The sequence below is a fragment of the Paenibacillus sp. Negev47 genome (assembly GCF_058313655.1).
On record NZ_CM177754.1, the window covers coordinates 4,900,854 to 4,958,524 of the forward strand.

The 57,671-nt window shown below is 45.8% G+C and carries 65 protein-coding genes (1 of these 65 only partly in view); 6 read left to right on the forward strand and 59 right to left on the reverse strand.

Translation table 11 applies throughout. From position 1 onward, the window contains the following. Positions 1-190: 190 nt before the first annotated feature. Positions 191-727 (reverse strand): hypothetical protein, encoded by a 537-nt coding sequence (locus tag AC4G47_RS21970; RefSeq protein WP_491102648.1) that lies wholly within the window; start codon positions 725-727, stop codon positions 191-193. Positions 728-956: 229 nt separating this feature from the next. On the opposite strand from AC4G47_RS21970, the gene AC4G47_RS21975 reads away from it, so the two are divergent. Then, positions 957-1,223 (forward strand): SunI/YnzG family protein, encoded by a 267-nt coding sequence (locus AC4G47_RS21975; protein WP_491102649.1) that lies wholly within the window; start codon positions 957-959, stop codon positions 1,221-1,223. Between the two features lie 150 nt (positions 1,224-1,373). Here the strand turns inward: AC4G47_RS21975 and AC4G47_RS21980 are convergent, their stop codons facing one another. The 10 genes from AC4G47_RS21980 to AC4G47_RS22025 form a co-directional block, all read right to left on the reverse strand. Beyond that, positions 1,374-2,336: a glycosyl hydrolase gene (locus AC4G47_RS21980; protein ID WP_491102650.1), complete on the reverse strand. Its 963-nt coding sequence runs from the start codon at positions 2,334-2,336 to the stop codon at positions 1,374-1,376. Positions 2,337-2,364: 28 nt separating this feature from the next. After that, positions 2,365-3,375, reverse strand: a complete 1,011-nt coding sequence (locus AC4G47_RS21985; protein ID WP_491102652.1) for a carbohydrate ABC transporter permease — start codon at positions 3,373-3,375, stop codon at positions 2,365-2,367. 28 nt (positions 3,376-3,403) lie between these two features. Beyond that, complete coding sequence (locus AC4G47_RS21990) at positions 3,404-4,303, reverse strand: carbohydrate ABC transporter permease (protein WP_491102654.1); 900 nt, start codon at positions 4,301-4,303, stop codon at positions 3,404-3,406. Further along, a complete protein-coding gene (locus AC4G47_RS21995; RefSeq protein ID WP_491102655.1) occupies positions 4,300-6,885 on the reverse strand; it encodes a DUF5696 domain-containing protein in 2,586 nt (861 codons plus the stop codon). The genes AC4G47_RS21990 and AC4G47_RS21995 overlap by 4 nt, the downstream gene beginning before the upstream one ends. Before the next feature lie 14 nt (positions 6,886-6,899). Then, positions 6,900-7,520, reverse strand: coding sequence for a YIP1 family protein (locus AC4G47_RS22000; protein ID WP_491102657.1), 621 nt, complete (start codon positions 7,518-7,520; stop codon positions 6,900-6,902). Then, on the reverse strand, positions 7,501-8,967 hold the full coding sequence (locus AC4G47_RS22005) for an NHL repeat-containing protein (protein WP_491102659.1): 1,467 nt from the start codon (positions 8,965-8,967) through the stop codon (positions 7,501-7,503). Before AC4G47_RS22005 ends, AC4G47_RS22000 begins: the two co-directional genes overlap by 20 nt. A gap of 11 nt (positions 8,968-8,978) precedes the next feature. Then, entirely contained in the window at positions 8,979-9,842 is an 864-nt protein-coding gene (locus AC4G47_RS22010; protein WP_491102661.1) for a carbohydrate ABC transporter permease, read from the reverse strand. Positions 9,843-9,844: 2 nt separating this feature from the next. Further along, entirely contained in the window at positions 9,845-10,756 is a 912-nt protein-coding gene (locus AC4G47_RS22015) for a carbohydrate ABC transporter permease (protein WP_062833376.1), read from the reverse strand. A gap of 75 nt (positions 10,757-10,831) precedes the next feature. Next, positions 10,832-13,759, reverse strand: a complete 2,928-nt coding sequence (locus tag AC4G47_RS22020) for an extracellular solute-binding protein (RefSeq protein ID WP_491102663.1) — start codon at positions 13,757-13,759, stop codon at positions 10,832-10,834. Positions 13,760-13,884: 125 nt separating this feature from the next. Further along, on the reverse strand, positions 13,885-15,267 hold the full coding sequence (locus AC4G47_RS22025) for an ABC transporter substrate-binding protein (RefSeq protein WP_491102664.1): 1,383 nt from the start codon (positions 15,265-15,267) through the stop codon (positions 13,885-13,887). 526 nt (positions 15,268-15,793) lie between these two features. On the opposite strand from AC4G47_RS22025, the gene AC4G47_RS22030 reads away from it, so the two are divergent. Beyond that, the gene (locus AC4G47_RS22030; protein WP_458127198.1) at positions 15,794-16,831 is read left to right on the forward strand and encodes a LacI family DNA-binding transcriptional regulator; all 1,038 of its coding nucleotides are present in this window, start codon (positions 15,794-15,796) and stop codon (positions 16,829-16,831) included. 159 nt (positions 16,832-16,990) lie between these two features. Here AC4G47_RS22030 and AC4G47_RS22035 read toward each other — a convergent pair whose 3' ends face one another. The 7 genes from AC4G47_RS22035 to AC4G47_RS22065 form a co-directional block, all read right to left on the reverse strand. Further along, the gene (locus AC4G47_RS22035) at positions 16,991-18,169 is read right to left on the reverse strand and encodes a DUF4272 domain-containing protein (protein WP_491102666.1); all 1,179 of its coding nucleotides are present in this window, start codon (positions 18,167-18,169) and stop codon (positions 16,991-16,993) included. Positions 18,170-18,190: 21 nt separating this feature from the next. Continuing rightward, a complete protein-coding gene (locus tag AC4G47_RS22040; RefSeq protein WP_491102668.1) occupies positions 18,191-19,414 on the reverse strand; it encodes an RtcB family protein in 1,224 nt (407 codons plus the stop codon). Between the two features lie 316 nt (positions 19,415-19,730). Then, positions 19,731-21,263 (reverse strand): glycine betaine uptake BCCT transporter, encoded by a 1,533-nt coding sequence (locus AC4G47_RS22045; RefSeq protein ID WP_458125975.1) that lies wholly within the window; start codon positions 21,261-21,263, stop codon positions 19,731-19,733. 490 nt (positions 21,264-21,753) lie between these two features. After that, on the reverse strand, positions 21,754-22,191 hold the full coding sequence (locus tag AC4G47_RS22050) for a GNAT family N-acetyltransferase (protein ID WP_491102670.1): 438 nt from the start codon (positions 22,189-22,191) through the stop codon (positions 21,754-21,756). Positions 22,192-22,239: 48 nt separating this feature from the next. After that, positions 22,240-22,665, reverse strand: a complete 426-nt coding sequence (locus AC4G47_RS22055; RefSeq protein WP_491102671.1) for a GNAT family N-acetyltransferase — start codon at positions 22,663-22,665, stop codon at positions 22,240-22,242. 14 nt (positions 22,666-22,679) lie between these two features. Further along, positions 22,680-23,210: a CDP-diacylglycerol--glycerol-3-phosphate 3-phosphatidyltransferase gene (pgsA, locus tag AC4G47_RS22060; RefSeq protein WP_491102672.1), complete on the reverse strand. Its 531-nt coding sequence runs from the start codon at positions 23,208-23,210 to the stop codon at positions 22,680-22,682. After that, positions 23,210-23,755 (reverse strand): ClbS/DfsB family four-helix bundle protein, encoded by a 546-nt coding sequence (locus AC4G47_RS22065; protein ID WP_491102674.1) that lies wholly within the window; start codon positions 23,753-23,755, stop codon positions 23,210-23,212. Before AC4G47_RS22065 ends, pgsA begins: the two co-directional genes overlap by 1 nt. Before the next feature lie 214 nt (positions 23,756-23,969). Between AC4G47_RS22065 and AC4G47_RS22070 the strand changes: the two genes are divergently transcribed. Next, entirely contained in the window at positions 23,970-24,470 is a 501-nt protein-coding gene (locus AC4G47_RS22070; protein ID WP_491102675.1) for an SRPBCC family protein, read from the forward strand. An 86-nt stretch (positions 24,471-24,556) separates the two neighbouring features. Here AC4G47_RS22070 and AC4G47_RS22075 read toward each other — a convergent pair whose 3' ends face one another. The 11 genes from AC4G47_RS22075 to AC4G47_RS22125 form a co-directional block, all read right to left on the reverse strand. Continuing rightward, entirely contained in the window at positions 24,557-26,482 is a 1,926-nt protein-coding gene (locus AC4G47_RS22075; RefSeq protein ID WP_491102677.1) for an FtsX-like permease family protein, read from the reverse strand. Further along, the gene (locus AC4G47_RS22080) at positions 26,479-27,234 is read right to left on the reverse strand and encodes an ABC transporter ATP-binding protein (RefSeq protein WP_458125966.1); all 756 of its coding nucleotides are present in this window, start codon (positions 27,232-27,234) and stop codon (positions 26,479-26,481) included. Before AC4G47_RS22080 ends, AC4G47_RS22075 begins: the two co-directional genes overlap by 4 nt. A 116-nt stretch (positions 27,235-27,350) precedes the next feature. After that, the gene (locus AC4G47_RS22085; RefSeq protein ID WP_491102678.1) at positions 27,351-28,355 is read right to left on the reverse strand and encodes a sensor histidine kinase; all 1,005 of its coding nucleotides are present in this window, start codon (positions 28,353-28,355) and stop codon (positions 27,351-27,353) included. After that, positions 28,352-29,041: a response regulator transcription factor gene (locus tag AC4G47_RS22090; protein ID WP_491102679.1), complete on the reverse strand. Its 690-nt coding sequence runs from the start codon at positions 29,039-29,041 to the stop codon at positions 28,352-28,354. The genes AC4G47_RS22085 and AC4G47_RS22090 overlap by 4 nt, the downstream gene beginning before the upstream one ends. 158 nt (positions 29,042-29,199) lie before the next feature. Further along, complete coding sequence (locus tag AC4G47_RS22095; RefSeq protein ID WP_491102680.1) at positions 29,200-29,964, reverse strand: SDR family NAD(P)-dependent oxidoreductase; 765 nt, start codon at positions 29,962-29,964, stop codon at positions 29,200-29,202. Between the two features lie 50 nt (positions 29,965-30,014). After that, positions 30,015-30,734: a class I SAM-dependent methyltransferase gene (locus AC4G47_RS22100; protein WP_458125962.1), complete on the reverse strand. Its 720-nt coding sequence runs from the start codon at positions 30,732-30,734 to the stop codon at positions 30,015-30,017. A 218-nt stretch (positions 30,735-30,952) separates the two neighbouring features. Further along, positions 30,953-31,336 carry a VOC family protein gene (locus AC4G47_RS22105; protein WP_491102682.1) on the reverse strand — a complete coding sequence of 128 codons (384 nt, stop codon included), beginning with the start codon at positions 31,334-31,336 and terminating at the stop codon, positions 30,953-30,955. A 135-nt stretch (positions 31,337-31,471) separates the two neighbouring features. Further along, positions 31,472-31,975 (reverse strand): GNAT family N-acetyltransferase, encoded by a 504-nt coding sequence (locus tag AC4G47_RS22110; RefSeq protein WP_491102683.1) that lies wholly within the window; start codon positions 31,973-31,975, stop codon positions 31,472-31,474. Positions 31,976-32,012: 37 nt separating this feature from the next. Continuing rightward, positions 32,013-32,537 (reverse strand): YfiT family bacillithiol transferase, encoded by a 525-nt coding sequence (locus AC4G47_RS22115; protein WP_491102684.1) that lies wholly within the window; start codon positions 32,535-32,537, stop codon positions 32,013-32,015. Between the two features lie 29 nt (positions 32,538-32,566). Further along, the gene (locus tag AC4G47_RS22120; protein ID WP_458127197.1) at positions 32,567-33,124 is read right to left on the reverse strand and encodes a GNAT family N-acetyltransferase; all 558 of its coding nucleotides are present in this window, start codon (positions 33,122-33,124) and stop codon (positions 32,567-32,569) included. 15 nt (positions 33,125-33,139) lie between these two features. Next, complete coding sequence (locus AC4G47_RS22125) at positions 33,140-33,580, reverse strand: cupin domain-containing protein (RefSeq protein ID WP_458125958.1); 441 nt, start codon at positions 33,578-33,580, stop codon at positions 33,140-33,142. Positions 33,581-33,805: 225 nt separating this feature from the next. On the opposite strand from AC4G47_RS22125, the gene AC4G47_RS22130 reads away from it, so the two are divergent. Continuing rightward, on the forward strand, positions 33,806-34,579 hold the full coding sequence (locus AC4G47_RS22130) for a sporulation protein (protein ID WP_491102685.1): 774 nt from the start codon (positions 33,806-33,808) through the stop codon (positions 34,577-34,579). 139 nt (positions 34,580-34,718) lie between these two features. Continuing rightward, positions 34,719-36,083 carry a hydroxysqualene dehydroxylase gene (locus AC4G47_RS22135; protein ID WP_491102686.1) on the forward strand — a complete coding sequence of 455 codons (1,365 nt, stop codon included), beginning with the start codon at positions 34,719-34,721 and terminating at the stop codon, positions 36,081-36,083. A gap of 91 nt (positions 36,084-36,174) precedes the next feature. Here AC4G47_RS22135 and AC4G47_RS22140 read toward each other — a convergent pair whose 3' ends face one another. Continuing rightward, entirely contained in the window at positions 36,175-36,459 is a 285-nt protein-coding gene (locus AC4G47_RS22140) for a hypothetical protein (protein ID WP_458125955.1), read from the reverse strand. Between the two features lie 64 nt (positions 36,460-36,523). Beyond that, entirely contained in the window at positions 36,524-37,093 is a 570-nt protein-coding gene (locus AC4G47_RS22145; RefSeq protein ID WP_458125954.1) for a DMP19 family protein, read from the reverse strand. Positions 37,094-37,523: 430 nt separating this feature from the next. On the opposite strand from AC4G47_RS22145, the gene AC4G47_RS22150 reads away from it, so the two are divergent. Then, positions 37,524-38,684 carry a glycosyltransferase family 4 protein gene (locus tag AC4G47_RS22150; protein WP_491102687.1) on the forward strand — a complete coding sequence of 387 codons (1,161 nt, stop codon included), beginning with the start codon at positions 37,524-37,526 and terminating at the stop codon, positions 38,682-38,684. 137 nt (positions 38,685-38,821) lie between these two features. Here AC4G47_RS22150 and AC4G47_RS22155 read toward each other — a convergent pair whose 3' ends face one another. The 28 genes from AC4G47_RS22155 to AC4G47_RS22290 form a co-directional block, all read right to left on the reverse strand. Continuing rightward, positions 38,822-40,609, reverse strand: coding sequence for a cellulose binding domain-containing protein (locus AC4G47_RS22155; RefSeq protein WP_491102688.1), 1,788 nt, complete (start codon positions 40,607-40,609; stop codon positions 38,822-38,824). 211 nt (positions 40,610-40,820) lie between these two features. Further along, positions 40,821-41,345, reverse strand: coding sequence for an NUDIX domain-containing protein (locus tag AC4G47_RS22160; protein WP_491102689.1), 525 nt, complete (start codon positions 41,343-41,345; stop codon positions 40,821-40,823). A gap of 260 nt (positions 41,346-41,605) precedes the next feature. Next, positions 41,606-42,268, reverse strand: coding sequence for an HAD family hydrolase (locus AC4G47_RS22165; RefSeq protein WP_491102690.1), 663 nt, complete (start codon positions 42,266-42,268; stop codon positions 41,606-41,608). 37 nt (positions 42,269-42,305) lie between these two features. Then, a complete protein-coding gene (locus tag AC4G47_RS22170) occupies positions 42,306-42,476 on the reverse strand; it encodes a YHYH domain-containing protein (RefSeq protein ID WP_491102691.1) in 171 nt (56 codons plus the stop codon). A gap of 108 nt (positions 42,477-42,584) precedes the next feature. Continuing rightward, positions 42,585-43,361, reverse strand: a complete 777-nt coding sequence (locus tag AC4G47_RS22175; protein ID WP_491102693.1) for a Cof-type HAD-IIB family hydrolase — start codon at positions 43,359-43,361, stop codon at positions 42,585-42,587. A gap of 145 nt (positions 43,362-43,506) precedes the next feature. Then, complete coding sequence (locus AC4G47_RS22180) at positions 43,507-45,060, reverse strand: PH domain-containing protein (RefSeq protein ID WP_491102694.1); 1,554 nt, start codon at positions 45,058-45,060, stop codon at positions 43,507-43,509. After that, entirely contained in the window at positions 45,057-45,554 is a 498-nt protein-coding gene (locus tag AC4G47_RS22185) for a PH domain-containing protein (RefSeq protein ID WP_491102695.1), read from the reverse strand. The genes AC4G47_RS22180 and AC4G47_RS22185 overlap by 4 nt, the downstream gene beginning before the upstream one ends. Before the next feature lie 369 nt (positions 45,555-45,923). Continuing rightward, a complete protein-coding gene (locus AC4G47_RS22190) occupies positions 45,924-46,481 on the reverse strand; it encodes a GNAT family N-acetyltransferase (protein WP_491102696.1) in 558 nt (185 codons plus the stop codon). A 27-nt stretch (positions 46,482-46,508) separates the two neighbouring features. After that, positions 46,509-46,931 (reverse strand): YhfM domain-containing protein, encoded by a 423-nt coding sequence (locus tag AC4G47_RS22195; protein ID WP_491102697.1) that lies wholly within the window; start codon positions 46,929-46,931, stop codon positions 46,509-46,511. Next, complete coding sequence (locus AC4G47_RS22200) at positions 46,925-47,593, reverse strand: zinc dependent phospholipase C family protein (RefSeq protein ID WP_491102699.1); 669 nt, start codon at positions 47,591-47,593, stop codon at positions 46,925-46,927. Before AC4G47_RS22200 ends, AC4G47_RS22195 begins: the two co-directional genes overlap by 7 nt. 53 nt (positions 47,594-47,646) lie before the next feature. After that, the gene (locus tag AC4G47_RS22205) at positions 47,647-48,426 is read right to left on the reverse strand and encodes a hypothetical protein (RefSeq protein ID WP_491102700.1); all 780 of its coding nucleotides are present in this window, start codon (positions 48,424-48,426) and stop codon (positions 47,647-47,649) included. 108 nt (positions 48,427-48,534) lie between these two features. Next, positions 48,535-48,696 carry a hypothetical protein gene (locus AC4G47_RS22210; protein ID WP_491102701.1) on the reverse strand — a complete coding sequence of 54 codons (162 nt, stop codon included), beginning with the start codon at positions 48,694-48,696 and terminating at the stop codon, positions 48,535-48,537. Between the two features lie 155 nt (positions 48,697-48,851). Then, positions 48,852-49,304, reverse strand: a complete 453-nt coding sequence (locus tag AC4G47_RS22215) for a GNAT family N-acetyltransferase (protein WP_491102702.1) — start codon at positions 49,302-49,304, stop codon at positions 48,852-48,854. A 4-nt stretch (positions 49,305-49,308) separates the two neighbouring features. Continuing rightward, a complete protein-coding gene (locus AC4G47_RS22220; protein ID WP_491102703.1) occupies positions 49,309-50,070 on the reverse strand; it encodes an aminoglycoside adenylyltransferase domain-containing protein in 762 nt (253 codons plus the stop codon). A 27-nt stretch (positions 50,071-50,097) separates the two neighbouring features. Then, positions 50,098-50,991: a PhzF family phenazine biosynthesis protein gene (locus tag AC4G47_RS22225; RefSeq protein ID WP_491102704.1), complete on the reverse strand. Its 894-nt coding sequence runs from the start codon at positions 50,989-50,991 to the stop codon at positions 50,098-50,100. Beyond that, positions 50,984-51,358, reverse strand: a complete 375-nt coding sequence (locus AC4G47_RS22230) for a Type 1 glutamine amidotransferase-like domain-containing protein (protein WP_491102705.1) — start codon at positions 51,356-51,358, stop codon at positions 50,984-50,986. The genes AC4G47_RS22225 and AC4G47_RS22230 overlap by 8 nt, the downstream gene beginning before the upstream one ends. Next, positions 51,276-51,650: a hypothetical protein gene (locus AC4G47_RS22235; RefSeq protein ID WP_491106835.1), complete on the reverse strand. Its 375-nt coding sequence runs from the start codon at positions 51,648-51,650 to the stop codon at positions 51,276-51,278. Before AC4G47_RS22235 ends, AC4G47_RS22230 begins: the two co-directional genes overlap by 83 nt. After that, complete coding sequence (locus AC4G47_RS22240) at positions 51,647-52,162, reverse strand: nucleoside deaminase (RefSeq protein WP_491102706.1); 516 nt, start codon at positions 52,160-52,162, stop codon at positions 51,647-51,649. The genes AC4G47_RS22235 and AC4G47_RS22240 overlap by 4 nt, the downstream gene beginning before the upstream one ends. A gap of 210 nt (positions 52,163-52,372) precedes the next feature. Then, a complete protein-coding gene (locus AC4G47_RS22245) occupies positions 52,373-52,942 on the reverse strand; it encodes a phosphoglycerate mutase family protein (protein WP_491102708.1) in 570 nt (189 codons plus the stop codon). 7 nt (positions 52,943-52,949) lie between these two features. Further along, the gene (locus AC4G47_RS22250) at positions 52,950-53,441 is read right to left on the reverse strand and encodes an NUDIX hydrolase (protein WP_491102710.1); all 492 of its coding nucleotides are present in this window, start codon (positions 53,439-53,441) and stop codon (positions 52,950-52,952) included. Beyond that, the gene (locus tag AC4G47_RS22255) at positions 53,438-53,623 is read right to left on the reverse strand and encodes a hypothetical protein (protein ID WP_491102712.1); all 186 of its coding nucleotides are present in this window, start codon (positions 53,621-53,623) and stop codon (positions 53,438-53,440) included. The genes AC4G47_RS22250 and AC4G47_RS22255 overlap by 4 nt, the downstream gene beginning before the upstream one ends. A gap of 41 nt (positions 53,624-53,664) precedes the next feature. Continuing rightward, positions 53,665-54,501: an adenylyl-sulfate kinase gene (locus AC4G47_RS22260; protein WP_491102714.1), complete on the reverse strand. Its 837-nt coding sequence runs from the start codon at positions 54,499-54,501 to the stop codon at positions 53,665-53,667. Between the two features lie 68 nt (positions 54,502-54,569). Beyond that, the gene (locus tag AC4G47_RS22265) at positions 54,570-55,019 is read right to left on the reverse strand and encodes a hypothetical protein (protein ID WP_491102716.1); all 450 of its coding nucleotides are present in this window, start codon (positions 55,017-55,019) and stop codon (positions 54,570-54,572) included. A 399-nt stretch (positions 55,020-55,418) separates the two neighbouring features. Further along, entirely contained in the window at positions 55,419-55,685 is a 267-nt protein-coding gene (locus tag AC4G47_RS22270; RefSeq protein WP_491102718.1) for a hypothetical protein, read from the reverse strand. A gap of 50 nt (positions 55,686-55,735) precedes the next feature. Then, complete coding sequence (locus AC4G47_RS22275; RefSeq protein WP_145320067.1) at positions 55,736-56,146, reverse strand: hypothetical protein; 411 nt, start codon at positions 56,144-56,146, stop codon at positions 55,736-55,738. Further along, positions 56,143-56,589 carry a LytTR family DNA-binding domain-containing protein gene (locus AC4G47_RS22280; protein WP_491102720.1) on the reverse strand — a complete coding sequence of 149 codons (447 nt, stop codon included), beginning with the start codon at positions 56,587-56,589 and terminating at the stop codon, positions 56,143-56,145. Before AC4G47_RS22280 ends, AC4G47_RS22275 begins: the two co-directional genes overlap by 4 nt. Before the next feature lie 206 nt (positions 56,590-56,795). Continuing rightward, a complete protein-coding gene (locus tag AC4G47_RS22285) occupies positions 56,796-57,296 on the reverse strand; it encodes a hypothetical protein (RefSeq protein WP_491102722.1) in 501 nt (166 codons plus the stop codon). Positions 57,297-57,320: 24 nt separating this feature from the next. Beyond that, positions 57,321-57,671, reverse strand: the 3' portion of a protein-coding gene (locus tag AC4G47_RS22290) for a DUF4188 domain-containing protein (RefSeq protein ID WP_491102724.1). The gene runs 153 nt beyond the window's last position; the window shows 351 of its 504 coding nt (coding positions 154-504); its start codon lies off the right edge, out of view; it ends in the stop codon at positions 57,321-57,323.

Consider the following 57,671-nt stretch of genomic DNA (forward strand, 5'->3'; position numbering starts at 1 on the left):
CCTTAGTCTCTTAAACCTATAGTCTTAATCGGATTAACGATTAAAAAAGGGGCTTTGACAGGCCTTTGAAGAAGATTCTTCCTGACCGGTCAAAGCTTTCACTCACTATAACGAACACCCGTATTTCCTGCAATTGCACTTTTTTGCACCTGTTAGAAACGTTAGAAAGCGCGCCATGAACCCTTTCGCTTCAACGATAGGGTCTGATGATGCGCTCGTCCCATACTTGTACTTCAATATATCGTTCCGGGCCTTGATCGCCTAGACGGTTCCATTCTTGAGGCCAACCATAGGCCTGAATAATTTCCAGGATTTCATCCTTGGTGTAGATCTGCTTACGGTAAGGTTTATCATCGGAATAACGCATGGTTGGAAAGAGGTCTCCATACGTGAAACTCACAACTTCGGCAGACAGATCTTCCCACGGAATGATCAATTGATCCGGTTCGGTATACCAGGATGACAACCATTCACATGCACCGAGGGTCATATAGTGGGGATATGGATTGGTCGGGGTTCCGCCTTTGCCCTTAAACTGCTCGTACGCTTTATGTTCAAGTGCTCTTCGGATGGTCATATAATCCGCTGATCGCTGACTGGCAAAATTCCGGCCTTGATCACGGATTTGTTGAGTAACTGTTTCGGCTTCTTCATTAGACAGGCTTGAGAGATTTCGGAAAGGACCAAGACTTTTTTCAAAATAATGATACGCGTTCAAATCCGCCATACGAATCTCACCTCCAACAAATCGCTCCGTATCCATATTCGTTAGTCATAGTGTACATCATGCCAACATTTATGGAAATATCTGTGGCAAAATATTACCATTGGATAAAGTTACACTTGGGTACTTAATTGCACGGGGGAAATTCACTATTATCAAGGAAATATTAACCAATAAGTGGTAGACTAATAAAAAGTATTTATCTTCAGCAAGCTTAAAGGGAGGTCTTATTATGTTTGGTGTTAACGTCAAAAAAATAAAAGATCAACTGGTCATCCGGTGGCAGTTTTCCAAAATTGAAATTCCCATCCCACATATTACATCGGTCACCATGGATGATACATATGGTGGTAGCGAACCATCCGCCATTCGGATCGGTCCAGTCAATGGAACAAGCGAGAGGATTCTGATTCGCACGGTTAATCAATCGTACATTTTATTCACTTCCAGCGTAAATTTATATACCAATATCCAAGCTATGCTTCACCCGTCAAACTAGATTCTTGTTCGAACCGGATTCCCATGTTTCTCGGAAGAGGGGTTCCACTTACATATGTACGCCACCAAAAAAAGCATTAGTATTCGCATTATTTCTTACAGCGAATACTAATGCTTCTCTGATTCCAATACATGCTTGGCAGTGGAGTTCTTATAACCAACTCCACTTCGGTAACTGATCCAGCGTAATGACCTCTTCGCTGTGATACACTTTCTTCAAAAACGCCACATCATTATGCGTTCCGTCTCTCAGGAATCCACCTGTCCAGGTACAGAACCAACTCCAGTGGACATCCTGTTCCTTCATCTTCTTGGGGTCCGGAATAGAGCCGTTCTCGGCGAGTGCAATGATTTTGCTATCCTTCACAAGCTCACGCAGGTTGGCGTAACGTGCAGCCAACGGGCTGTGGTCTCCTGCTTCCGGGTATACATCCACACTGACAATATCCACGACATCATCACCCGGATACCATTCCGGTTTTTCCGAGTTCCAGACCCAGATGAGATTGTTCAGCTGATGTTCTTGAACCAATCGATCATACAACAAACAATATAGCTGTTTGGCAGGTTCGGGGCCTTTCGCTCCCCACCAGAACCACCCACCTTCTGCTTCATGAAGTGGTCGGAATAATACAGGTACACCAGCATCCTTCAACTCTTGCAAGTGAACTGCAATCGCATCGACATCCCGGATCAATAACTGATATGCTTCCGATTCAGTATCAGCCAGCGCGAAGGCAAGATCATAGGTAGTGGCATCCGTATAGAACCCCCTCCACCACTCTTTGCCAGGTTCATCTAGCAGATCCGTTGGTGCGTTCCAGTGCCAGCATAGTGTCACGATCCCGCCTTGCTTGTGCCAGTCTATCGCATCCCGAATCTCCTGAGAGACCGCACCGCGATCTGTTCTTGAAGGGGAATATTCCATGAGATCAAAGCCAATCACAGCTGGCTTCCGGCCTGTATTTTCATTAATCCAGTTAAGATTGCTGTAATCCTGCTGGCCTGACAACATCCCTTTTCGATAACGCTCGACCAGGAACGCCATCAACTCTTTTGCTTCGGATGTCGCTGCTTTATTCACCGGAACTCTGCTGATCTCACGCACTGTCATCTCTACACCTCCAATTGGGTTTACCATGTTAACCCACTACACCAGAACGTTCAATACTCTCCACGAAATAACGTTGCACGAATAGGTACAAAATAATCAGCGGTGCAATCGCCAGCAAAATGCCTGTATCCACGATCATGGCCACATAGTTTGGATCAGCCTTGATACCCGAGTTCGAACCAAAGCCCATCAGTTGCGGAATCAATTGGTTCGCCTGAGCCGGCAAAGAAGCCACTTTCAGTGAAATCAGCGGACTTTCGCTCATGAACAGTGCCGAATAAAACGTATCATTGTACTGCCAGACAAACGAGAACAGAATGACCGTAATCAGCGGCGAGATTGCATTAGGCAACATGATACGGGCAAATGTCTTGAATCCACCTGCGCCGTCAATCAGTGCGGCCTCCTCGATTTCCTTCGGCATCCCCTTGAAAAACTGCCGGAAGATATAGATGAATAGCCCCGCCTTCAGCCCTCCTGCCGTAGCAGCCGTAATCATCGAAGGCCAGTACGTATTGAGCAGGTTAATCCCGTTTTTCCCCGTGAACAATTGAATGATGCCCATAAAGTCGAAGCTGCGGAAATGCAGATACATCGGTACCATGAGCGTACTTGTCGGCACCAGAATAGTCAGAATCACCAGGATAAAGAGCACATGGCTACCCGGAAACGAGAACCGGGCGAAGCCGTATCCGGCAAGTGCACAGGATATCGCTGTCAGAAGCGTTGTGATGGTAACAAAGAGTAAGGTGTTCGCCAGCAAGGGAAGAAAATCCATCACTTGGGCTGCAAGCCGGATGTTATCCAGTGTAAAATGCTGGGGAATCATATAGATCGTCGGATTGTAAATATCCTGCTTATCCTTGAACGCGACTGAAACTTTGAGAAATAACGGATATAAAATAATAAATGAAATTCCGATGACCAGTGCATATCTGAATATGGAATAGAGAAGGTCCGATGTCTTGTTTCGTACCCGCTGCATGTGGTAATTCTGTTTTGGAACCACTACCATGCGATCTGTTCCTGACGCAGCCATAATCTGAAGCCTCCCTCAACGTTAACCGTCAGTTGTAATGAACCCGCCGTGACAACACCCAACCCACTACGATCAGTACAAGGCCAATCACCATGGTATATAACCAGGACATCGCCGAGCTTAAGCCAAAGTTCTGGGTTTTGAATGCGGTCTGATAGATAGCTTGTGTGACCGGACTTCCGGCAAATGAATCAATAATGGTATAGATGACATTCGTCAGAATCAACGGACTGACCATGGGAAATGTAATTTTCCAGAATGATTCATAGGCTGTTGCTCCTTCAATCTTGGCAACCTCGTACATCGATCCCGGCACCGATTGCAGCGCGGCGAGGAAGATCAGAATCTGGACACCTGAACTGCTAATAATCTCATAGATCCGCATGATGGCTTCTACAATATAATCCACATAGGCCATCGGCAATCCCACATCCGCCAGCATCCGCACAATGGATACCACGTTGAACGAAGCCCCGCCATCCGCAGATGCATCGACCGCACTCGCATCCCCCATCAGATTGATTAATCCCGCAGACTCAGCTGCTGCAACTGCACTGGAAGCCAGAATAACCGGCAAGAAGAAGATTGCACGCGCCATCGTTCTGCCTCTGAACTTCTGGTTAAGCAGTGTCGCCGTGAACAGACTGAAAAACAGTATCATCGGCACATTCAGCAGCATCGCTCCAACCGAGTCGACCAGAATCCGGTTGAACGTCGCGTCAACCAGAAGCGCATCCTTGAAGTTTTTAAATCCAACGTATTCCAGGACGTATCCGCCCGGAGCAACAGACAGATTACTCAGACTGAACCGGATGGATTGCAGGAGTGGCGTGGCAAAGAGGAAGATGAAGCCGACCAGCCACGGCGATATAAATGCAAGTCCAAGCAGCGCTCTCCGTGACTTCAGCGATAATCGAATGGTTCTCATCGGTTCACTCCTTCCACCACATAATCCGTCCCGCCAACTGTTGTTCCATCAACAGTAACTGAATCCACATTGTAATTCACAAGGATGGATGTACCGCCCGTATAAGTGATCCGGACCACGCCATCCTGGATGCGTTCATGCTTCAGGATCTGCTCATTCTCCAGTTCTCCCAGCACTTCATTCGCCTGCTTATACAAGGCAACAGCGTCATCCACCCAATAGCCATACTCAGTCGCGTAGGCCGAATCATAATTCGTAAGTTTCAGCCGGGAAGATGGTTCATATGTCCATTGAAAATACGGAGCTGCCCCAAGCTCCAGGCTGCGCAGCAATTGTTTGCGGAGATCCTGATCCCCCGACGTGTTCATCGGAGAGGCAGCATAGTTCATATATCCATGAATAACCATCGCATAAAAAGGAACTTCTTCATCGGTAATATTGAACCGACTCGACCCTGCGGGTACATTCACAACATGTTGTGCACTTCCCCAAGCGTAGCTATTTGCTGCTGATATCATCAGGTTTGGATAGGATTGTTCCAGCTGTCCCAGCTGTTCCTTCACAATGTTCTTCGCCGTCTCCCGATGAATCACCCGACTATCCCGATAATCGGAAGTCAGGACTTGCCCAAGATCACGGAGGGATAATCCGCCGAGGTCCAGTTTATTGAATTTATCGGCAAACTCAGTCACCACATAAGGGAGCTTGGCCGCTGAGAGCAGAAAATAGCTGTCCTTGCTCTGATCCATGCGATTAAGGGCAGGACTGTATGGATACAGTTCTGCTGTCTCTTTCGTGACAAAGCGTGCCGCATCCGAAGAGGGAGCAAAGCGCATATCATCGTGATAAATGTGCTGGAAAGCCACATCCGGGAACAAGGCTCCGCCAGACTGCCCAAGCTTAGCGGACAACGCCTGAAGTTCGGAACGACTGCCTACTTCACTGTCCAACTTCACCTGGGTTGGCATATGATGACTGATCCCACCGCCGAACCATCCCTGATACCGCATTTGCACGCGGTTTACACCTTCCTGCTGCAACTTCGCCGCCATTTCAGTAGCCTGTTCGTACGTGGTCATAGCTAGAGTGGAACGATAGGGCACGCCCAGGAACGAAGCCTCTTTGTCCACCGCACCAAGTACATCTACATAGAACGGCAACTCCGTCTGTTCTGCGCGTGGCTTCAATACATCCTGCTCTATCAATTGCTGCTGATACAGACGGGCCATGCCCGAGTAACTGGCATCTTCTCCATGAAGGAAATGATAACGCACCTGGATATCTCCACGGAAAGGCTCTTCGCTAAGCAGCTGAATCTCCTGCATTTTCTGCGAGGTATACATCTCCAGCTCATCCTCACCCCGCAGGGAGAAGGTCGCATGCACATGGTTGTAACTGTTCTGCCTGCCTCCAATATCTGCAGAGATACTGGCAATGCCATCCCCTTTTTCAATCACCGCAAACCAGGCATTCTCCCCGTTCTTCAGACCAAACACAGGCATATACGCTGATTCACTAACCTGAGGACGACTGAGCGAATTATCATTTGGGTCTGCGCCATAGACGCGCTGTACATACTGTTCTTCTTGGGTTTTCCCGTTGTTCAGGTGGATCAGGCTGCCTGAACCGTCAGGCACGAACATGTAGCCCTCACCTTTCGTATCCGCAGCACCAAAGTAAGCGAGCAAATCAATATTCCGAATGCGATATTGCCCACTTTCCTGAACTTGACTCAAAGGGACGGTTACGACAAGTGCGCCCTGATCCAGCCGGTATTCCACAGGAATCACGAAGCTGGGCTTATCCGATACGCCTCCGCCTTCGACCCCATTCTCCTGATTGTCAAAGGCCAGATCGTCCGCCGTGTAACCCGCCGTCTCAAAGGCTCCCAACATCTTGTTCAGCACAAGCTGTTTCGAAATCTGTCCATCCAGCCGCTCCAGAATATCCGGATTGTTCTTGGTTGGATAATAACGGGCAGATGTGTATCTTGCGACAGTAGCATCCAGTTTGGAAAGAATCTTCTCCTCCAGGCGCTGCTTGCTGATCAACTTCGGCAGTGCGTCAATGCCAAGCGACGTATCACCAAGCGTATAGTTCACCCGAATCCCCTGATCGATCTGCCCCACAGTGAATTGCTTGTTGCTGATGCTGGAACTGAAATTCGGAAAGTTCTCCAGTGTACCCATCGCATCCCGGAAAGACACGTTCAGTTGGGAGGACAGCACTTCTTTTTCATATGCGGAAGCGAGACTGTCCCCATCCCGTTCTTTCGGGTTACTATACCAGATCTCTCCACTTTTCCCGTCACGTACTGCAATTTCTGTTGTCTCCTCGTTATAGTACAAGGCCAACCCCTGATCTTCGGCGACCAGTTGCATACCAGGCACCCCCTGCGAAGAGTCGCCAAGGAACTGCAACGGTTCCTCCGTGACGGGCATGGCTTGGGTTGTTGTATCCAGATAAGCCGCGGCTTCTACGGCAGGAACCCCCCTGTTGTTTATATACAGCAGCCCGGCTGCAATCATGATTACAGCTGCACCACCAGCCAGCACCGTATATAGTCGTTGCCTTTTGTTCACGGATGCCGCCTCCTTTAGGTCCGAAAAATCAACTCACGGTAAATGTTATAACCGAATTCGTACAACTGTTGCAGCATGCTGAAGACGAGGGCACCAAGGAATACGATAATGCCCATCACAATGAGCGTTAGCACCATGGTAATGATTGTTTTAATCACGGTGTACTGGTGAACCGTCATCATGCCAATGAACAGAAGCAACACAAACCAGAAGAACGCGATGCTATTAAAAAGATAATAAAAAGCAGTCTCCTCCTGCACCATGAAGCGGCTGATCACGATCATCGGGGCATAGATCAGAATAACCGGAAGAAGAGAGTATCCTGTCGCAAGAACGATTTCTCTGAATTTCCCTTCCCCTTCCATCAAGGTCGTTACCGCCCAATTGGCTGTGCACCATAGAAAGAACGGGATTGCAACTGTGGCGATCTCGATGATGCTGTTAATCGTACGAGGATCGATGTAATTGACGAGAAATCCTGCGTACTGCTTTTGCAAAATCATCATGATGATGGTAAGCACGAGCGCTGCAAAAGCAACGAGCAGCCGTCCCCGGTTATCCGACTTGAGGTCCCAGAATGCATCAATGGGGTGAAAAATGAGATGCAGCGGAAACTTAATGAAATCCTGCTTCACGATCAATCTGCCTCCTCCGTCTCCATTTAACCGCCACTCGGGTCAGGATCAGAATGATAATCAGCGCGATCGCAGCGGTCAGGAATGTGCCGAAGTGTTCCTTCATCATCTCCCGCCGATGCCTCTTGAACGCGACAGAATAACTCTTGCGGTCCATCCCAAGTTCGAAGTAACCCAGCGCTTCCTCGTTTTTCTTCTCCATTAATAAGGACTTGCCGATACCAATATAGGCGATGTCATAGTTGGCATTTAGCTTCAGCACTTCTCTCCAAATATTCACGGCCTCCGTGTCCTCTCCACGATAGTGGAGTGCCACCGCTTCGTTCACACGGGAACCAAAACGGGTTGGCTCATAGACGACAAGATTGTTCTTGCCCCGATCCAGAACCAAGTGGTGCTCACCGGATTGTTCAATCGCGACAGGCGTTTTGAGGGTACCCACCTGATTTCCTTTGCCACCGTATATGTAGAGCAGATGACCTTCATCGTCATACGTGAACACCCGGTTTTGTGTCGCATCCAATACACTGTACATGCCGTTACCCAGCACTTTCACATCGATCAGTTTGGATGGACCGGGATTGTTGCGAAACCGGATATCGCCTTTGACGTCAACATAACCAAACCGCTTCAGTACATCTTCGCCAGACGGGTTGAGGCGTTTGATCGGTTCATTCGAGCCGGGATCAATATTCGTCGCATACACGAATCCTTTGTGGTCAATGTCCGCATTGGAGAACTCCGTTGGGACAAACAGGACCATCTGTGCGCGCTGGGCTTTGGTTGATAACATGCGCCAGATATATTCGCCGTAGTCCCGCTCCACTTTGTTGGTACCGACGTATCCGATAAATTTCCCACTCTCGTCAAACTGCATAATGCCCTCGTAGACCCCCTGTGCCACAACGTACACCCGGCCCACATGGTCAACCGTCAGCTTCAAGGGTTGGAACTGGAATTGGGTCGAAAGGATATCCGACTCGGGCTTCGTGATCGTATGAATCAGCGCTCCTTCTCCATCCAGAATGACCACACGACTGTTGCCCGTATCGGCAATATAGATGTGTTCTTCTTCATCCACAAACAATCCGCCCGGAAGGTTGAACGTCTCCTTGCTGCCATCCATCATGAATCCATCAATGACGCGCAGCAGCTTAAAACTGGTGTCCAATACGATAATTCTGCTGTTGCCGCTATCCAAAATATAGATCAACCCGGAAGGAGAAACGTTCACATCACCGGGGTCTTTGAACTCACTAATGCCGAGGTCACGACCTGATAGGGTACGCTCGGGCAGATAGGCATCCGGTGAGGGAACAGCCTCTTTCCAATAGTTATAGTTGTAACTCTCATACGGCGCCGGGGAGGCCGCCGCAGGCACGGCATTCACCAGCAGCAGAGATACTGCCGCCAGGAGAACAAGCCATCTTTTCACTGTGCGTGCCATATCGTTCCCCCTTAATCCTTCATGCCCGAGCTCGCCATCGTCTCAATGATTCTGCTCTGAGAGAAAATAAATAGCGTGATCGGCACACTCATCAAAATCAGTGCTACCGCAGCACCCGCTCCTGCCCGGGATATGCCGCCCTGAATAATCTGACCCGCTGCATAGTGCAGGGTCTTGAGCTGCTCGCTGTAGATGTATCCATTCCCATCACTGCCCCATAACATCTGGAACAGCAGAATGATCAATGTAAGCCAGGCTGGCTTCACATTGGGCATGACGATGGACCAGAAGATCCGGTATTCGCTGGCACCGTCAATCTTGGCTGCTTCTAGCAGCGCATCCGGGATCTGCTCCATGAACTGCTTCATCAGGTACAACCCGAGTGAATAGGCAAATGCCGGAATGATAACAGCCCAGTACGAGTCAATCCATCCGAGCCATGACATGATCATATAGTTCGGAATCGCCGTCACCGCAGGTGTGAACATCAGTGACAGTACGACCACTTGGAACATGAATACTTTGCCTGGAAACTTGTGCTTGGCAAGCGGGTAGGCCGCTGCGGAAGCTAGCAGCACATGGCCTACAATTCCGATACCTGTAATAAATACCGTGTTGAATATATAACGTGAGAACGGCACCCACGAGTCACTCAGCAGATTCAGCAGATCCGTAAAGTTGCTGAACGTGGGATTTTTGACAAACAACGTTGGTGGAAAGGTGAAGATTTCATCCAATGGTTTGAATGCATTGTTGATCGCATAGATCAACGGCAGCACCATGAAAGCACCGAATACGAGCAGAAGGGCAAACAGGGAGAGGCTTCCCGATAGCGAGCGATTCACCCGCTTTTTGCCTGTCGCAATTGCAGCCATAGCTATTCTCCCACCCTTCGAAGCAGTTTCTGTACCAGCAAGTTGGTGCCCACCATAATCATGAATAGCACGGTGGCAATTGCTGATGCATATCCCATCTCAAACCGCGTTGTACCAAAGTCGATCAAATGGGTCACCACCGTCTCTGCTGCATAGTTCACGCTCGGGAACCCGGCCAGCGCGATCGACACATCGGCCACGGCAAACGAGGTTGTGAGCTGAATGACTGCGCCAAACATCAACTGTGGACGCATCGAAGGCAGGGTAATGTACCATAGTTCCTGCCAGCGATTTTTGATCCCATCTACCGCTCCTGCTTCATATAACGTCCGGTCTACGGTCTGCAAACCGGCGATAAACGCCAGAAATCCGGTTCCGAGACTCAGCCACAGCTGCACGAGAATGAGGATGGGCATAATGTAAGCTTCTGTCTTCAGCCACTGGATCGGCTCCAGCAGAAAACCCCATTTGATCAAGAGCCCATTTGCAATACCATAACGATCTCCCGAGAAGATCATCAGCCAGATAAAATACACATTGCCCGAGATGGAGGGCGCGTAGAAGATCAGCGTCATGAACGCTCTCCATTTCGGTGTTAACTCATTAATGATCCACGCGAAGACGAAACAGGCAATATAACTGATCGGCCCGGTAATAATGGCGAACAACAACGTATTCTTGATCGCAATCAGGAATACATCATCCTCCAGAAACAGGCGGGTGTAGTTCTGCCAGCCAATAAACCGCGGGAATTCCAGCATGTTAAAGTAGGTGAAGCTGAGTATGATCGAGATGACAACCGGAATCACGGTAAACATGATGAACAGGAGCATATAAGGTGCAAGCAGAACATAGGAATGTTTGCTGGCCTTCATTTCCTGGAGCTTCCAGCTCCACCACGATTTCATGCCCATCCTTGACGCTTTCTCAGGAGGACTGTTTTGTCCGTCTCGGAGTGATATTTGTGGCACGATTAACCCTCCCTCTGCTTACGGAAGACCAAATTCATTACGCTTGACGCGAATCTCGTCCTGAATATATTGGGTATAATCCATGATGGATTCCCTGGCTTCCACTTGGCCAACAACGGTTTTGTAAAATGCATTGAACAGATGGCGGCCTGTAAAATAACCACCAGGTACTTCGGGAATACCCTTCACGGTTTCGAATTGGGCTTTGAGATTCGCATAATCCTCCGCAGGCCAAGGCAGGGAATCCAGCGCCTTGATGTTGGCCGTTGGATAACGGGCAGCCGCACCCATCAGTCCTTCCATCTCCCGTCCGAATTCAGCCTGAATCGGCGTACTGGTCCACCACTTCATGAACTCCCACGCCGCGTCCTGATCCTTGGCACTCTCCAGCATCATGACCGCGCTGCCTCCACCCGGGACGTCACGATTTAAGGTACCATCTGCCTGAACGGTTCCTGGGACAGGAACGAATCCCCACAGTCCCCGAATCTCCGGTGCAAATACAGACAGCTGGTTGTACATGGTGTAATCCGTTAGTCCAATAGGCATCTGTCCTGTACGGAAACGGTTGGCAAAATCATATTCCCGCTCCAGCTTGTAATCGGTATAGAATTCGGTCCACTGCTTAAAGGTCTCGATTCCGATCCGGGAATCCAGATCCGATTCCTTGTCATCGTTACGATAAAAGGCGCCGCCGTTCTGTAGCAGCATCGTTGCATACTGCGAGTTCGGCGGAATATTGACACCCTGCATATTCGCCTGGGTCACAACCGGCATGCCAAATTCCATGTGATTTTTGCTCAGAATCGCGAGTAGAGCCTCGACATCTTCCCAGTTCTGAGGCACTTCAAGTCCGAGTTCTTCGAGCACATCTTTACGATAAAACAGCATGTTAAAGGTTTGCGTTTCCGGGAGGGCATATACGCCCGAATCATAGGCATACGGTACAATTGCACTTTCCCTGAACTCCTGTTCTACGGTGCTGTAGTCGCTGAATTGCGTCAGATCTACAGCCGAGTTCCGCATCGCAAAGTTCACGGGCAGGTCATTACCGATCTGCATGGCAACATCGGGTCCCTCACCGGACAAAGTCGCTGGCAGCAAGGTTCCCATATTGACCAGCTTCAGATTCACGTTAATGCCACTGTCTGGTGTGAAGGTCTTGTCAATCATCGCCTTCATCGTATTCGCCTGGTCTCGTCCGCTACCAATCCAGACCGTTACCGTGCGTTGATCTTCTGAAGTGGCTACATTGCCGATCTGGTTATAATCAATGAAGAACGAATGATAGAATATCTTTGCTTCATGACCGAGCTTCGCGAGTGGTCCCATGCCTGCTCCGGGAATATCACGGTCGATCGAAGTGACGTACAGTGCATCGATTTCAAGGGGTTGCTCTCGTGCCTGCTGCACCCAAGTTCCGAGACCGCCCGTGTTGGTTTTGTATGCCGCAAGCCGTCTCGGAATGGTATCCGGCTTGTCGATCATCTCATCTAGTTGCAGCGCCATTGTCTTGATCAGCGCTTCCTGATCACTAGACTGGCCTGATAGAAGACGAAGCTGTGCGGCTACGTCTTTGAGTCGTTTACTTTCCCCGCTGAACACTTCCAGCAGGTTCGGAATCTGTTTCTCCACCCGGTAATCCCGGAATTCATCAGGCTTCGTGCCTGTAATCATCAAAATTCGTCGGTACATGGAGTTCAAGTTGTACAGACTGTCTTCCACATTGCGGATAAGGGGTGCAAAATCACCGAGGCTGTTCTCCAGCCGTAGCACATGCTTTCCTTTTTCCAAGTGAAACTTGTATGCTTCCTTGCCGCCCATGACGTCAATGCGATAGTCACTCTGATAACGGAAAGGGGCTTTGGCCATCTCTGCAAACGGAACTTCACCATCAATGGTGAGCTTGCGTGTGGAATAGATGCCTTTGACAAAATTCTGCTGTCCGGTAAAACCGATATGATACAGCCCGCTCTCCGGCACATCCACTTCCCATTCAATCCATTGTCCTGGCAGACGCCAGTTAAAGCCGCCAATCGTATTAATGCGTACCTGGGAAGCGCTGTAAGGAGATACAGCAGAACTTGACCTTTCGCTGGTCGGGTATAACGTAGGTGAAGATTTGGCAATCGCGGCTTCTCCTTCAATGCGAATAAGTACATCCTTCGGCTGCCCGGAGGAATCCGACTGTTGTGCACCTGCAGTTTCCGCGTAAGGAACAGCTGTCTTCTTATTGAAAAGACGAATGGACCGAATCACCATGGGTTCACGCGATGATTTCAGCGTTAGCGTGTGCTCTCCTTTTTCCAGGTAAAACTTGAATGGAGCCTGTTCATACCCGTCGGAGTCCTGGAACGTTTCTTCCATCCAGCGAGGTTGCTCCACTTGTCTCGGACGAAGATCATTGCCTTGATTATCCTGCTCAACGACATCTTTCTCATTGGCCCACACCCGGTCAAACTGCAAATAGGCGGCTTCCGCAAAAGGAAGTTCACCATCAATGTACAATGCACGCTCAATGGCCGAGCTCTTGCCTTCAACGGGATAATAGATGGCGGACAGGTTATACAGCCCCGTCTCCGGCACGTGAATGGTCCAATCGACTTGTCCGGTCTCTCCGGTATGGAGAGATACACCATCCATTCCCTCATAATTAGTCAGTTTGCGGACGTCTTCACCTTCGGCTTTTATGTAATCTCCTGCTTCAATGGTGATGTCCACATTCGGCTGTGTAGCCTGATCCGTTCCGGATCGATACTGTTCGTATCCCTTTTTCTGCCGGGTCTGCTGCAAGACTGCATCCACTTCAATGGCAGGCAGACTGCCAGGTGGAATGTTTGCACTCTTCACATCAGCGCCGGAAGTTACATATAGAATGATGCAGGCTGCCGCCACGATGATTACTGTGGACAATATCCATTTCTTACGTTGTAGAATTCCAGCCATCCTACGAGTCCTCCTCATCAAGGCTGATGCCAGCAATGCCGATTTGGTGGTTCAGGAAAAAGGAGCTACGTGCAACATTGCCGACACGAGCCCCTGCCTGAATCGTTTGCTGGTGATAAGTGTTGTTATTGCTTGCCGAGTTTATCAATTGCAGCTTGTGCCTGTGCTTTGTATTTCTCGGCTGTTGCTGTCACGGAAGCGTTGTTTTTGATGATATCGTTCACGTAATCTCCAAATGGGTAACCCGTGTAAGCATCATCCAGTAAAATGCGGCCCGTTCCAGCGATGTGTTCGCGAATGATCGCAATATCCTTCTCATCGGTATAACGACTCTCCAGATAATCTTGACCTGGATACTCTTCAATCTGCGGAATGTCGAAGGTCTCTTCATAGATTTGGTAGACGATCTTCGGATCCTCCACACCTTTCGGAATGAACTTCGCTGATGCCGCGTTGTTTGCATACGTTACCTCTTCGCTACCCTGTGGCCCGTTCGGAATCGGTACAACACCGACAGCAAAGGTGAGGTCGCCCAACTGCCATTCAGCAGCGGTGAACAGAGCTACGTCTCCATCCTTGAACGTATTGCTTTCCTCCCAGTTGGTTTTGTCGCCGGTTTTGACCTTCACGACATTCTCCACGTTATACAGGCGTTTGACGAATTCGGCAGCTTCAATCGTTTTCGGATCGGATAATCCTTCTTTGCTATTTGCATCATCCACGATGGTTCCACCGTTGGCTGCAGTAAAATGACGAACGACATCAAGGGCCCAGCCAGAAAATCCGTATACATCTGTTTTGCCGTCATTATCCGTATCTTTGGTTGCCTGTTTGGCGAGTTCCAAGAATTTATCCCAATTCCATTCACCTTGGTTATACAGTTCCTGCGGATCAGCTAATGACAGTTTTTTGAACAAGTCACGATTATAGTGAAGTCCCAGACCGATGCTGGTTGGAGATTCGAAGGCGTATTCGTTACCTGCAATGGCAGGGAATTTAGCAATCAGGTTTGCCTCTTGGTTGATGTTGTTCTCAGGTGTAGTGAATTCGGAGATGGGCAACAATTGCCCTTTGAGGATGGCAGGTAGTGCGGATTTATACTCCATCTGAACGATGTCGGCAAATGGTTCGCCAGCGAGCGCAGACGTTGTGAATTTGTTCATGTACTCTTCGAAGGGCACGTTTACGAACTCCAGTTTTACGTTGTATTTCTTCTCTACCTCTGCAATTTTATCGAGTCTGGCCTTATCCGAGGCCGTCTCTCCCGCCGGTTTCAGATCCCACCAGGCCGCAACCTTGATGACACGTCCACCCAGATCAGGCACATTCGCCACAGCTTCTTCCGCTACGTCCTTTTTCTCTGTTTCAGCGACTTCGGTGCTGTTGCCTGAGTTCGTTGTTCCCTCTGCATCGGTCCCCGTCTGCGTTGCCCCCCCACCACTGCAAGCGGATACAAAAAGAATCACAGCCAATAACATCAGAGGTAGAACATTCCATCTTCTAATCATGATTTTAACAACCTCCCCGAATGTGTATACCAATCATGGTCCACCCTAAATCATTAACCCCGCTCATCAACCAATCGAAAATAAACGACCACCACCATTTGTTATTTTCTTGTTTGTTTTTGACAAACAAAATTTAACACAGCAAAATGTAAGCGTCAACATTTTTGTTGTTAACATTTTCTATTTGTTCTGATAAAATACTCACAAAGCTATATTTTAGCTGTATTATAGCTTATTCATCAGTTCAGTTCCTAAGTACACACTTGTTATAACCAGCACTAAACTCCACTTGTTTGTTATTTTATTTAAATAACAAAATAATAATTTTAAGACAACATTCGTCATACTATCTGAAAATGTGCTTATCTTCACGTTGGATGACTATCGTAAAGCGCTGTGAATCACCAACATTTTGAATTCTCTGTCCGTTATTAGATTAAGAGAAATACATCATGCTATACTAGAATCAGTTGGATATCGCTCCAAATAAGGAATACGGCAGAACTACGAGTGTAAGGATGGTATGATGAAAACGAAGGTAACAATTCAGGAAATTGCACATTTTACGGGTTTGTCGAAATTCGCGGTGTCACGAGCTTTGTCAGGAAAATCGGGAGTTAGTGATCAGACGAGGGATGTCATTCTCAAGGCCGCCGGCAAACTTGGATATTTCAAAGACAACAGCATGTTGTCTGGTGAACTGTCTCACAGCAGTGAATCACATGACCCGAAGAACACACGTTCAAGTGGTACCATCTTGATTTTGTTTCCCAATGTTCGTTATCAAAATCAAGAATCCGTATACTGGGGACCTGTCTTTAACGGAATCTCTTCCAAGCTGAACCAGAAAGGTATAAATATCCTGACCTTGACGGAACCTTCAGCAGATCAATTGTTCACACTATTGAATCCGGATGCTATTCGGGGAATCATTACCGTTGGCTCCATCTCGACGCCGATTTTGCTTGAAATCAAACGTCTGGGTATTCCGGTTGTGATGGTGGATCATCTGGACCCTGTTTTCCACAGTGACAGTATTTTCACAGATAACTTTGCATCCATGCGCGAGATCATGCTCTATTTGCTCCGCAAGGGCTTCAAAACCTTCCAGTTCGTCGGCAATATCAGTGATGCCCATAGCTTCTATGAACGCTGGATTGCTTATACTTCTGTGCTCATGGGCCACGGAATGGAAATACATCAGATTCCTGAGCTAAGTAATCAGGCATTGGATGAGTTCCGCCAGACGTTCACTTCGGTGATCCATGAGGATAACCTGCCTGAAGTGTTTGTATGTGCGAATGATTTCTATGGGCTATACACCATAGAAGCGCTTGAGAGTATGGGCATTCGTGTACCCGATCAGTGTGTTGTCACCGGATTTGATAATCTATACGACAATATTCCCTTACTGGCCACAGTCAATGTGAACAAGGAATTGCTGGGCTCACGTGCAGTGGATCAGATGTTATGGCGCATTGCGAACCCGGAGAGCAGCGTAGAGAAAAAGCTGATTCTTGCTGACGTTATTATTCGTGAACAGTTCAGCAGGCATAGCGGCTAATAAGGTAGCATACATGGTGGTATATATGTGAGTATACATAGTGAATTATATACGGAATAACACTTATGACCACACAGAACAGCAAGCATAATACCCCTTTAACCGTAATTGTGCGGCTTTGAGGGGTATTTGGCTTGCATTATTTTATGTTGGGCCGTTCTACGTATCCGTGCGCACATCATCCCAGTCCTGATCCAGGTAACAGATCAGCCAGTTCAATGCACGGTGACGTTCATAAGCCACTCCGCCATTCAGTCCAACGGGAGGTGTTCTGTCATTCACTCGACTATCCACACACACCCAGTTATAACGATAGATCAGATCTGCTTCATCCAGAATCTCACTCTTGCTACGCAGGGATGCATCCGCGAGAAAGTCCATAAAGCTGTCCTTCTGCTGCAAATAACCGACATCCTTCCCTACGTTACACAACTCCGTTGGTGCGCCCAGTTCCTTCACATAACCAAGCGCCCATAACATCACGTGGTACGCCTCATATCCCCAGGAGAAGGCAATGATCTCCTGCTGCTCTGCTCCGTGCTGGTCGATAAACCTCTTCTCTACGGGTGAGAAAAAGGATTCAGCCTCATACTTGTCAATCACTTCCTGAACCAGCGCTGCGGTATCTTCCGCACTTTCGCCAGCACCCAGACACTCTCCTTTAAGCGCAGCAAGACACAACGAAACCGCCCGGCGCGCGACTTCCGCTTCACTTCGAATCGTCGTGTGCTCGTCCCCGGATCTTGCCGGCAAGTTCGCATTAAATGGAACCCCCTGTTCGGTTAAGCGTTGTTCTGATCGCGTTTTACGTTGAATTGCAGACTCCGATTGGGATCTGGAGTCGTCAAGAAAACTGGTGTGCGCTGTCACCGTGTAATCCTCCACCTCAGATTCTCCATTCACATCCAGCAATAGCTGACCTTGTGCATTGAGCAGAGCCCCACCTCCCCAGAAGATGACGGCATCCAGCGCATCAGCCAAACGCAATAACTCGCCAAAGAATTCTTCTGAGATATCCTCTTCCGTCTCAATACCAATCACCATGTTCAGTGTGGAACACTTGATCAGTACCTTTTCCTGGAGCGCAGCATTGCGCCCTTCTATCTGACTCAAAAAACCAAGCATCCCCTGAATCATTGTCGTAAATTCCTCAGGATGTGTCTGACTGGTCATGATATTGAAGCCCTTTGATTTCTTACTAAACCATTTCTTCTGAGTCACTTGAATATGAGTCTTGTCTTCCTTACGCTCAATGGTATCCTCTGGATAAATGGATTGAACCACTTCAAACAATTGATCCAGGTCAAACTGAGAGCTATATATCGCACAATTTCTCATGAAGTTCACCTTCTTTTCTGACTAATCCTTATACGGATCGAATTCATTGCCTCCGGCCATGGCAACACCTACCGGGCGCAGCACATGGTTGATTTTCAGCGTATTCGCATGCGCGTTCAGTACGTCTTGCAGTTTCTTGTACACAAACGGACTTTCGTCCGTGCCCGCTCCCCGGAGCTCAACGCCATAGGCACGAATTGCTTCATGCATCTGTGCTTCGCTAATCTCACCGCCCATGCGTGTACGAAGTTTGTAGTTCATTTTACCAGCCGCCTGGGTTCTGCTCATCGTACGCCCTGCTCCGTGCACAGTGCTGCGGAATGATTCGGTATTCTCTTCGCTGTGGATCCCCTCCACAATTACCGAAATATCTCCCATGCTTCCTCCGACAAAACCAAGCTGCCCGGGCGCCAACGGCGTTGCGCCTTTGCGAACCACGACTACCTCTTCACCCATGTGCTGTTCTTTCCAGGCAAAGTTGTGATGATTATGAACGGCATATTCAGCACTTGCCCCGAGAATTCCAAGCACCTGTTCAATGACATAGTCACGCCCTGCATAGGCATACCGGCCCGCCAAAGTCATTGCGTCCCAATACATATCACCCATTTCGCTATTTAGGTCAAACAGCGTAGGCGGCTGATCCATCGATTCGCCGGGAGCTTTACCACTGAACTCACGCCCTGCAGCGAGGTTAAGGAATCCACTCGCCACTTTGTGACCGAACCCGCGACTGCCAAAATGATTCGCGATCCATACCTTTCCCGTTGCCTCTTCTACAAAAATATCCACAAAATGATTGCCACTGCCTACAGTTCCAAGCTGATTGCGTGCGAGTGTCTTCAGCTTATGCTGTAATCCCGGTTCAATGGTATCCAACAGCTTCCAGCTCGCATCATCAAACAATTCATGATCCACCGGTGTTGGATTATTGCGGCCTACGCCGAAAGAAATGGTCGAATTGATGTCATCCATGATCGTTGCAATCTGATCCCGAATATCGGCCCACATCAGATTCGTGCGCACAGCCTTGTTGCCACAGGCAATATCGTATCCGACACCTGACGGACTGATCATATTCCGGTAAGCGACAACACCACCGATGGGCTGTGAGTAGCCTTTGTGATGGTCGGCCATCAGAGCCACACCCAGTACATCTCCATATTGCGAGCAAGTCACCGCCTGACTTACGGCGTTCTCCAGCGGCTCCCCCCAGACTTTAATGTTATCTACGATCTGCATCATTGAGTTAACCTCCTATGTACTCTTTTCAACTAGTATAATTTAATCCATTCTATCAAAACGATGACTCTGAAACACGAAATCCTTATATGGAGAGCATAAGCCAGCTACAGAGGGCTAATCCCATAAATATTTGGCCAAGATTTGTTCCCGCCTGAACGAAACCGCAAGAACCAATTCTATTTTCAGCCCTATCAGAAATAAAAAAAGATCGCATTTGAATTCCTAGGGTTGGCCCCCATATTCAAAGTAGCGATCTTTTTTCTAAACGCGATATTCAGTTTAAACAAGATGCCTATCAGCATTCATGGCAATAAGTTCAGAAATCTTCCGCCTCAATAAGCTGTTTGAGTTTCTGACGTTGACGCTTCTCCTTTTTCCGACGTTCCTTATCTTCCCACTGCAAGGCTTTGAGTAGCGAGAAGCACATCCCCATTAGGACAACTGCGAATGGCAAGGCCGCCACAATCGAGGCTGTCTGAAGCCCGTCTAATCCACCGCTAAGCAGCAATACGACCGCAATGGTTGACTGCATGATTCCCCAAGTAATTTTCACTTTGGTGCTTGGATTCATTGCACCGTCTGAAGTTAGCATGCCAAGTACGAATGTCGCAGAGTCCGCCGATGTAATGAAGAACGTCATAATCAACATCGTGGCGATAAACGCAATTAACGCTCCCAGTGGGAGGCTCTCCAACATGATGAACAAGGCACTCGTTGTATCTTCCTTAACGGATTCAGCCAAATTGGTCGTTCCGAACAGTTCCATATGAAGTCCCGTTCCACCGAAGACAGAGAACCAGAGGAACCCGAAAGCGGTCGGAATGAGCAACACATAAATAATAAACTCTTTAATTGTCCGACCTTTGGATACCCGAGCGATAAACGTACCTACGAATGGCGCCCACGCAATCCACCATGCCCAGTAGAAAAGCGTCCATATGCCTGTCCAGGTTCCTTGTGAGAAAGGAGTCAGATGTAAACTCATGTTAATAACATTTTGCATGTAGTTCCCCAAGCTTGTCGTAAAGATCTCAAAAATAAAGGGAGTCGGCCCCATAACTAAAACAAACAAGAGGAGCAAGACAGCAATAACCAAGTTGGTGTTACTTAGAATTTGGATTCCTTTATTTAAGCCTGTGCTCGCAGAGATCAAGAACAAAACGGTCGCAATTCCGATGATAATAACCTGCGCCACCGCGTTGTTCGGTACTCCGAACAGGTGACTCAATCCGCCATTAATTTGAAGCGCACCGAGACCAAGCGAAGTCGCAACACCAAAGACCGTGGCAATGACGGTCAGAATGTCGATCGTTTTGCCAATCCATCCATTTACTACGCGCTCCCCCAGAAGCGGGATAAACGTCGAGCTGATCAAACCTTTGTATCCTTTGCGGAACTGAAAGTAAGCAAGCACAAGCGCGACTACTGCATAAATCGCCCATGGATGCAGTCCCCAGTGAAAAAAGGAATACTGCATAGCCAGTCTCGCTGATTGCGTCGTTCCTCCTATAGCATTCTCAGGTGGTGTTAGATAGTGAGAAAGCGGCTCCGCTACTCCCCAGAATACAAGTCCAATCCCCATCCCTGCGCTGAACAGCATGGATAACCAGGAAAGAGTGGAATATTCCGGCTCGTCGTCATCGTCACCCAACCGGATGCTTCCGAAACGGCTGAACGCCAGATAGAAAGCAAACACCAATAGAAACAACGTAACCAATAAATAGAACCAACCAAAATTTCGAATTGAAAAGTCATAGGCCAGGTTGGCAATATTAGCTAGCTGATCAGGAGCAACAGCTCCCCATAAAGCAAATAATGCAACAATAATAATTGAAATTATAAATACCATAGATGCCCCTCCATTTTTCCACGCTATCGTTCTCTCAGTATGTACATAAGCCGGACACACTTATTCAATTTCCATAGGGAAATTTGGAGAAATCTCATGTTGTCAATGTCTTTCCATAAACCTTCCACTAAACAGCCAACTTCATTTTGTTTTCAGCTATATTTTTAGCTTATTATTTTTTTCTAGCGTGACAACCCTAACCTTCCATCTCCTTTCAACAATAAATTCACTATATTATATATACCATTCTTAGGCACAAAAAAACGAAGCTTTGAAGATCTTCCAAAGCTACCCTCTTACATCATCAACATATTTCCCAGATTTGAAACGGTTTTTCAGCGCATTGTACATGAGGAAGATGATATTTAAAGACCTTAACTTTTTCCATACGAATACCGTAATTTCATATAGCATATATGTATAACCATTGCTCCAGAATAAGTAAGACTACAAAGCGAGAGCGCCACTGTCTCTCTCTTTTATCCGTCTTTTAGTTAAAGTGTTTTCGGTAACCCTGAACCTTCTCATCCTTGAAACCCAGCTTCTCATAGAAAATATGCGCTTCCTTACGCTGATCGCCAGACACCAGAATCATGTATTCACACCCGAGATCTTTCGCAATCCGCTCAATCTGGAGCATAAGCTTCTGACCAATCCCCTGTCTGCGCACCTGATCCGATACAATGACATTCTCCACAATCATGAACGGTTTGCATTGGCCTACCAGATCCATACATTCAATCCCCATAACGGACCCGATCAGTTCGCCATTGTAAAATGCACCCAGAACATGATAATGACCATTCTGCTGTATGTAATCAAACATCTTCTGCATCTGCTGCTCGTTCGAAGGCGTTCCGATTAACTCATGATACAGTTTGCTTAAAGCCGACAAATCCTGTAGTTCAATGGCTTTGATCGTAACCATAACCTCTCCCCCTGACGTTCTATCTAATTGGTGTTCTATTATTCTATCTTAAGTGAGGTCCTTCTTGAAATAGTAGTGATGATGCCCTCTTGGTGCATTCTCTATCGTTGTGATCAATTGGTATCCGTGCTTCTTGTAGAATTCTGGTGCCTGGTAAGAGAACGTATTCAACATGACAAAATCACAGTCCTTCTCACGCGCAAGACGTTCGACCTCATGTAACAATTGGGAGCCGTAGCCCCGATGCCGCTGATCAGAATCTACCCAGAGAATATCAAGTTCCACCCAGTTCCAGCAAAGTGTACTGAGTACTCCTGCGACAATTTCGCCAGCCTCATTTTTGATATTTAAATTCAATTCCTCATACCGATTCTTCAGTTCATCGCTCACATGGGCCGCATTGTATGCAACTAATTGTTGGCGAACATATTCCGATTCCTCCGCAGTACTTGGAGTTATATTCCCTTTAAACATCTCCTACACTCCTTTTATCTCAGTAGTTTATAATTTACGATAATATAATTCATCCCCGATAACAGAGTAACGCCCGCTGCCCCCCATAGTAACGCCAAGTCCACCCTGATATCAGTCAGCAAACTAAACGGAACATTGTTCAACAAAATCGCAATGATGGCTGCCACCTGAAGCACCATTTTGATCTTGCCATACCGATCAGCTGCAAGGGCAATGCCATGCTCTGTTGCTACCATTCGTAATGCTGTAATGACAATTTCACGTCCAATAATGATTACAGCAATCCATGAACTGATCATATTCTCCTGAACCATCATGACCAACGCTACCGCAATCAACAGTTTATCCGCCAGTGGATCAAGCAGCTTTCCCAGATTCGTGATCTGATTAAATTTTCTCGCCACATATCCATCCAATTTATCCGTACCTGCCGCTACTGCAAATATAATTAATGCAATGATCACGCTTTGCTGATTGAGAAAACAGATCATAAACAATGGAATCAACGCGATTCTAGCCAACGTGATTTTATTTGCCAGATTCATTAGATATCTCCACTCCTCACATCCATGTTGGCTAACTGACCTTTTTTCCATTTACGTATTCGGGTCCGAAAGGATTTAAACGGAGCTACCGAATTAATCTGGATCCACTTCACCATAGCCCACCCGGGCTTTGTACCCGTCCACTGTCTCATCCCTTGTTCAAATAACTCCTCTTCACTCAGGGAGTCAATCCAGTTTTGCCATTGTTGTTCTGTCTCCCATAACAAAGAGCGCAGCTCCTCCAGCGTATAACTTGAATACTTTTCGTAAAATGATTCATTTAACGGCCCCAATTGGTTCCATTTGTATCCTAGTGCCGGCATATGACTTTCATGTCCCAATTTTTCGCTTCGCTCCCAATCCATCACCAGGTTCATCCATCCCAGCTGGTAGGCGATCATCTGGGCAGGGGTCTTATCCACACCTTCAACCCGCTTATCTTTGTCGCTGTTATGGATGTCATTGAATTCACCCTCAAACAATACATAGGTGCGTCGAATCGTCTCACTTAACTCATTCTTCGATGCATAAAGAACTCCAGGCACGCTACTTCACTCCCCCTCGTTTCACTGTTATACATGAATCAGATTCTTGGACTCTATCATCATTTCGACTTAATTCCATAATCATCCTTTTTTTTCACGAAGCTATATTCATTTTCCAGATATCCTGTTAAACAAAGTGATTATTTGCATTATACTTATCTGTAAGATTGAGCAAGGTAAATGAAGAGTGAAGAATCAGCAAAGGATGATGATCATGAATAACATATCGACAACCCTATTAACGATGAAACGTTCTTTTGATGCACCTGCGAATCAGGTGTTTGACGCTTGGCTGAATCCTAAGCTCATGAAGAAGTGGCTGTTCACGAGCGAAACAACAAATAAAGTGATACAGAACGAACCGAAAGTTGGCGGTACTTGGGAAATCGTGGACCATCGTGAGGGGAAAGATTACAGAGCTATCGGAGAATACCTGGAGATTGATCCATCTAACCGATTGGTGCTTACATTCGAAATGCCACAATTTAGCGATACCGTAGATACGATCACCGTTGATGTCACTTCTCATGGAGAGAGTTCCGAAATGACATTCACACAACATATTATCGTTCCCCATGAAGAAGGCTGGACTGAAGACGATATTGAAAAAGCAACCCTTGAATACAACACCGGTTCTGAGCAGGGCTGGCATCTGATGTTTGAAGGTTTAAAACAACTGCTCGAAACGGGTGAAATCAACTACCCAGCCGAGTAGAAAGCAAAAAAAGGGCAGTCTGTATACATTACAGCTGCCCATTACTCAACCTATTTTGCTATATCAGCATACTCCTGAACCCAATTCTACAAGGCTTCCTTAATCACCCGCTTATAGTACCAGACAGACAACAGACCAAAGATCGAATATAACAATGTATAGACCATCATGACAATGACCGTAGGTGTCGCCAGCTCCGTACCGAAAAAGAACCAACCTGATTTCACGGCAAAATAACTATGACTCAACCCCACCACAAGCGGAATACCGAAGTTAAACAACTGCTTGATCTGAATGCCACGTAACAGATTACCTTGAGTAAATCCGAGCTTTCGCAGAATGGTATAATTGCCCTTCTCCTCTTCACTTTCATTCATTTGCTTAAAGTACAGGATACACCCCGATGTGATTAAGAATGTTAAACCAAGGAAACCAACAATGAACATAATCAGTCCCATATTGTTACGTTGGTTATTTCTGAACTCGATCTGGGAGAAGCTCGGGGCTTCCAACTCCAGCTTCTTATATACGGCATACGCCTCTTCAGCCTGCCCCTCGTTCAGTATACGCACACCATAGTAGTCAACCCGCTCGGGCTTCTGCAGCTCGGGATCGATATCCTGTCGCAGCTGCTGGTATACCATTTCATCCACAACCGCAACTGGCGTGCCCCCAGTATAGTACGAAGGAAGTACCCCCTGTTTGGTGGTTCCGATCAGTTGTTGGTCCAGCGTTCGCTTCAACCCATGCAAGACGATTGGACCTGTCTCCTGAATGGAAATCAACTGCTGAATGGAATTTCCGTATCCCATGAAGACCACTTCACTTGGTTGCAGATCGATGTTATCTACCATATTGTCACTAACTACACTACTGAACAGATATTGTTCTGTCATAGATTTATCCATCACTTCATGAGCATCAATTTCAATGTAAATGGGCTGTCTATGCTTCTCTTCATATGGAATTTGTTTGTTATCCAACTCCGCTACAAAGCGATTTTTCACATTCGCCTGGGCAAAAGAAAAATCCTCCGGCAAGCTTTCCTTGGCCTGCTCCTCTGCCGAATAATACGAAATGTAACTGAGTGACAACATGCCAATAGCAAGCGCCGACACGGTTGTAATAATCGTGAGCAGCAATGCATTGGACTTCATGCGGAACATAATTGAAGATAAAGACAACACCTCATGAATAGTAAGGTAGCCGTTTTTGCTTTTGCGAATCAGATTAAAGATAAAACTTACCGACCCCTTATAGAACAGATATGTCCCCAGTATGACCGAGAACAGAATCAGGATCATCGTATACATCAATTGCTGCATATCCATTGCCTCACCACTGAATAACCGTGCGGACATGAAGTATCCATACACAATGAGGGCAATGCCCAAGACGCCAATAATCATCTGTCCGAGAGACATCTTCTGCACCTGCTGTTCCGAAGTGGCCGACACCCGAAAGAGCGAGAGAATACTCTGTCTCCTGATAAAGGTGTAGTTCATCAGCATGATGAGCAGATACATCATCGTAAAGACAATCACCGTTTGCATCAGTGCCATCGAAGAGAAGTACAGTTTCGTAATCGCGTCCACGCCGAGAATTTTGAACAATATCATCAATACGAGCTTGGACGCAAGGAACCCAATCAACACACCGATAGCCATGGAGCCAAAATAGAGAATACTGTTCTCCGCACTCAAAATGCCAAAAATTCTGCCCTTCGTCAGTCCGATCAATTGAAATAATCCAATTTCTTTGCTGCGCCGCTTGATAAAGATCGTATTGGCATAGAGCAAGAAGATGCCGACAATGACGATTAACAGTACCGAAGATGCGCCTATGGCCGCAGCCCCTTTCGTTGAAGCAGCTACCTCATCCATGGAAGGGTCATACTGTAACGTCACAAAGGAAAAATATAAGGCCACACTGAACACGAGCGCAAATACATATAGATAATAATTCTTCAGATTTTTCCTGAGATTACGGAATATGATATAACTCAAGCTCATTGTTGCACACCACCCAACACGCCCTGGGTTTTGATAATGTCGTTGAAGAACGATTGCCGGGACTCGTCTCCTTTATTCAGTTGGGTGTAGATCTGACCATCACGAATGAAGATCACTCTGCTGCAATAACTTGCGGCAACCGGATCATGGGTAACCATAATAATGGTCGCCTTTCGTGCACTGTTCATATCACTTAACTTGCCGAGCAGATCCGAAGCGGACTTGGAATCCAGCGCTCCTGTCGGCTCATCCGCAAAAATGATACTCGGCTCGTGAACAAATGCTCGTGCTGCCGAAGTCCGCTGCTTCTGACCCCCTGAAATCTCAGATGGATACTTGTCTTTCAGTTCGTAGATTCCCAATTCCCGGGCAATCTGTTCAAACTTCCGGTGTGCCTCCTGCTTTGGAATGTTCGTGATCGAGAGCGGCAATAATACATTTTCCTTCACCGTTAGCGTATCCAGCAGATTGTATTCCTGAAAAATAAAGCCCAGATGATGCTTGCGAAATTCAGCCAACTGTTTCTCCTTCATTCCGGTAAATTCCTTGCCCTCAATATCAATCGTGCCCTGGCTCACCCGATCGATGGAGGAAAGTACATTAAGCAGCGTCGTTTTGCCTGAACCCGAAGGCCCCATTATACCGACAAACTCTCCCTTGCTTACCCCAAGGTCAATCCCCCTCAGCACTTCCTGTTTATTTAATTTATTACCGTAGACTTTATGAATTTTTTTGGCTTCCAGTATCCACATATCCCACTCACTCCTCTTTGATCTTCTGCAAAATGCTCGTGTCTATATCATAATCGGGATGTGCAGTGTTATCGTGCGATTCACCGAACAAAACCAAAAAGCATGTGACATTGTTGTCACACGCCTGCAAGATGCACCATGTCGTTTTTTCGCGGAAAAGTAAGTGTGACGGTTGTGCCCTCGCCAGGAGAAGATTCTACATGAATGCTCATATGAAGCGTCTGGACCACCTGACGAACCAAATATAGCCCCATCCCGGTAGCAGCCCCATCCATTCTGCCTCGGGTGGACGTAAATCCTTTATCAAATATACGTGGCAGATCTTGAGCCTCAATCCCTCTTCCGTGATCCTGAATCATCAGTATAATGTGCCCATCTTGCTCCCGGCTATCAATGACGATATCCGATGAATCACTATATTTCACCGCATTGCTCAGCAACTGCCGGATAATAAATCCTAACCATTTGCTGTCTGTCAGCACGCGAGTAACCGTGAGTGAGACATCAAAACCAATGCCTTTGGAAATGCACCACGATCTCAGGGCTCGAATCTCGCCCTTCAGCACCGGTTCAAGTTCCGTCTCTTCGATGAACAAGTCATTATGCATAAATGGAATCCGCTTCTGGTGAAGCTGCTGATCCAGCAACTGATGGATTCGTAGCCATTCATATGTCATTTGGCTCTGTAACTTGTCATCTGGCAAACGCTCGATCATGAGTTGCAGCGCAGTCAGTGGAGTCTTCACCTCATGAATCCAGGACAACATCTCATCCTTCTCCTGTTCCAGAGCGATAAAATGATGTGATGACTCCTTACAATAACGCTGCGTCTGGGAGGTAATGGCCTCGTGTACGATAAGTTCATACGGACTCTCGGCGATATCAAGCTCCCCAAGATCATAGGTATGATCCCAGGTATTTAACTTTTTATAGAAACGGGACTCTTTCGGGTATCTCGCCCATATAAAAAAAAGGCATGCCACCACATTGAGTACTACGATATACATCACAGATCTGAATGGAATGGACGAGTCCATGTAGGCCACAAATAAGATAATAAGCTGCATGCTTATCAGTAGCCCTAACCAACTAGCCTTTTCTCGTATGTACTTGCCGATCATGCTTCCGCCTCTTCCGTTGCCATGTAGCCCTGACCTACTTTGGTTTCAATGTAACCGTCCAATCCAATAGGTTCAAGCTTCTTCCGTAACCGATTAACGTTAACCGTCAGCGTGTTGTCACTTACAAAATGCTCATGATCCCACAAGCTCCGGATGAGATCTTCACGGGTAACAATTTGATTTTTGTGCTCGACCAGCACTTTAAGGATGAACATCTCATTTTTGGTCAACAGGACAGATTCATCCCCGCAGGTCAACGTATTTTTCACATATTCAATAGCAGCACCGCGCCAGGTTCGGAGTTCAGTATGCTCTGTATTATAGTTGTACACCCTCCGCAAAATCGCTTGGATCTTGGCAATCAATACATCGAAGTGAAAAGGCTTCTGGATAAAATCGTCTGCACCCAAATGCATGGACATGACCATATCCGCGGGATGATCCCGTGAGGACAAAAAGATAATCGGCACATTGGAGTGTGAACGAATAATCCGGCACCAATGAAATCCGTCATATTGAGGCAACTGAATATCAATAATGACCAATTGCGGCTGAATCCTGCTGTACTCCTGCAATACCTTGCCAAAGTCCTGCACACCGTACACGTCATACGACCACTGGGACAAACGTTCCTTGATTTCACTGAATAACGATTCATCGTCTTCAATGAGCATAATTTTAAACAAAAGACTTCACCTACGTTTCTGATCTTCTAAGGTTGAAAATAAGCTAATTATACTATGCTATTACAGGTGACCGTTACCGTTACGAATCGTTCTTCCGATCGCTGTTACCAGTGTACAGGGAAATTCACAAGAAAACGAGCAAAACTACGTATACGATATTAACTCTCTGTGGAGTGTATAACATGGCTTGCATCACTGTGTTCTTCGATCCGTTCGATCAACTGCTTCGCTACATCTTGTGGCGATCTTAATTGGCCTGCCTCATATACCTGACTGAATAGCCCGGATAGCGCAAATTCCTCTGCATTCTTTCCGCGTGCAACAGCCTGTAACTCCGTGTCGACCATGCCCGGATCAAAAGCAATCATCTCTACAGGGTTCAGCTTTCCCGTTTGCTCCAAGGATACACATTGGGTGAACATGTTCATGCCTGCCTTGGATGTACAGTACACTGTCATGGAAGGCGCGGGATAACTTCCTGAACCTGAAGAGAGATTAACAATTTTACGTCTAGCGGACAGGTGATTCGTGTGTTGAATAAAAGAGGAACTCAATATCATTGGGGCTGCGAGACTGATGTTGAGACTCTGACTTATCTCTGCCGCACTGCATTGATCTATAGGTCTTAGCGGCTCCAGCATCGCTGCATTATTAATGAGTCCAATGAATTCAGCTTCCTGAGAAGGTATTTGGTCCAATATACGTGTAATCAAATCGTCAATCCCGGTCAGGTCGGCAAGGTCGTACTGAACATGACGGTAACGCCCGCTCCATTCCTCACTTGATTCCAACAGATCTGAGCTCCCGCGTGAAATACCGTAGACCCAGTCACCCTTGGCTAATAATAACTCTGCAAGCTGTAGACCGATTCCTTTCGATGTACCTGTAATGATAAAGTGTCTTCTTCCTGTTCCTGTTCCCATTCCGATACCACGCCTCCTCTATTTTCAATCGATCATATCTCCAAATAGGCTTACGAATCTTTCTTTCTCCACAACGTAGCCCATAGAAACGGTACACCAAAATACGGTTCATGCTGCTCCATCGCCCTCATTGCACGGAACTCCACACATTCGAAGCCATCTTCCAACATGTAACGTAGCTTCTCCTCCGTGAACGCCAGACCACCTCGCATCGACTTCTCTTGATACACCTGCCAATCATTCATAACGATCTCCGGCCCACCAATATCACCAAAACCCGGAGCGAAACAAGTCATTCCAAAGTATCCTCCAGGCCGGAGTGCATCGTGGATCATCTCTATGTAGGGAATGCGCTGATGTGGTAGCAGATGGTGCAGACACCCCGAGTCGTAGACAAGATCATATTCTTGCTCCGGGGCCAGTTCGAACACAGATCGACATTCAAAATTCACGTCCAGCTGCTCTTCTGCCGCTCTCTCCTTAGCCCAGGCAATAGCTGTCTCCGAAAGATCATAAGCATCAACCTGATATCCTTGGCGGGTTAGATACAACGCATTTCTGCCCGGCCCACAACCCAGTTCCAGTGCCTTGCCGCCACGTAACAAACCTGCGTTCACATGCGTTACCAGATTTTCATCCGGTTTGTTTGGAAAAAAGGGAATAGGTCTGTTCCGATCCTCATAGAAAGGTTCCCAAAACTGCTTGGCCGATCTGAAGTCCGCATCGAGCATATCATATAGATCCTGCACACTTTTAATCGTCTTATCCACAACCACATTCCTCCTTTAACTTTCCATCCCAATCTTCATTTATGACGAATCATTCCTCATTATTTGCATAAATCAACCACACCATATTATAACATTTTTACCCAGTAGTTCTCTATTTTTCTTGTGTTTTTCCACTCGTAAATATAGGTTTATTCTCAACAAAAAACGACCGACAGGGACGTCGATCGCTTGAAATAGTATCTGTTTTCAGTTGTAATTTACTTTGCTCGTTCCAGTACAGCAAAGTAATTTCCTTCGTTATCGGCAAAGTTGAAGACACGCCCGGTTGGCATCTTGACCATCTCTCCCACCGTTACATGTTTACCAGACAAGTCGGCATATAATTGATCCAGATTTTCAGTGAAGAACATTAACGAAGGTGTGCCCAGATTGACACCCGCCGACATCCGCTCCACGAATTCTTTGTCATGAAGAATAATGCTCGTCTGCGAATCCGGGGCAGGCGCAATCTCGATCCATCTCATGCCTTCATCCAGGTTTACTTCATCCACAATATGGAATCCCGCAACTTCCGTCCAAAATGCCAGTGCTTCATCTTGATTGTTGACATACAACATAATCTGACCGACTTTGCTAAACATGCATCGTTCACTCCTCTATTCAAGTAATCTCCCAACATCCTGCTTGTCCATTCCTCAAATTCCAATAGAGTATAACATGCAGGATGGCTTTTTCATCATCTTTTTTTGTATGCACACTTACGCTACATGAACGGCTTATAACTTCTTCGTCAGATATAGTACAACATCATCGTCTATTATTGTTTCTTCACCCGGCTGAATGTAATGATCGTGCTTGTGAACACCGTGGCCGTCTGGTATGTATCCGCGATGGGCATATAAAATTTGCGCTTTGCCATAATCAGAAAACACACCTACACCAATGCCTGCTACATCCGTTCGTTCCAGAATAACTTCCTCTGCTCGGTCCATAAGTTGCGAACCAATACCTTGACGTTGGTACTTCATCAGAACATTGAAATCGTTGATTTCAGGAATCCCCTGCTCCCTGAACGCTGGATAATGTGATACCCATAATACATTAACGTATCCGGCAAATTCTCCATTCAACTCCGCCACCAAGGTCACACGGTCCCCATTCTGTTGTTCGAACAGATATTGAAGATACTGCTCGGCAGGTTTCTGCCATCCCTGCGCTTGAAAAGCCTGCGAGATTACAAGTGGATCATTCTCATTCAAGAGGCGTGTCTGTATAATCATCACGGCACTCTCCCCTCACAACAGGTTTGTTGATTCTTTATATCCCTAGTTTTTCTCTAAGCGATGTGATGTGGGCAACATGGTGTTTGCCATGCCAAGCATACATGCCCAGATTGTAATCCAGTCTCGTCGTTTCTTGCGATGAGGGATGATAGAATTGTTTGGCATAATCTGCATCTGTCAACGCGTTTAACAGAAACACCCAGCGACGATGCAGCGCATCCAGAATTTGCAGCGAGAATTCGATATCCAGGTCTCTTGAATCACTCAATTCAGCCCAACGCTCTTCATAATAAGGCCGAATCGTAGGTGTATCCTCTGTCAGTGCCAGCTTGAAACGAATCATACTGTTCATGTGGCTGTCTGCCATGTGGTGAATGACCTGTTTGAGCATCCATCCACCTTCTCGGTACGGCAGACTTAATTGCTCTTCACTCAGTCCTTTAACCGCTTCTCGGGCGCGTTCAGGCAACTCAGCAATGTCCTGAATCCACTGCTCTCTCTGTGCAGACGTAACCTCGCCTGTGTGTACAAATGGTCCTATCGGAAATCTTTCATCCATCCATCATTCCTCCTTGTGTGTGTTATTCACTATAACTTAAGCTGCTTAGAGGAAGTATATTCCATTAGCCAGCAATCTCTCATCTGTCCTTCATGCTGCTCATGCTTCTCCAACAGTTTGATCCTTTGGAAACCACATTTCTCATAACAGGATATCGCTCGCAAATTCCAAGCCTGAGGGTCCATAACCACTTTACTGGCTTTCTTTTGATTAATTAGATAAGCCAGCATGGACTGCATCAACTGTGTTCCAATCCCTTTATTCCAGTAGTCTACCTCACCAATAAACTGGTCCGTTCCATAGATGATCTCATCCGTGTCTCCATAACCATACTCCGATCGTTCTTCATCCTCAAGCTCATAGAACTGAATGTATCCAATCGGATTTCCTCCGTACTCAACGATACACCGGGTAGCATCATCATCCTGAGTGTAAAAATGTTCTCTTACCATATCCAGATCATGCGGCCGATCACGTCCTTCATAGTATTGAAGGACTTCCGGATCAGACAGCCAATTCTCCAGATGATGTCCATCTTCAATCTTCAAGAGTCGTACGGTGATTTCATTCGATTCATATACATTCATCATTCTGCATACTCCTTAACCATACTTTTGAAATAATTCCTTCTCCGTTAAAGATTGAGTTAACCTATCCAACTCAGGTGATGCTGTCCAGTCACTGGAGGTATTTGTTCCATGCTTGATCGTATGAATGACACTATTGGCAGACATATATATATTATGATGAACTCCCGGCTGGACAACGATATGCTCTCCTTCACGCATCACTCGAATGGAAAGCATCTGATCGTCTCCATACCTGGCATAAGCAATCCATCCGGATTGCACCATATAAAACTCCGTTACATTGACGTGTACATGACTGTTCTGCCAAGCTCCCTGGGACGAGGCAACCGTTCTGCAATAATAACTGCCATCCTCGGCTATCATTTTATATTTCTGTTCCCCGTTCGCCATCTGTTCAAAGCTGGTTTTGACACCAGTCTCACCAGTTTTCTGTTCTGAAGGTTCTGTATTCAATCGCGCTCAGCTCCTTACGGCCTGCCAAATATACTTGTGTCTAGAGGTCCTCCTGACAAAAACTTCCTTCACCCAAAACATTCGACATAGACAAGTCGATTCTCCTGTTTTAATTCGCGATATATCTTCACTAAAATTTGAAACGCTTCTCTTCCAGTTTCCGTATTAAGGTCGAAGTCGTATTTATCCCCAAATAGTAAACCATCTGATCTGGAGGTTGAGCGCATGTCATTTTTCAAGAAAATGTTAGCCAGTGTAGGTGTTGGAGCAGCCAAAGTAAATACAGAATTGCATACATCAGAAGTCACGCCTGGAGGAATCATCTCGGGGACCGTGTATATTGAAGGTGGGGATGTGGAACAAAACGTAGATCGAATCTACCTTTCAATCAAAACCCATTACATACGGGAGCGCGATGATCGCAAAGTAAAAGAAACAGCCGTTATAGCCAAATATTTGCTCACCGAAGGTTTCACATTGCAGCCTGGAGCCAAATTGGAGAAGTCATTCTCATTTGACCTGCCAGAAAACCTGCCTATTACGCTACATCGTGCAGAGGTGTGGGTAGAAACGGGCCTCGATATCTCAAGCGCCGTGGACCCTTCAGACCGGGACAGACTGCACGTCGTACCTACCAAAGATATGAACACCGTACTGGATGCGATTGAGATCCTCGGCTTCAAACTGCGTGAAGTGACCAACGACTATGCGCCGAAACTAGGCGGCAATCTGCCATTTGTCCAGGAATTCGAATATGTGCCAACCAACAAATTCCGTGGGCAGCTGGATGAGCTGGAAGTCATGTTCTATCCGATGGGCGATTCACTGGAGTTGCTATTACAGATTGACCGCCGCGCTCGCGGACTCAGTGGAATGTTCTCGGAAGCGATGGGTACGGATGAAAGTTTCGTGCGTATGCATCTGTATGAAAGACATCTGGAGCAGGGGGCACATTCTGTCGCTCAAGGTCTGGAAGAAGTCATTTCCAAACATATCTGATTGTCATCTGTACCAACAGCTCTTTGGCACATCCGTGTCAAAGAGCTGTTTTTGTACTACGATAACTCGATCTCAATCATGCATAGAAGCTTGTAGGCAGGAATTAGTGGGTATATTAGATAAAAAGGAGGGAATTCGCTTGTCTTCACAACCCAACAATTCTGAAATAAACGAAGATCAAATCATTGTTATTGGTGCAGGGCTCGCCGGTTTGAGTTGTGCCTTTGAACTTGTAGAACAGGGAAAGTCTGTACTCGTTCTCGAAGCTGCCCCCTATGTAGGCGGGCGCACAGGGAACTGGAATGAGCGGGGAATGGAGGTGGAATCCGGGTTCCACAAATTCATTGGATACTACAAAGCCCTGCCAGATTTGCTTGAACGTGCTGGCATCGACCCAGATGGTATGTTGGTATGGGAAACCACGATGGAGGTTCGTCACCCTGATGCCGATGAGCATGGTGAATTTGGACTCGATGTTATTCATGCTCCACTTAAAACACTATCAGGTGTGCTGGGAAATAATAATTTCATCACGCCAGCCGACAAGGCCTCACTTATTCCCTTTTTAGCTGCTGGCTTCAAGGAGTGTGTATCCAGTCCCGAGGAACTTGATGCAGTATCGGTGCTTGATTTTGCAAATCAGCGCGGGGTAAACAAACAGGCTCTGCAACGAATCGTTGAACCGTTATCTTCAGGCATTTTTTTCATGCCACTTGAAAAATATTCTGCGTATGCCTTCTTTGGACTGTTTCTGCCGGGTATTCCACGGATTCATAAAATGCGGATTGGTGCCTTTACTGGTGGTATGACGGATGTCATGTGTGCGCCTCTGGCTGCTGCCATCGAGCAAAAAGGAGGACAAGTACGAATCAATGCCCCAGTAACCCGACTGCTCTATGATTCGGAGGGTTTGAAAGGTGTGGAACTAGAAGATGGTGAACAGCTCTCCGCTACACGTGTTGTTGTAGCTACCAATATCCGGCGTTCCCAACAATTACTTGAAGAGCATTTCAGTGAACATGAATGGTTTCAACCCTTTTTGAGTCTGGATGCCATGCCACACGTTACAGCACAGTTCGAATCAGAGCTGCCACTCCTTCCCGAGGACCGTACAACCTTTGGGCCAGGTACCGACATCGGTTCATTTGGGGAGCAATCCCGAACAACGTTTCGCGGGCGGCCTGGAAGAGCTTCAATCATTCTGGTTAATCCCGACGAACTCATTGATCTGTCCGATGAGGAAGTATGGGAGCGTACCAAACAAGGGTTGGTCGATATCGGACTTGCCGAAGGTGTGTCTTCAGTAACGGATTACCGGATCGTTCGGGGAAAAGAGAACTTTTATCGGATCTCACCAGGCAATGAGTCCAAGCGCCCCGAACAAGTGACTCCAATTCAAGGGTTATACCTCGCTGGGGATTACACTAAACAGCCCATGTTCACCACAATGGAAGGTGCTGTGATATCTGGTCAGAAGGCCGCGGCCGGCATTCTTAATATATGAGGCTAACGAAAAGCAGCCCTATTATCAGTGATCTGACAATAAGGGCTCTTTTTAGTGTATAAAGAAATATGTGTTACGAGATTATTATCGACTAGGAGCGCTGCTTCCGCTTCTGGAATTGTGAGCGGATAACATAATAAGCAGTTGCAAACAGGATAACTGCGCCTATGCCAACGATTATCATGGAAGAATCCCATCGAACAATAGTTCCAAAAGCAACCTTGGATTGCAATGGAGTATCGGAAGAAGCGGTATTCGTCAGATCAGGTACGTAATTCATAGTCATGATCATGCCTTGAACGACATTCCAAGCTGCATAACCAATGATGAATAACAGGGTAACCAGAACGGATTCCATCGCTAATCGTTTGTTCATGCTCGTCATTTTGCCTCCTCAATTATGGTTAGGAAGGATGTCTTTATACGAAGTCTCTTTCCATTTAATTAGACAAGATGTGCTTCATCTCCTGTTTTAGACGATCTTTATTTTCATCCACATATTGATACAGCAAGTCGAAGCTTTCTTCGTTATCCGATTGCATGCTCAAATTCGCGGCTTCCAGTTCAATCTGCTGCAATACCTCATGAATCTGTTCCCCGTGTGTTTGCAGGCTTGTCGTGATATCGTCTTCAGACAGACCATTCACATTATCTCGTAATTGTCCGTGCGTTACCCCGTTTTCGGACAACATCTGCTCGATCTTTTTCAAGATCACGGCATCTGCATCATTCCCGATCCGCTCCATCGCTGCTCTTGTCTCAACCAGATACTGTCCGCTGGTATTCTCAAGGAAACCGGTCATACCGTTCATGGACAGTTCAGTATCCAAATCGATGATTAGAATGGTATCTTGCAGTACTTGTGGAAGTTCCGGTCCGCTCTCTCGAATCGTCGCAAATTCAGCTCGATATAGGTCCATGGCAATACTCCCCACCACTTCTTCACCCGACATCTCTTCAAGCTGATCGAGTGGTAACAATTCCTGCAGTTCTTCTTGTAACTTGTTCATCTTTCTCTGCCTCCTGTATCTCTCTATCTATCTGAATAGTTTGAACGAATGTTTTTACACTGGACCACTACGCGGTCAGAATAAACTTCCGATCGCTGTTATCCCCAGATTTTTTCAATCCCTTTATTAAAGGGGAAAATCCGGTGATGAAGGCGAAGTGTATGCTTCCGTAGCAGCTTTCTTGCAGAAAGCTTTTAGCTTCGCTTCTTCAGTTTTTTTCTGCCCTCTCCGTTATCGTGTAAATTTCCAGTTCACTACGCCGACACGTTATTACATCATATCAGAATATGTTATATAAGTTGAACTCATGGAAGTTTATATGTTCATGCTGAAGTCATTTTACAGGGAATATCGTCAAGTTAACGTGCACTTGACCTCTGGAAAATGTTCCGCTGTTATGATCTTGACATCACGAGTCTTGGGAGGGGTAATGATGCGCCTGGCCTTGTTCACAGACACCTATCTTCCGGAAACCAATGGTGTTGCTGGCACGCTCCACCGCTTGAGTAACCATCTGAACCTCAGAAGAATTGAACATCTGCTGTTTACTCCGAACTCCGTCATTGAAGGAAGCCATGAGACTCAAGTCAGATCGGTTGCCAACATTCCTTTTTTTCTGTATCCCGAATGCCGCATTGCTCTACCCAACAGGGCAAACACTTACAAACAGCTACAAGCCTTTCAGCCCGATCTGCTGCATATCGCTACGCCTTTTAATATGGGGCTGCTTGGCCTAAGGTATGCGCTCAAGCATCATCTTCCTCATGTTGTCTCCTACCATACCCACTTCGATCGTTATCTCGAATACTACCGGTTGAAAAGCATAATTCCTCTCTACTGGAAATACATCCAATGGTTCCACCGGGCCTGTGATGCTACACTAACTCCATCGCAGGAAACGTTAAACACACTGCGTGCCCAAGGCATTCAGCGTCTGAAGCTTTGGTCCCGCGGAATTGATTGCAACTTGTACTCTCCTGATAAACGCAGCTCGGATATCCGTGAACGATATCAGATCACCGCTCCCCTTATTCTACTCTACGTTGGACGCATTGCCCCGGAAAAAGATATCGCTACGCTCACGACTACCATGCAGCAATTACCACAGGAAATGCAGTCCCGTGTACACTGGATTATTGTTGGCGACGGCCCATCTCTCCCCAAAATGCGTCTGCAATCCCCACCGAATGTCACCTTTACAGGATATATGCATGGCGAAGAACTTGCTGTTATGTATGCTTCGGCAGATCTGTTTGTGTTTCCTTCCTCTACAGAGACATTTGGAAATGTGGTGCTGGAAGCGATGGCTTCAGGACTTCCTGTGGTGGCGGCCAATGCCGGAGGTGTAAAGGATTTGGTATCCCACCACCGTAATGGTGTGTTGTTCGAGCCAGGTCAGGCTGATGCACTGATTCGGGAGATATGTCTCTGGGGAGATCACGAGAACCAATTGAGAATGATGGGATTGGAAGGTAGAAAGCTTGCTGAGCAGCGGTCGTGGGAGCATATTTTTGATACACTGATCGGGGATTATGAGGAGGCTATCGAACATCGGAACAGACGAACGAAAGATCGAATTATTACAGCGTAGTCTGATGAAATCAGTTTCTTCCAGCAACCCATAATAATCGCCTCTGCCTTCTGTTAAGTTAAAACGGTTCGCCCGTTCAGGCTGCCGCAGCATGTATACGGTGCTACGGTCAGCCTGAATAGCGTATACAATGAGCGTTAAGGTGTGACCCCGGAAATCAGGGCACCATTCTGATGCAGGGTTACCCTGTTCCACACGTCATAGGTAGTTTGCGTTGGACGGAAGGAATAGTCATTATTTTCGTTAAAATTGCCCCAATCATCCTTGTGGATACGTAGCTGGATGTCTCCCGTCTGACCTCCTGCTGGCAAAGACCCTGCCCCCGAAGTGAAACCAATCTCAACATAGGTATCTGCATTCGTGCCCGTAACACTTCCGATGTTGGTCGTCATGTTGGTTGCTCCGATCTGTGCCCAATCGATGACCGTATTCAACCCCTCGGAGCCGTCTTTCGTGAAGTAATAACGGATCTTGAGACCACTCAAGTTAACAGCGGATGTACCATTGTTTTTGATATTAAAATAGGGTTTGATATGATTGTTCGTTGCATCGGTATCTGCCGCACGATATTGTAGAACCAGATTCGACGTTGGCGTGGTTGTACCCGCCTGCGGTGTCGCACTCACCTGTACCGAGCTTGGGCTGGTGCCCGCGCTGTTCACGGCTTTGATTTTGTAATAGTACGTGGTTCCATTCGTCAAAGACGTATTGGTGTAGGTTGTGCCGCTCACATTCGTGGCTACATCCGTATATGTTCCTCCGCTCGTTGTCGCACGCTGTACAATATAACTCGTCGCTCCGGTAGATTCGCTCCAGTTCAAAGCTACTTGTCCATTCCCCGGCGTAGCTGTTACACCTGTCGGCGCAGCCGGGATCGTGATGACTCCCCCACCACCGTTATCTGGCACCGGCTGATATCCAGGGGTTGTATAGATCGTGTTTAATGCAGAGGTTGCCAGCGTACCATTGGGTCCATTGACCACCGTCTGTCCCCAATCGGTCAGGGAACCTGCTGGTCCGTTGTTCAGATCAAGGTATTCTACACCGCCACCGTTACCGTACCAGGACCAGGCCAACCAGCCGACTCCCTTTTGCTGTGCGTAGCTCAAGATCGTCGCTTCATCCACATCACCACTGGTGTGCTTGAATCCGAATTCGCCTACAATGACAGGTACGCCGATGGCCAGCGCATGATCAATGTTGCTTTTGACCGTTACAGCATCGCCACCTGCGTATTCATACATATGAATGGAGAAAATCGTATTCGCCAGTGGGTCCGCGTTAAATACATCCAATCCACGATTGAAAATCGCTGTCGGGTATTGACCCCAACCTGCGGTATCTACGACAAGTGTATTCTTGATGCCCGCCTGACGGAGCTCAGGAATTACTTGTTGATATCCATCCGCCCATATTGCGGTTTCCCATGAACCGTACCATTCATTCGCAATGTTCACGATCACGCGATCTTCCTTGCCAATCAGGGCATCCTTAATGCTGATAAAATAATCCGAGGCTTTCCGCAGTTCTGCAATACTGTCCGACCCGGTGGCATCATGTACTTCCAGCATAACGGTTAATTGATACTGGTCACACAGCGCGAGGATCTGCTCCACATCGGCCAGTGAATCTGCTGTCCAGCGACTTCCGTTGGACAATACGATACGCACGGTGTTGGAGCCTGTCGCAGCAATGGCCGGAATGGCCGCTTGCAGATCATTTTTGAACCAGGTATGGGCATGATTCACCCCACGCATGACAAAAGGTGTACCTGTAGCATCTAATAATTTGGTACCGCTTACATGAAATCCTTTGACAGGCCCGCTTGCAGCTGAAGCTGGATGAGGTGAATACGCGATAGACACCAGCATTAACGACAGAGAGAACAGCATTGCTTTACGAAACATGTTTCCAATACGCTTCATAACAAAACCTCCTTCTTGGGATGGGTTAAGCTATTCACACGGAATGTAGACACATAGAAGCCATACAGATTAACGACATGGATTATCTCATCACTCACCTCCTGACACTCTTAATATACTATAACATGTCAGAAAATGTTGGTATTATTTAGATTTTTTTATATAAAAAGACATAATGTGATTTACCCATCTAAATTTTTTTCTTCCAGTTTTATATTCCCACATTATCAACAAACCCCTTTGGCTCAAATGATATCGTTTCTTGCATTCTGTTCCATATCACCTGCGGAGTACCCTTTAGGTCTGCTCCGTTCTGCACGTTGCCAATCCAGATATCCTCTGCTCCCGGATGTTGTAAGTAGTGCCTGAGCGTCGCTTTGACCAGAATGGACGCATGCAAATCCAGCACCTCATCCAGCGGTATCCAGAATAACTCCCCTTCATCCGAGGGTACAAACTGTCGATGCCTCGTCTCTCCGAAATATACAAACTGCTGCCAAATCTCACCACCGCTAACCTCTAACAGAATATATCGAAGCCGAAAGTGTTCGACATCCGCTTGCTTGAATCCGGTCTCTTCTTCAATCTCCCGATAGCTGGCGGTCATGGGTAAGTTCAGTTCCCCTTGTTCCAGATGCCCGCCAATGCCACCCCAGAATTCAAAATCAAACAATCTGCTGCCTGCCTTCTTCATCATCAGCATGTCTGAGCCATTGCTCAAAAATGCTGTAGCCATCTGTCTAATCTCCATATGTACCTCGCTTTCCAAACTGTAATTATAAGAATCCTTTTCTATATAAACTGAACTAAAGAATATTAACACTGGCCACTCCGATGACAGAACAACCTTCCGATCACTGTTATCCTCCAAGATAAAGGCGAGGTTTATGCTTCCGAAGTAGCTTTCTTTCAGAAAGCTTTTAGCTCCGCTTCTTCAGGTTCTTTCTGTCCTCTCCGTTCGATGTAACTGTTATATTCAATTTATATAACCGTCTTCTAAAGCAATTCCTTTAGCTCACTTAGATGCTCAATCGTATGTAACGGACCATTCGTAATGGTGTCCTGCCATGGCTGGTTAACCTTCATCCAGATCGTACTCATGCCAACGCTTGCCGCTCCTTGAATATCGTTTACCGGATGATCGCCAATGTAGATGCATTGCTCGGGAGTGAGGCCGAAATAATCGAGCGCAAGTTGAAAGATCCGAGGATCGGGCTTCTTGACTCCAGCCTCTTCCGAAACAATAATATGGTCGTAATCCTCCCGGATACCGAGTTGATCGATTTTCCCATACTGAATATTGGTCTGCCCATTGGTAATTAACGCGGTTCGATATTTCCCCCGGAGATGCTGAACGACTTCTCGCGCCTGTTCCATCAGAACTGAACTTCGCACATACTCTCTGCCATAGAACTCCATCAGTTCTGCATGTGGCGGATGCTCTGCCCAAGGGAGCTCATGCAGTAACTCGTTGAAAAGAAGGGCTTTGTCCTTATAACCATCTTGATCGAGCTCAATAATCCGCTTGCTTATATCTTCGGTTGATTCTAGATGACCAAAATAAGTCTTAATCAAGCTCTGGGTGAATCCGTCAAAGGTCATCGTTCTGTTCAGAATCGTATTGTCCAAATCAAAAATAACCGCTTTAATATGATCCATAACTTCTTTCCCCCAGTCTAATAATGAGAAGCAGTGATTATTTTTTCTTTTTGTGATAGTGATAACCCATGCACAGACCCTTTTGTTTCGATTTGGCTGAACAGTTATGTCCACCGTTCTTATCCAGTCTGCCTGGATGAGCATAAGCAGAAGAAGATACACCCACAAGCACGACAAGAGACAGGATTACGATAACAATCTTTTTCATAAGTCACCCTTCGATAAATACCCTATGCTTTAGGGCTTAATACGTGCCATATCATTCTACATGAAAATCCACAATTGGGATATCCTTCATCTATTTCGGGGATGCATCTCATAAAATCTTAAATTGCTTCAACGCATGGGTGACTCCGTCTTCACTTGCCCGCAGGGTAACATAATTGGCGCTTTGTTTAATCCGCTCTCCGCCATTTCCCATCGCAATTCCGATCCCCGCATATGCTATCAGATCCACATCATTCTCTCCATCGCCAAAGGCCATCATCTCATCTCTGGTTATCTTCAGGTAGTCGAGAACTTTCTCTGCGGCTGTAGATTTGCTGACTTCGCTCGCTTCCAGCACATTCACTACATACGGATGGAACCTCACGAATCGTAAGGAAGGAAATCCGGATTGAAATCTCTGCGTCTCTGCCTCATCCGCATATAAGCAGATGCAATATACATCCTGTTCCAACGTACTGATTTTCTGTGGGGAATCCGCCAGTCCCAGCGTATCTCGCAATGCCTCAGCTACACGACCATCTGCTGTACACAACCCGTTCATCTCAAATGACTCGGTAAAATATGAAATACTGTGCCCATGTAACTCGGCAAACTTACTGAATTCTCTAACCATCTGTGCAGAAAGAACTGACTTATGTATCACTTCATCACCTGCTTTGATCAATGCTCCGTTGGCCGAAATGATTGTATCGATTCCGAGACGCTGGAATTCTTCACATAAATTAAGGGGTCTGCCTGTGACGAGTACGACGTGAATACCATTACGAATCAAGTCCTTGATCGACTCCGCTGTACGTGGTGATAAACTCCGATCTACTTCGCTCAGCAATGTACCGTCCACATCAAAGAACACGGCTTTAATCAAAATGTTCTTCCTCCTCTACTTCTGGTCGCTCATGGGTACGAAATGTTTCAGATCACGTTGGCCCCTCCTTATTGATACAATTCCTCAAGTAAAAAGAGCAAGTACAGAATAACCTGATGCGGTCTTCCTGCAGTTGCTCTTGCGTTTAACGGGTCTGAACATCTTGGGTACGTCCCATGTACCATGATTGAAATGATTCCGCCATATCCAGGGGGATGTCATGTGCCCGATGATGCAGAACAGGTTTGGCACGGTTTACCGTATGAATGGAAGCAACACCGAACCAACGCTGTAACACATTACGGGTGATCTGCACTTCGATGACTTTCTCACGTTTGGAGATGAAGAGTGTTGACGTGAGCGCGCCGGTCCGAAGTTGAATGAAATTCTGATTCAGAATGTATCTGGTATGGAAAAAGTCCACCACTCTGCATGTTGCAATCCACACCAACAGAATCGCCGAAATCATCCACCAGGCATGCTTCTGTCCAAACACAAATGGTTTGAAATACCACAGCAAACCCGTTATAATGATCCATCCCCAACTTGGTTTGAGCAGGCGCAGCCATAATGATATTCTCGGAAGCCTTTCCATCTCCTGCGTAACCCGATAGGATGGTAGAATCTCCTCAATCATGGTATAGGCTTGCTTCACAGGCAAGAATGGATAGAGCGAGTTCACCTCCTGGCCGGATTCTCCCAGACTACCTGCAGTAGTCAATTCCACTTCGGCTAATCCAAGCAGCCTTTTCATCGGAGACTGTGTAATTTTCACGGCTTGGACTCGCTCTTTCAGGATTGAAAATGACGTCTGCTCCATCATGCCCTTCGTGATATAGATCCGCTTAGAATCCGAGGTGATCTGGAAGTTTCCATATTTCACAAACGTTCTGACAATGCCCAGTGCAATTGATATGATCAATAAAACTAAAATCATCAAACCGGCAACCCACCAGGAATCAAGCCAGGTTAATAACAAACTTTCGGTTACTTCTTCATCAGGGAAGAAGTCCTTCACCCAGGAATAGAGCGTACCCAGGACCGGAATCAGTACGAGAAAACTAAGTGACGTAAAGGATGCTTTGAATATGTCCTTGCGAGTGGAATGATAATGAACAACCCGTTCTTGTTTTTCTTTGGCAGGTAGTGACATGACTTCATCCGTTACAACAGGTTCAGATTGCTCCTCTCCCTCTTCGATGGACTCATCTACATCTAACGTAACATGTTCCTCTGCTGCTTCTGCTTCTTCAGCCATATGACCTGCTACAATTTTCTCCAGCTGTTCCGCTTCGGAAAGTGAAACAACGTGTAACTGAAAGGTAGCATCTTCTCCCTTAATTCCGGTCTCGAATCGAATTGACGTCACCCGGAACAAACGATGAAACAGCGTCGTATGACGATTCACATTCTGGACCTTCGTATAGGGTATCGTTCTTCGGGTACGGTTGAACACACCACTGTAGATATGAAAGGCCGTATCGTCTGCTGTATAACGAGAGGTAAACCACTTCCAGATGATCGACACGATGCCGATGGAAATACCTACATAAAAGGCAATTCTTCCATAGAAGACCCATTGGGACTCTGAGTCCTGACGGAAAATAAATAAAAACAGGATGACCGCAAACGAATTCTTCACCAGTCTCCAAAAGCTCCACAGCATGGTTAATGGATGATGTCGTTTCATATCGATCATTCATCCACCTCATTAATCCGCGCATAGGATGCGATCTGATGACGGAGTGCCAGCGCGACTTGCTCTGGCAATGCCGGGATGTCATGCGATGAACCCATCGTGCCCACCGATACGGAATAGAGTCCATATTTTCGCATCAAAGGTCCCTGATTCGTTGTAACCGATTGCACTTTCGCCATAGGGATGATTTGATGTACTTTGGTTAGCGCCCCATGCTTCAGTTGCAGGAACTCCTCATTCACATCATAGTACCAATGCTTGTATAACCATGAAGGCTGAATGAAAATATCCCACACCGCATAGGGCACAGATATGGCCGTAACGCCCCACAAAATCCAACCAATCCACGTCTTCCATCCATAGATGGAGTCGAGTATTAACAGTACGGCAAGTATCAGAATACCTATCACATTCCATATGATGGCGCTAATTCTCCACAAGTTTACCGCATGAGGGGACAGCCGTTGCTCGGGTGTATTCCACTGGATTGACATATGTTCACTCCTTTTTCCTCGGGTACATAAAAACACACATGATACACTGTACGAACAATCGTCCACGATCGATGCAGAAAGATTCAGTTAGTTAGTAAAAGAGATGACCCCTGTACGGTACAGGTCGTCATCTCTATTGTTTATTTAACTTTAGTCCATGTTCAAAAAGATTGGTTTTCAGTACCGAGAAGATGGGATGAAGCTAGAAATGGAGTAGCAGAGCGTAGGGAAAACTACGTGAGCAACTACAATGTTTCCAAAGGAAACATACTCCGTAAGCGTCTGCTTATTCGGCTGAATTCCATATTCGACGCTGATGATGCCATTAGGCATCCTTCGTAATCAAAAGCGGGCTTTTTGAACAACCTCTTATACTATAAAATTCTGTACTTCACATAACCATACCATATGGTCTGTTCCTTCACCCCAGTAGTTCTTCGCCACGACATAGGGTTCACCAAATTTGCGTTGCCACTTCTTCTGTGCGATTCGATAGCCGCTATCCAGGCAGAATTGCTGGATTCCCAGCCTCTGTAGTTCAGTAACCAGTGCGAGAATCAGCGCCGAACCAATCCCCCGACCTTGAACCTCGGGCAAAACGTACAAGCTACCCAGTTCTCCGATATCGTTCAGCCGGTGATCTGTACATTCTCGGATCTCCTCACCACAAGGTCCATATGAGATTGTTCCTACAATAGCATCTCCCATTTTGGCCACGAGGAAAAATACACTTGCTTCCTTGTTGTGATCTGACTGCAAAGCAGTGTGAATCAATGCTCTCTTATGCGCTATTTCATCCTGGATATCATCCAAAAGCGAGGCAATGCCCTCCTGTTCAAATACCACAGGGATGGTTGTCTCGAACACCTGATGCGCTCCCTCTGCATCCGATTGTGTCAAAGGTTTAATGATAATCTTGTCATCCACAGGTTCTTCTCCATTCCATATACCTTCTTAATCTGTACGTCGCTGGATCAATCTTCTTAATTGGTTCGAATCCTCAAGAGATATGCTATATCCCGTTGAGGTGTCTTCCTGGTTTACTAACAGGCCCTGCATCTCGGAGTCCATTCCTAATGAAAAATCGTACCGCGTTACCGAGCCATCCGCATTCGTTATACTCATCTTGTACTGTGTGCCATAATTCAGATTGCCCGGCAAACGCTCTGCCTTATGTATGGCCTCTATCATGATCCGTATCTCTTCAGATCGATCAAACTTAACATCTTGGCATGGTTCAAAAGTGAAGTCTGGATTACAAGTTAAAGTGACCAGTACAGGAAGACCCTCTTCCGAAGCTGGTTCATTCGGTTGAATGCATCCTGTAATGAACGTCACAATGACGAGTACGATCAACAAGCCTACATATTTCACCATACCGCTTCCCACAAAGACAACAGAGCGGTCAGTCTCTGTACGGTCTCTTCCACAAATACTTGAACCCTATCACCCGTAATGAACTCAGGAGTAATTTCCGGCTCTTCCCCATTTAGAAAAGAAAACGTGTGGTCCCGCCAGCGAATAATCTCGTCAGCAGTTAAACGATCCCTCATGTCATAGCCTGGTGAACTGTTGAGCACCTGCCATACCTCTTCACTCCAACTTGAACCTTGATAGAGATTGAAATCAATCTGGTCCGTCTCCTGGTAATATAAACGCGCCAGTTCATCCTTCGATCTGCTAATGCCTGTGTGTTGGTCTGCCTTATTGACCCGTTCTACGAATTCAGGATGCACACTCCGGAACCAGTAATAGTCTGTCAGCACATGCATGAAGTATCCCCGCACAAACCACTTCCATCCTTCATCGGTGAGTTGTTGCATATAGGTTGAGTAAAGTTCCTGCAGTCGTCCAACGTGATCTCCTTCATCCTTTGGGTTGAAATGGGTGTACTCCTTATCGTCTCTGGTTGTGCCTTCACGCATATGTATGGAATCCGGGGCGATATTCCCCAGATAAAATGAACCTCGATCAGTCTGCACTTGCAGAGAGTCTGCAATCCGATTAGCAATATTGAGATGAACCATAGGTAGCGGCATAGAGACGATCTCCTTTTATCGGGAAGTATTCTACTATACTTAGGAAAAAGTGATTAACCCTTGATTCTCTCCAATTGCATCCGGTCAAACAGCTGCTCCAGATCCGTATGGTACTCCGGCTGTTCCTGTGCGAGCAGACTAATATATTCCGACCCACACTCATAGAATACCAGACGATTAAACGGAGCTGTATCTCCCATATGATTGCTTTCCTGTCCGAATTTTGCCCGAATCCGATTCTCAACATACCTTGCATAACCTTCGTTCCACTCCAGCCAGTTCCAGTACTCGGCTTGTTCTTCATTTAATGAACGGAACAGTGCCTTTCTAGCTGTTTGCACTTCCGTTAGGTCTTTACTCTTCAAAGCAGACAACAATGAGTTAATCCGCTCCACAACGATTTCATCTTCATACGGAAACTCATAATCCAGTTCCCATGTTACACGCTTCAGTTGGTCCATTTTATGTTTAATCTGGAGACGGTTCACGATCCGTTCATCATATTTCTCATATACATAGCAATGAACATATTCGTGGAATAGATAGACTTTCTGCTCCAAGTCTTTGAACGCTGCATCCGTTACAATCGCACACATTCGGTCACCCATATGATGTACCGGCATTGCGGCCAGGCATTCATCTGGAATATATAAATCATCCGGCACCGTCTTCACCCACTCATATTGTTGTGTTTTGGACGAATAATCATAGATATATAATAAAGCCTCATAGGCTACAACCACTGGATAATGTTCTGCAAATAAAGGATGTATGCTAACCAAATCTTTCTGAAGCTCGTTTAACTCGTTAATTTGCTCTAAAAAAGCTTCCATGTTATTAACCCTCTCTTCACTAGGATGATGCGTTAATCATACTAGAACAGAAAAGATAAAACACTGAGAGAAAAATGATAATTCTGTTCGAGTATGAAATGGTGAACGTTAGAAACGCTCTCCGCGTTTCTCATACAGGTAGATATCCAGTGCCTGAATCCCACGTTGGGCTAGCTTAATAAACAGGATCAGCGCATATACACCCAGTCCGTATAACACTACATTAATCAACATTGCAAATATCGTAATGATAGAACCAAACATCATCATTAATTCCTCCTAATTAATCTACTAAATTATCAGTCCCTATTCTAGCATATTTTTCCTCAATTAACTTTTTTGTTAGATGTAAGGGGCATTTAGCGTTCTTATGGGTTGAAAAACAAAAAATCTACCACTCAGTTCAGGGAGTGGTAGATCCTCAATCAAATCATATATTCATAGATTCGCGTCTCTTCATCATCAAGCAGGTATCCTTTACCGATATAAGTCCAATTACTTTTTTCATAATAATCGGTCAAATCAGTACACAAATACAGCTTGTCATACCCTTTCGCTTTTACCTCATTCATCGCATGGGTCTGGAGTTGTCCACCCAAATTCTGGCCCCGATATTCTGGATCAACATGAAGACATGCAAACCAGGGAAAGAGATCCTGTCTGCTATTCAGATCGCTTCGTAATAATGCGTACCCACCGATAATTCGGTCTCCGTCCAGCATCACATAAAATCTTGGCACATCACTCTCTGTATCCACAGAACGCTTTATACAATCCCGATAGAAATGGAAGCTCGATTCCGAGCCCCATTGTTTCCAAAAATACTGTATTGCTTCTTGCAGTAGGTCCGGCTTCAGCCGAATATCAATAATTTGCAAAATGTTAATCTCCCTTCACTTGGATCTGATTCAACATATATTCCGCATACTCCAGAAGTAATGCTTCACTCAAATTCACATTCTCCAGTTCACCATTGTACTTTGCAAGACATTGTGAGATGACGTCCGTGTATTTAGCGGGAAGCTCTGTGAGCGCCCATTCTCCTGCTTCTCGCTTGGAGTGAATGACTGAATCTTTCACATACAGAAGAACCCGAGACAGACTCAATACATAGTAGACTGGGTTGTCCGCAATTTCGTCCATAGCTGAAATCGCATCCGATGTAATTGAGGCAATCATATGTTCACGATTTTCCGGTTGGAACAGGTCCTTAATTGGTTTACCTTCCAGCGCAATACCTCGATCATAGATGACCGCCATATGTGCTACCAGATCCGGATCTTCATATCCACCACATAGATATTGCTCATCCGTTCGATATTTCTCCCGGTGATACGCAGAGTAATGAAATTCGAAAGGAGTCGGGAATACCGTGTTAACAACCGTAGATTCCAGTAAGATACTGAGTTCAAAACCTTTCGTAATGTGCATCTCATCTTCAATATGCATTAACTTTTTTGCAATCCTTCGATAGGTGTCTGCAGATCGCTTTTCCCGGCTAACTACCAATATATCGATATCGCTCTGATTCGGATGAAAGCATCCCATGGCCATAGAACCGTGTAAATAGATTCCCACCAAGGCATCCGTTAATTCTTCTTTCAACATAAGAGTAACGCTATCTAAAACAGTCTTTTCATTCAACAAAAGTCGCTCCTTTATGTACATTTATCAGGTTTCCAATGTAACGTTCAATTCACACACAAAAACAGCTGTCCCCTTTATTCTGACATCCATATCCTCACCATCCCTAATCACTTTCACTTGAACTTTCCCATCTCTTCCAATCTCATGCCCTTGTTCTACCACAAACTGTACCTCGTCCATCTCCGGTTTCACATAGGTTAAATAATATGCACCCATAACACCGGAAGCTGTTCCAGTCACTGGATCTTCTGTAGTACCTGAGTAGGGTGAAGAGAAATGTCTGGCATGCATCATCGCATCGGTATCACGAGTTTCAAAACAAAAGGGATGTAGCGAAGCTTTAGGATTCTCAAGCAAAACACCAGGGAATAGGGAAGAATCCGGTTTCATTTTAACAAAAGAGTTCAGTTCACCGATTGGGATTAATAACGTCCAGGTTCCTGTGCTTCCATAAACGATCGGAATAGAGAGGTCCACATCATCCAGAGTTAAGTTTATTGTACTTAGCAGCTTCTCGATATCACCCTGGAATGGGTTAAACTGCGGCTGATCCTGTTTCATTTCCATGTAAATGGTGTCGCCATTTCGCTCAAATTGAATAGGTAATACGCCTACATTGGTTTCAATCGTGATCAACTCTTTGTCACTCAACATACCACGTGTCTTCAAACCATACAGTGATGCCATTGTGGCATGGCCACACAGATTAATCTCATGTCCTGGCGTAAAATAACGTAATCTGACGTCAGCTATTTCAGAGTCCAACACAAATACCGTCTCGTTAAATCCAACTTGATAAGCGATCTGCTGCATCGCGGTCTCACTGAAGTGATCAGCATCAAAAACCACTCCTGCCGGGTTACCTTGACCGGGAACCGTGGAGAAAGCATCATAATGATAGACCGTAATATTATTCATCAATAGACCCACTTTCTTTGTAACCTACGAGACGCACATTTCCATATAACTCTACGCTTTCACCGTCAATTACAACCCCGCCACCATCTTGGCATGCATAGACCGCCGTACGGTTAACGAGCGTATACTCTCTTAATGAATTCAGGGTATCTTCCAAACCATCCCAATGCGGTACAAACTCAAAATCTACGAGCCCCAGCGCTTTCATATCATTCAGGCCCACTTCGTTTTCATCAGCATCCTCCCCATACCCGGCTATCTCTATCGTAGGTGTAGTCAGAATACTACTGCATCTGCCCATTAATATATCTCCTGTGACTTGCAGATGCTTCCTGAACCCACAAATCCAACTCCACTCTACTAACAAAAAAATTATCCTGAACCTTAATGAACGGAAACATTCTCCCATCAAAGAAACCTGACACCGTAAAACTCCCTTGTTCAGCCTTAATAATACTCATCACCTGTTCTTCAGTCATACTCAGATACTCGGCAGTTTCTTGCATCGTCAATAATACTTTATCGTTCGGTACTTCTTGTTCTACTGCCTGAGTCAGTTTACTATTTCTCTCCTGAGTCGTTAACAATATGCAGCCAATAATAAACGAGATACCCAAAATGACACTGGCTAAAAGTATAGAGAGCGGAATAGATTTCATTGCTTGGGAATCTCCCACTCTGTATTAAGCAAACCTCTACCAATGTTCCATTTGGCAAGCAAAGCTCTCTGTCTGTTTTCCAGATCAAGATACGGTGCTGCAACACAGGATAACGTGTCAAACATATGGATAAAATGAGGCCCTTCCTTGAAACGTCGAAGCCCGCCATATTCTTCATCATCCGCTGCCCATACAATCTTTTTAATCCCCGACATTAAAATGGTACCAGAACACATGGGACAAGGCTCACAGGTAGTATAGAGCGTCAGGTCTTTCTTCGTGAATCTCTTCTTATTGTCTACATCCAGCAAATGTTTTCCTACCTGACGAATGGCATCCACCTCAGCATGTGCGGTGGGGTCGCAATCCGAGAAGACTCGGTTCCGGCCTTTACTCACGACATTCCCATCCACATCCACGATTACCGCACCAATCGGATACGTGCCTTCAATAAGTGATTGTTCTGCTTCTTCCAGAGCCAAAGTTAAATATTCATAATCCGATAACTTCATTGAAAGTCCCCCTGAGTACAGTTATAGTTCCTTACAAAACAGATTCCTTCTGCTTCTTTTACGTCACGACAAGGCTCAATATCCATAAACCGGGTTACATCTGGTTCAGCGAAATGCTCAAAAACAACCTGACGATCTACTAGGGTTAACTCTCTGAGGTACAATCGTTCAGTCTCTACATTAGGAAAATGACGGGATCTCCTTTAATCGTTAAAAGTTCCTGATCGTGTACTGTCCTGCTTCACCAAGAAAATCACTTTTGGTTAACCCTTTTTCTCCGAGTAAAATCCTGTAGTTCGATATCGTACCGTCATGTGAAATGATAAACGTATTGCCGCTCTGTTTCCTGCACCATTCAAGAAGCTGTTCAGCTAATATCCCGAATCGTTGTGCATTCATCTGATTAATACTTTCTTCCCAACAGTCCAATCCCAATTCAACCATTCTTATGTCAGTATACTGATTGCTGAGTTCTTCCTTCGTATAGATCTGATCGCAGACGAAAGGAACAAACTCCGGATTCTGAGGAAACATTCTTGGGCCAACCAGCGGGCTGAAGAACGCAAGATTTTTGTTAGGGATTAGAAGGAGTGCTGTTTCGATCGTACGTTTCGTTGGACTAACCAAAATGACGTCTTCAGGCGCAAAAACGACTTGTTTACGCAATGCTATAACCTGACTTTTTCCTAATTCAGTGAGGCCAGGGTGCAGGCAATTTAATTGGTTAGGGTAATCTATCAAGTGTTCACCATGACCATGACGAATAAATGTAATGTTCATAAGCCCTCTATTTCTGAATGAAGTGTCTGATGCCTTTTGCATCAAGAAGGTTACTCAGTTCCTTTTTCAAAAACACAGGATAAACTTCCATCTGCTCTAGTTCGTCCAAAGAAAACCATTTGAAAATTAACTTACCGTTATCTTCTAGACCTTTGAATTCAATTTCACTATATAGCTTATGGGCTTCCGGCAATGTGATGATATAATAAAAACCAACTTCATGATATTTCAGGCCATCATATTCAAAGAAATCTTCACTAACAAATGCGAGCCTTTGCGCTTCTACATGAACACCCAGTTCCTCCGCCATCTCTCGCACAATAGCCACTTCTGTTGTCTCGTTTAATTCCACCCGCCCTCCGGGCAGATTCCAGAAATCGTCCTGTTCAGTCGTATGCAAAAGAACTCTTCCTTTGTCTATCACAATACCTGCCACACGAAAGTTGAATTTATTGTTTTGCTGCTCATACGATATATTTTTGTTTTCTGAATTACTCATCTCGCTGACCATCCATCGGACAATCCATCCATGAATCCCATGATGAATGACGGAATGATGAGTACGAGCAATAAAATCAAACTGGCTATGCCCCATCTAAGAATTACTTTCCGTTTGCTTCGAATACCTATAATAATTAAGATTGCGGTTGTTGCAATTAAGGCTATTTCATAAAATGTCATAAAACTGACCTCCGGTATGTATTCGTATTTCATTAAGGTTATTACAGAATCTTTTCTAGTTTGCGCCTACAAACCTCGCGGTCATAATCCGAATTATCCATCCATACCTTATCCATCTGAAGTAACCCATAGATTTCGGACTCCAGCTTCTTTCTTTCCTGCAAAACCTGTACCGTACCCCGAACACCCTGACAGCCCTGCGTTTGCCCAAAACCCTGATTCGTATAATAGTCAATAAAGCCCTCTGACCATTCTTTTGGTCTTTCACTGACCGCCTTATCAAATGTATATGATATATCCTTCTGGTCGATATAGATGAGAAGCGGATTCAGAGCATGAATGATACGCCCCAGTTCCAATACATACTGCACGTTCTGCTCTTTGGATTGATTACATTTAACAAGACCCATGGTCAGTGGATTCTGGATAAAACAACATTCAAATATCGTGATGGAGTCATCATTCGTGCTTAACAGGTTTTCAGTAAAATTCTGCCACTTCTCGGTGATCAGCTTTACATTTTGTGCAAAAGAAATTTCGTAAATATCTCGGCTAAATATATCCCCCACCACCTGATCGGGAAGCTCTATTCCCCGTTGTTCTTTCATCTTACGGTATGGGATCAGAACACCTTGATCATAGGCAATCGCATTACTTTCCAGAATCTCTCTGTAATCTTCATACGTGGTTAGTAGGGCCTCGAAGTCTTCAGCATGATAAAAAGCAACGCCTTCGTAATCAGCAGGGTGATCCAGGTTTCCTTCCTGAAATAGTTGTACCTGCTTGCCTTGACCTATCAGGATTTCGGATACCATCTTGGCAATCGTAGACTTGCCCGAACCTGGCAATCCTTCAATGAGTATTAATCGCCTTGCCATCATTACATCATCCTTACTCTTTATTTTGTGTGATGTTATGGATTTTCCATGTGTCAGACACTATGTTATTAATCAATATCTGCAATAACCCATTGCGCAGAATCGCCATCTTCTTTCTTTTTCCAAAACACCATCGTATTGCTATACTCTTCGTTGTTCTCTTTTAACTCGTTAACCGTCACCACTGCCTGATAGAGCTTCCTTTGCTCCTGTATAGTTATATCGCTCATGGAAGTAATCTTGAGAACTTTGTATCTTCCCATGCCCGATATAGGAGATTTTGGATCAAAAAGATTCATATATCGCTTTTCATCCTCTTCGTATAAATAACGCATACGCGCATTCATAAGTTTGACGATTTCCAATTTGTCACCGGTATAGTTTGTTTCATCGAGATACTCTGGTGGGATGTCTTCTTTCTCTTGGACTATTGATTGTTGTGCGTTTTCAGTGTTTTCCTTGCTCTGACAGGCAACCAGAAATAGAAACAATAATGAAAACAACGTTAGCTTCTTCATATTCCGTCCTCCAAATTGCATTCATCTACTCTCCCATTCCTCTCAAAATCATGAGCTGCGTTGGGCGTTGGATTCCACCTGTTTCTTCCAGATCCATCATAACCCATAATGTGGGATTTGCGAATAAACGAAATAAGGCACCTCTGTTTATATAGTACTTCCCACAAAAAAACACGCTGCTCTGCACGAGTTAGATCATGCAAAGCGCGTGGATATCAGCTGAAATTTCATCCAACTTTTGTAACTGTCCACCATCCATCGAGCTATCTATTCAATAACATATTCATTATACCGATGGCTTCAATCTGGATCTCGGTTTCTTCATTATCCGTAAAAAGGTAATCATATGTTGAAAAGATCCCCATCTGCCGTATATGTCCGCCTTTAAAATGAAGCCGTTTACCCCGTTTCTTGAACAAAAATATCTACCTTCTTCGCCAAAACCCACCCATTCAATCCATACGAGGATGAGATCACCATGTACTTGTATTTCTCCTCCATCAGCCGGGTTTGCAATTCGTCGTAAGAATCATAATTGACAGGCCAACCATTACCCTTTCCCGACTCTAACAACTCTCGATTATAAGGAATAAAATGCTCTATATCCCACTCATCCAGATCCAAAATAATGCTGCCATGCAGCGGTATATCAAACGCATGCGCCATTACACCTGCAAACTTGGCAGTTCTTCCTCGTTCATACTTATTCCCCTTACCTACTTGAGAATGTTATTTAACTCTTCCGCTTTTTTCCTGCTATCCATTCTAGCATAAAAATAGAAAGCGATGATGTGCAGCACAATGGATAACAACCACATGCCGGGGAACCAGGGAGCAATCAAATGGAACATATCCGTGGAGAATAACCATACGATCCCCATGCCTCCTGTAATGCTAAAGGTAGAAGATATAACAATATTCCACATCGGTTTCAACGTAAAATAGTTCCAAAGTACGTTGTACATCACACCAAATAATACAGCGGCAATTGCTGAAATGCCGGCAATATTCCACAGATAGCCCATTTCGATGGGTTGATCATTATAGAATAGGGTCAATAGCAAGGTCACCCAGAGTGAAGTAACGGTGAATACTTGAAAAAAGGACAGCCTAAGCTGCATCATCATGATAATTTCCCCCTAAAGTTTTTAATATAAAATCGACTGACAAAGTAACTGGAGCTATCGCTCAGATCTACCTTAATCCGAGCATGGTCTGTTGCAGAGAATGCGGTGATATACCGTGTGTTGATGATCGTTTGATTATTAATTTTCACAAAATGGACGTCATCCAGGTCTTCTTCCACAAATTTCAAACGTTTGTTATGCAGGTATCTCTCACCTGTAATCACACGTACACAACACATCCGATCCTCTGACTCAATGGCGACCACCGAGCTCAGTTGAATCTGTACATTGCGATTGTTCTTGGCATGGATGACCGTTAGTTGGGTTTCCGATTGGCCGATCGCTTTCTGAATCCGATCCCACTTCGACTTCTCTTCAGGATGAGTTATGACTTTGACCACCCTTTTTTCAATTGCTGTGTTCTCTTCAAAAATGACTTTCACGTGTTACCCTCCTCTCACAACTCATATTACAAGCATAGTTATGACTATCCCACTGTATTGCGTTTTGTTGCATGATTTTGCAGGTTTGTTGCATCGGCACTGCTTAGATAATAAAAAGAACCACTCCATAGGAGCAGTTCTACTATGTACTCATCCAGAGCATTCAAGGCATGAGCTATTCTTTTTTATCAAGGTGCTGCCTTAACCTACTCAACCTCCAGATACATCTCCTGATTTTGCAGAATCATCTTGTTCATGTGTGTTATAGCTGCTTCTGCCACGATCTGATATGCAGCATATAATGCCTCTGTTCTCTGGAGCAGGATTGGGTCCTTCTCCAGATCCGTTGGCAGCACCTCACGCCACTCTTCACCCACTTTATTTTTGTCCGTAATGAGACTTTCTATCTGGTCCAGTACAGTTACCATCTCATCTAAATGAAAAAAGTGCATCCCATTTTTAATCCCATGCCAACTCTTGATTTCAATGATGTTATACGCCGAAAACCAGTAAAATTCTGCCAGACTCTTTGTGTGATTGTGATAGGAATAGAACAGAAATAAGGCTTGTTGCCCTTCGTGTAACTGTCGGTATATCTCTGTTTTGGCTGCCATATCTCTGCCTCGTACAGACACAAGCATCGGTTCAATGCACAACCAGCTAAGTTGCTTAGAATGTATATCTTCTGATCGTAATGTAGCCTTCATAACATGCTCCTCTCTGTTCAACGTTTAAGGATTCTCTGGTGCTTCCACTGCCGGGTCATTCTCTCCGCCCATTCTGCGTCTGGATGTTTCCATCCTGCCTGTCGCTGGCACATGTTCAGACGCTTTAGCTAATCCGAATTTTGGCATGTTGGCGTATATGGTCTCGAAGGAACCTGACTGAGCTTTGTATGTCTCATGGTAGATCCCCACAGTTCCATCGGAACCAATGGAGCGGTTGAATCTTTTCCAGGCTTCCAAGTGCAGTCCACCCCGTGCGTATTTCTCCAATTCATCGTAAGAGCGCCAGTATTGTAGTAACGTCACCCCGCGCCAGCTTATAAAATACTCTGTACTCAGAAATCCAGTCTCCGGATT

Coding starts and splice junctions, on each gene's coding strand:
- AC4G47_RS21970 (WP_491102648.1), bottom strand. CDS start 727: ATGGCGGATTTGAACGCGTATCATTATTTTGAAAAAAGTCTTGGTCCT.
- AC4G47_RS21975 (WP_491102649.1), top strand. CDS start 957: ATGTTTGGTGTTAACGTCAAAAAAATAAAAGATCAACTGGTCATCCGG.
- AC4G47_RS21980 (WP_491102650.1), bottom strand. CDS start 2,336: ATGACAGTGCGTGAGATCAGCAGAGTTCCGGTGAATAAAGCAGCGACA.
- AC4G47_RS21985 (WP_491102652.1), bottom strand. CDS start 3,375: ATGGCTGCGTCAGGAACAGATCGCATGGTAGTGGTTCCAAAACAGAAT.
- AC4G47_RS21990 (WP_491102654.1), bottom strand. CDS start 4,303: ATGAGAACCATTCGATTATCGCTGAAGTCACGGAGAGCGCTGCTTGGA.
- AC4G47_RS22005 (WP_491102659.1), bottom strand. CDS start 8,967: ATGGCACGCACAGTGAAAAGATGGCTTGTTCTCCTGGCGGCAGTATCT.
- AC4G47_RS22010 (WP_491102661.1), bottom strand. CDS start 9,842: ATGGCTGCAATTGCGACAGGCAAAAAGCGGGTGAATCGCTCGCTATCG.
- AC4G47_RS22015 (WP_062833376.1), bottom strand. CDS start 10,756: ATGGGCATGAAATCGTGGTGGAGCTGGAAGCTCCAGGAAATGAAGGCC.
- AC4G47_RS22020 (WP_491102663.1), bottom strand. CDS start 13,759: ATGGCTGGAATTCTACAACGTAAGAAATGGATATTGTCCACAGTAATC.
- AC4G47_RS22025 (WP_491102664.1), bottom strand. CDS start 15,267: ATGATTAGAAGATGGAATGTTCTACCTCTGATGTTATTGGCTGTGATT.
- AC4G47_RS22030 (WP_458127198.1), top strand. CDS start 15,794: ATGAAAACGAAGGTAACAATTCAGGAAATTGCACATTTTACGGGTTTG.
- AC4G47_RS22035 (WP_491102666.1), bottom strand. CDS start 18,169: ATGAGAAATTGTGCGATATATAGCTCTCAGTTTGACCTGGATCAATTG.
- AC4G47_RS22040 (WP_491102668.1), bottom strand. CDS start 19,414: ATGATGCAGATCGTAGATAACATTAAAGTCTGGGGGGAGCCGCTGGAG.
- AC4G47_RS22045 (WP_458125975.1), bottom strand. CDS start 21,263: ATGGTATTTATAATTTCAATTATTATTGTTGCATTATTTGCTTTATGG.
- AC4G47_RS22050 (WP_491102670.1), bottom strand. CDS start 22,191: ATGGTTACGATCAAAGCCATTGAACTACAGGATTTGTCGGCTTTAAGC.
- AC4G47_RS22055 (WP_491102671.1), bottom strand. CDS start 22,665: ATGTTTAAAGGGAATATAACTCCAAGTACTGCGGAGGAATCGGAATAT.
- pgsA (WP_491102672.1), bottom strand. CDS start 23,210: ATGAATCTGGCAAATAAAATCACGTTGGCTAGAATCGCGTTGATTCCA.
- AC4G47_RS22070 (WP_491102675.1), top strand. CDS start 23,970: ATGAATAACATATCGACAACCCTATTAACGATGAAACGTTCTTTTGAT.
- AC4G47_RS22075 (WP_491102677.1), bottom strand. CDS start 26,482: ATGAGCTTGAGTTATATCATATTCCGTAATCTCAGGAAAAATCTGAAG.
- AC4G47_RS22080 (WP_458125966.1), bottom strand. CDS start 27,234: ATGTGGATACTGGAAGCCAAAAAAATTCATAAAGTCTACGGTAATAAA.
- AC4G47_RS22085 (WP_491102678.1), bottom strand. CDS start 28,355: ATGATCGGCAAGTACATACGAGAAAAGGCTAGTTGGTTAGGGCTACTG.
- AC4G47_RS22095 (WP_491102680.1), bottom strand. CDS start 29,964: ATGGGAACAGGAACAGGAAGAAGACACTTTATCATTACAGGTACATCG.
- AC4G47_RS22105 (WP_491102682.1), bottom strand. CDS start 31,336: ATGTTTAGCAAAGTCGGTCAGATTATGTTGTATGTCAACAATCAAGAT.
- AC4G47_RS22110 (WP_491102683.1), bottom strand. CDS start 31,975: ATGATTATACAGACACGCCTCTTGAATGAGAATGATCCACTTGTAATC.
- AC4G47_RS22115 (WP_491102684.1), bottom strand. CDS start 32,537: ATGGATGAAAGATTTCCGATAGGACCATTTGTACACACAGGCGAGGTT.
- AC4G47_RS22120 (WP_458127197.1), bottom strand. CDS start 33,124: ATGAATGTATATGAATCGAATGAAATCACCGTACGACTCTTGAAGATT.
- AC4G47_RS22130 (WP_491102685.1), top strand. CDS start 33,806: ATGTCATTTTTCAAGAAAATGTTAGCCAGTGTAGGTGTTGGAGCAGCC.
- AC4G47_RS22140 (WP_458125955.1), bottom strand. CDS start 36,459: ATGAACAAACGATTAGCGATGGAATCCGTTCTGGTTACCCTGTTATTC.
- AC4G47_RS22145 (WP_458125954.1), bottom strand. CDS start 37,093: ATGAACAAGTTACAAGAAGAACTGCAGGAATTGTTACCACTCGATCAG.
- AC4G47_RS22150 (WP_491102687.1), top strand. CDS start 37,524: ATGATGCGCCTGGCCTTGTTCACAGACACCTATCTTCCGGAAACCAAT.
- AC4G47_RS22155 (WP_491102688.1), bottom strand. CDS start 40,609: ATGAAGCGTATTGGAAACATGTTTCGTAAAGCAATGCTGTTCTCTCTG.
- AC4G47_RS22160 (WP_491102689.1), bottom strand. CDS start 41,345: ATGGCTACAGCATTTTTGAGCAATGGCTCAGACATGCTGATGATGAAG.
- AC4G47_RS22165 (WP_491102690.1), bottom strand. CDS start 42,268: ATGGATCATATTAAAGCGGTTATTTTTGATTTGGACAATACGATTCTG.
- AC4G47_RS22170 (WP_491102691.1), bottom strand. CDS start 42,476: ATGAAAAAGATTGTTATCGTAATCCTGTCTCTTGTCGTGCTTGTGGGT.
- AC4G47_RS22180 (WP_491102694.1), bottom strand. CDS start 45,060: ATGATCGATATGAAACGACATCATCCATTAACCATGCTGTGGAGCTTT.
- AC4G47_RS22185 (WP_491102695.1), bottom strand. CDS start 45,554: ATGTCAATCCAGTGGAATACACCCGAGCAACGGCTGTCCCCTCATGCG.
- AC4G47_RS22195 (WP_491102697.1), bottom strand. CDS start 46,931: ATGGTGAAATATGTAGGCTTGTTGATCGTACTCGTCATTGTGACGTTC.
- AC4G47_RS22200 (WP_491102699.1), bottom strand. CDS start 47,593: ATGCCGCTACCTATGGTTCATCTCAATATTGCTAATCGGATTGCAGAC.
- AC4G47_RS22205 (WP_491102700.1), bottom strand. CDS start 48,426: ATGGAAGCTTTTTTAGAGCAAATTAACGAGTTAAACGAGCTTCAGAAA.
- AC4G47_RS22210 (WP_491102701.1), bottom strand. CDS start 48,696: ATGATGATGTTTGGTTCTATCATTACGATATTTGCAATGTTGATTAAT.
- AC4G47_RS22225 (WP_491102704.1), bottom strand. CDS start 50,991: ATGAATAATATTACGGTCTATCATTATGATGCTTTCTCCACGGTTCCC.
- AC4G47_RS22235 (WP_491106835.1), bottom strand. CDS start 51,650: ATGAAATCTATTCCGCTCTCTATACTTTTAGCCAGTGTCATTTTGGGT.
- AC4G47_RS22240 (WP_491102706.1), bottom strand. CDS start 52,162: ATGAAGTTATCGGATTATGAATATTTAACTTTGGCTCTGGAAGAAGCA.
- AC4G47_RS22245 (WP_491102708.1), bottom strand. CDS start 52,942: ATGAACATTACATTTATTCGTCATGGTCATGGTGAACACTTGATAGAT.
- AC4G47_RS22250 (WP_491102710.1), bottom strand. CDS start 53,441: ATGAGTAATTCAGAAAACAAAAATATATCGTATGAGCAGCAAAACAAT.
- AC4G47_RS22255 (WP_491102712.1), bottom strand. CDS start 53,623: ATGACATTTTATGAAATAGCCTTAATTGCAACAACCGCAATCTTAATT.
- AC4G47_RS22260 (WP_491102714.1), bottom strand. CDS start 54,501: ATGGCAAGGCGATTAATACTCATTGAAGGATTGCCAGGTTCGGGCAAG.
- AC4G47_RS22265 (WP_491102716.1), bottom strand. CDS start 55,019: ATGAAGAAGCTAACGTTGTTTTCATTATTGTTTCTATTTCTGGTTGCC.
- AC4G47_RS22270 (WP_491102718.1), bottom strand. CDS start 55,685: ATGGCGCATGCGTTTGATATACCGCTGCATGGCAGCATTATTTTGGAT.
- AC4G47_RS22275 (WP_145320067.1), bottom strand. CDS start 56,146: ATGATGATGCAGCTTAGGCTGTCCTTTTTTCAAGTATTCACCGTTACT.
- AC4G47_RS22285 (WP_491102722.1), bottom strand. CDS start 57,296: ATGAAGGCTACATTACGATCAGAAGATATACATTCTAAGCAACTTAGC.